Source organism: Legionella drozanskii LLAP-1, from assembly GCF_001467585.1.
Taxonomy (GTDB): Bacteria; Pseudomonadota; Gammaproteobacteria; order Legionellales; family Legionellaceae; genus Tatlockia; species Tatlockia drozanskii.
Window position 1 is genome coordinate 1 of the sequence record NZ_LNXY01000004.1, and the last position, 57,671, is coordinate 57,671.

A 57,671-nucleotide genomic window follows, 5' to 3' on the forward strand; every position below is an offset into this window, starting at 1 on the left:
GAGACAGCGCTACGCGCACCCGAGCATCCTGAGGCTCTCGAAGGACTCAGCCCGAACGGATCGAGCTACTGATTAGAGCAACAGCTATTTTTATTCAAAAAAAGTGACGATACCTCAGGGCCTTGGCCCAACACTTCCTAACCTTTAATCTCGGCGTTTTCTAATACTTTTTCAGCTTGTGCAGCACGATGTTTAGCTACAGCGTCTCGGTATTCTGGGTATTTATTGCCAAGAATTTGAGCCGCCATAATGGCAGCGTTGATAGCACCTGCTTTGCCGACAGCGAGCGTGCCTACTGGTATGCCAGCGGGCATTTGAACAATTGATAAAAGCGCATCAAGGCCGTTGGTAAAGGTAGAAGAAGGCATCGGAACGCCTAAAACTGGCACTAAGGTTTTGGCTGCAACTACCCCGGGTAAATGCGCGGCACCACCTGCTGCGGCAATAAAAATTTCTACACCGCGTTGTTCTGCCGATTTGAGATATTCAAATAAAGCATCTGGAGTACGATGAGCAGAAAGAGCTCGCACTTCGTGGGGAATATTTAAGCTATCCAGTGTACGACTGGCTTCTTCCATAATTGTCCAATCTGATTTTGAACCCATTAATATCGATACTAATGCATTTACCATAATAGCCTCGTTGATTGATGTCTATGTAATTTTAATGTCGCTTCCTTTGCCATAACCCTCAGATGAAACTTTTTTTATAGCCTCGACTAAGGTTTTTCCTTCCAGTTGTTGTACACGATCCCGCAAAATTTCAGGCGTATCATCGACTAAAACTGTACATTTCTTTTGTAAAATAATAGGGCCTGCGTCGACTTGTTCAGTCACAAAATGCACGGTGCATCCGGTTTCAGTTTCCCCTGCATCTAATACGGCTTTGTGAACCTCTAAATTCATTAATCCCGCATGCGCAGGCAAGAGAGAGGGGTGAATATTAATTATTTTGTTTTGCCATTGCGTAACAAATTCTGCGGACAAAATTCGCATGTAGCCTATCAAAACAATCAGCTCAATCTTATGTTGTTTGAGGAGTTGAGATAATTGACGATCGAAGTCTTCGCGGCTTAGACCCTGAGGATTGGCAAACGTCGATTTAATCCCAAAACCATGAGCTCGCTCCAAAATCAGTGCATCAGGTTTATTGCTAACAACGAGTTCTATTGATGCTGCAAGCTCATGTTTGTTCATGGCTTCGATTAGTGCATTTAGATTAGTTCCCCGTGTAGAACCCAATACTGCTAAACGAATCATGAGGTTCGTAGCCTCAACATATCGTCAATACGACGTTGAATTAATTCTTTGGTGCCAATATCTGCACGATGAAACAACGGGCCTTCAACTAAAGAAATTTCTTTTTCAGCGAGAACTTCGGCTTCAAAAATGGTGTCGGCAATTCCAACATAAGCGGCTGTGCGCGAACCTGCGGCCAAGAGTTGGTCATTCGTTTCATGGACTGAAGCAAGATATAAATGAGCCTGATCTTCTACTTTTGAAATGTCGATAGGGAAATCTTTTCTCGGTGAATCGGGGTAGCCCTCAGGAACAGCATACTTACAAACTGTGGCTTGATTAGAAAAGAGAATTTCATGTTTAACTAAATTTCCCTTGACCATTGCTTGGCAAAGAGCCAGAAAATCAGATTCCAAAATGGATAAAACATTCAAGGCTTCCGGATCACCAAAGCGGGCATTAAATTCAATCACATAAAGGCCATTTTTAGTCGCAATAAAGCTACCGTATAAAATACCAATGTATTTTTCTTTGCACTCCGTCGTTAATGCGTTGAAAACCTCATTATTAATGGCTAAGGCCTCTTCCACTTCAAGCACTTGGAGAAAAGGTAAGCGATGATTAGCATCTGAATAACTACCCATGCCACCGGTGTTCGGGCCTAAATCACCACTATAAGCTCGCTTATGATCTTGAACTAAAGGCATAGGAATCAATTTTTGCCCGTCGGCAAAACACATGAAAGAAAATTCCTGGCCAATTAATTTTTCTTCAACAATAAAGGTTTGGTTTTTTGCAAGAATTTCCTCGCAAAAAGCGATCGCGTCGACGAAAGAATGAATATGTTCGCCAGCGACTTTTACGCCTTTTCCTCCCATCAAACCATTGGCTTTAATGACATAATTACCGTCACCCAATTCGTAAAGAAAAGATTCGAGCTTGCTGAGGCTGGAAAATTTTTGATACCGGGGTAGGCCGGCAATTTTATATTTCTGCATTAAATCACGGGCAAATTCTTTTGAGGTTTCGATTTGTGCCAACGATTTTTTAGGGCCAATAGTTGGTATGCCAGCTTGCCACAACTCATCTGCCAGACCTTTTTCAAGCGGAGCTTCGGGACCAATAATAGCTAGTTCAATTCCCCATGATTGAGCCTCGGCTAATACAGCTGCACAATCGGTAATATCGCCTACTTGATATTGTTGAGTGCATTGTTTGATCCCCGGATTAATCGTTGTGCCATAGCAATACAAAGAAGGCTTTTGGGGAGAGCGATCTAAGGCTTTAATGATCGCGTGTTCACGTGCACCTGAACCTATTACAAGAATTTTCATTCAGGGAAATCCTCTACCTTTTCAGGGTTAGTAAGTCGACTTGCTTCTCGCTGTTTTTCTAATTGTTGCATTCTTTCCGAAGTTATTTTATTGCAAAAATAATCTCCGTCCATACAAGCCATGCACGGTTTTTTGATTTGTTCACCACGTCGGGTAACCGCTTCAATTAAATTGTCTTTTGATTGGTACATTAACGCATCGACACCAAGATATTTGGCAATTTCCTCTTCGGTTTGATTAGCTGCAATCAGTTCTTTACGCGAAGGGATATCAATGCCGCTAAAGCAGGGATTTTTCAAAGGCGGAGAAGTGGAGGCAAAATAGATTTTCTTCGCGCCATATTCTCTTACCATTTTAACAATTTCCTGGGAAGTTGTGCCACGAACGATACTATCATCAACTATCATGACGATTTTATTTTCAATTTCAGTACGCTGAGGCGTTAATTTGTAACGGATGCTACGACTACGCGTCTTTTGGTTAGGCATAATAAAGGTTCGACCTATGAAGGGATTTTTATATAAGCCTTCAGAATATCTAACCCCTAGTTCATGAGCAAAAGAGAGGGCCGCGGTATTCGCCGTCGAAGGAGCGGGAATTACCACATCAGGAATGAGATCCGGATATTTATTCTTCCACTGCTGTGCTAAATTTTGCCCCATTCGTAAGCGGGCACGATAAACACTGACATTATTAAGTGTTGCATCAGGACGAGCAAAATAGACATATTCAAAAACGCAAGGTCTGAACTCGGCCGTTTTAATGATGCGGCGATAAAGTTTACCGGATAAATCCACATAAGCGACTTCACCGGGTTGAATATCCCCTTGAGGCGTAAATCCTAGGGTGTAAAAAGGAGTTGTTTCTGATGCAAAAATAGTATCGACAGTTCCATCAGAGTTTTCTCGTGTTCCCCACACGAGTGGGCGTATGCCATGGGGATCACGAAAAGCTACCAATCCTTTGCCAATAATGACGGATACGATAGAGTAAGCTCCTTCCATGCGTTTAAATATATGGCCAACTCCTTTGCATAGCAATTCAAAGAATTTATCATCGTCTTCATCCCCATGGGAAACACTTGATAATTGATCGGCGAGCATTAATAGGACGGCTTCTGAGTCCAGCGTAGAATTAAGGTGGCGATGCTGCTTTAAGCGAATTTCGTCCGCTAACTCGGGATAGTTGGCGATGTTGCCGTTATGAGCAAGCGCAATACCCCGTGGACTACCAATCCACAAAGGTTGCACATCGGATTCAGTGTACCCTCCAGCTGTGGGATAGCGCACATGGCCAATACCGATATTTCCTTTTAGTGCCAAGACCTTTTCGGGGGTGAAAATTTCACGCACTAAGCCAAGACCATGTTTGGTGTAGAATCGCTGGTCGCAGGTCAATATTCCTGCAGCATCTTGACCTCGATGTTGCAGGTGAATGAGACTCTCGTAGAGTTCAGAAGCGACTGGCTCTTGACTGTAAATGCCAACTATCCCACACATTTTTGATTACCTTAAAAAATTTGCAATATTTCTCATAATCCGTTGCTCAAAAGGTTCCTGATGCTCAGCGAAACTGAACTGCTTAGCTGTTATTTTTTCATAGAGCTGGATATAACGAGAAGATAATTCTTCAACTAATTCCTGCGGTGCTTCAGGTAGGTTTTTATCGTTGTAAGGATCAGAGTTTTTAGTAAACCATAATCGCAGAAATTCCTTATCGATATTTTCAGGTTCTAAACCTTCAGCAATACGAGCTTCATAACTATCCGCTAACCAATAACGGCTCGAATCGGGAGTATGAATTTCATCCACAACAATAATTTTTCCATTGGCATCTCGGCCAAATTCATATTTTGTATCTACCAAAATGAAACCGTGTTGCTCAGCCAACTCAACACCACGTTGATATAATTTAAGAGCAAGGGCACTAGCCTCTAACCAATCGTCTTCATTCATCCAGCCTTCGGAGATAATTTCCGCAGGAGAAATAGGACGGTCATGAATTTTTTCTTTGGTCGTTGGAGTTAAAAGGGGTTGCTCCAGTTTTTGATTCTTCTTCAATCCTTCAGGGAAAGGAATACCACAATATTCTCGGACTCCCTTTTGATATTGTGTCCATAAAGACGTACTTGTAGTGCCGCTGATATAACCTCTGACTACGAATTCAATCGGAAAAACGCTACATTTTTTAGCGATAACGACATTGGGATCGGGAACAGCAATAATATGATTCGGGATTAAATTCGCTGTTTGTTCAAACCACCAGGCACTGGTTAAATTCAGCACAGCTCCTTTGAAAGGAATAAGCGCTAAAGGTCGATCGAAAGCGGTGAGGCGGTCTGTTGTAATCAGCAGGATGTGCTCGCCCAAATCATAGGAATCTCTCACCTTGCCGCGATATTGATTACCAATAGGCAAATTGGTTTGGTCGAGACAAAAAGGAATTGCGTTTTTAATTTTTTGTCGATAATCAGACTTTGTAGAGGTAGTATTCGTGAGCATATGGATTCCCAATAATATTAGTTAATAAAATACTGTCCATTAACCCAGTGAGGTCAGTCTCTTCAGATTTAAATTGCCATACGACACCATGCTTAATTAGTTTGACCTGTTGCTGGATTGAGTAATCTGTCTTTAGTGTTTGTAGTGTTTGCTGTCCTTTGAGATCTTCTTTAGCGCGGACTAAATAAGCTAGAGTTTCATCAGAACAAACTTCCTCGGAACCGACTTCGCGCTCTTTTCGATCGGAATATAAAAGACCTGATTTTTTGAGGAGATCCAGACTTTCTTGCGTGTCACAGTCAATTTCCCAATGGTCAAAGCGAGTGACTGTCACTGGAAAACCTAGTCGTCTTAAGGTTTTTTGCACGGTTAGCGCTTGATTATCAGTAATAATTAATTTAACTAAGCACTGATGGCTACTAGGAATTTTAGAAAAAATCTTGGGACTAAGCTGATTTTTAGGCGCTTCAGCCACTTGCTTGGATTCTTTATGTTGCTCGATGAGGTAATCGCGCATGGATTGAAAAATAGGATCGCCATTCACAGTACGTTCAGGATGCGGCATCATCGCCATGACATTACCAGCTTGATTGGAAAGAGCGGCAATATTGCCTGCAGAACCATTCGGATTAATCGGAAAATTATCAATAATCTCGCCTTCGGCATCACAATATTGAAAAAGGTTTAAACCTTGTTCTTCAAGCTTTTTCAATAAAGAATCCGACATGAGAAAACGTCCTTCTGCGTGGGCAATGGGAAGCTCAATGATGTCTTGAGGAGAAAGATATTTTGTAAAGGCATTATGCTGGTGGTTAGAGGCTAAACGCATGTGTGCCCAGGCATTGTAAAAGCCTGTGCCGACTATTTTGCCGTCGACAATGCGTTTATTTTCAGTGAGCGCCATACTTTCATGATTATGCTCAAGCCCTGGTACTAAACCGGATTCAAGCAGTATTTGCGCTCCATTACAAATCCCCAGGATAGGTTTAGCTTGTCTACTTTGGATTTTTATTTCTTGGATAACTGGGTCAAGGGCGGCAATAATTCCGGCACGAGAACGATCTTCATAGGAAAAACCACCCACGATAATATAGCCATCTAGACTTCGCAGTTTGTCTAAGGGTTCATTCCATAAAAATTCAATAGGCTCCATGCCGGCACGTTTAACGGCTAATGCGGTTTCGCGTTCGCAATTTGAACCTGGAAATTGAATTAATCCGATACGTATCATAGTAATTTTACCTTTTGCTCACCTTTGACGACTCGACCAATTTCGTAAAGCGGAAAAGCAGGGAATTGAGCTAAAACTTCACGAATAGGCGCTAGTGTTTCGGGGGCTAAGAAGAGAACTAAGCCTGCGCCCATGTTAAAAGTACGATACATTTGATTATCATCTAAACTACCCAGCTTCCGTAAAAGATTAAAAATAGGCAGTTCTGGGATTTGATTTTTATGAATTTCTACAGCGCAATTTTGAGGTAAGATGCGAGGTATATTTTCTAATAAGCCACCGCCTGTAATGTGCGCCATCCCTTTAATAGGAATATTTTTTTCTAAAATACTTAAAACCGGATTGGTATAGTTAAGATGGGGCGTTAAAAGTTCTTCGCCAATACTATGAGTGAAATCTTGAAATTGCGACTCGACTCGATATCCTGCAACTTCAAACAGTAACTTTCTAGCCAGGGAATACCCATTGGTATGCAATCCACTGGATGGGAAAGTGGCAACGATATCCCCTTCGGCAATCGTTTTCCCTTCAATGGCTTTTGCTTTCTCCACCACCCCGGTAACAACGCCGACTAAATCAAATTCACCAGGAAGATAAGTACCTGGCATTTCAGCCGTTTCGCCGCCGACAAGAGAAATATTATTTTCTCTACAGGCTAGGGCCATACCGTTGATAATTTCTTCTACAATTTCCGGTTTTAGTTTGTCATTAGCAATATAATCAAGCAGAGTGAGGGGTTTTGCTCCGAGAACAATAATGTCATTGGTTGTTGCGCTGACCAAATCCATGCCAATGGTATCGAATTTCTGCATCATTTTCGCAACCATCATTTTCGTCCCGACCCCATCGATACTTTGTACCAGAACAGGGTGTTCATAATCGTTGACGAGGCTTTTGATATCGTACATCGCGCCAAAACTACCAATTCCGGTAAGCACTTGCGGTGAGAAGGTTGTTTCTACCGATTTTTTTATTCGACGAACTGCTTCGTTACCCGCTTCAACGTCTACGCCTGCCGCTTTATAATCAATAGTTGCCATTATATGAGCCTCTCAATTAAACCTTTTTCCCAGGCAGTGCTTGCTGCACTAATTGGTAAATTTATGACGGAATTTAATACTAAAACAGGTTCTACAGTTGTTTCGCCGATAGTTTCAAAGGAAACAGAATAACCCTTGAATAATTGTTCGACTGCGCCTACCTGTTGTGGCGAAACCTCGAGAACAAATCCTCCGCTTTCAGAAAATAGCTTTTTATCAGTGGGAAGCTCGCCAGGAATGGTAACCTTGGCCCCAATTTTATTTTTAAAACTCATCTCAGCCAGAGTGACTGCAATGCCACCCTCAGAAATATCATGAGCCGATAAAATCAAACCGTTTTGAATAGCTAAATGCACTGCGGCTATTTCATTGGCAAAGCTAGTAAGATTAGGCTTAGGTAACTGACTGCCTAGTTGGTTATGAAGCTGATAATAAACACTACCGCCGCATTCATCTTTACGCTCGCCTATCATCAGCAACACGGAATTAGGCTGCTTTAAATCGTAGCGAATTGTTTTTGCATAATCATTCATTGCTCCAACACAACTAATAATCGGGCTTGGAGGAATGGCGCCTTGCAGCGATTCGTTATAAAGAGACACATTTCCTGAGATAATCGGTAAATTAACCTCAGTATTATCCAGCATTTTGACTGCTTTACAGGCATCCACAATACCTCGTACCGCATCAACAAATTCACCCATTTGCTCTGGGTTTTCAGGATTGCCAAAACAGAGGCAGTCCGTTAGAGCAAGAGGCCAAGCGCCGACTGCTACAATATTACGCACGGATTCAATCACTGCGTTAACAGCACCCCAGTAGGCGTCAATCTTATTGTAACGAGGATTATGATCAACCGATAAAGCGACACCCGTTTTGCGAATTTCTTCAGGGTATTTATCTTCATTAAAGGGAGCGATGACGCCGGCATCGGCCCAACCCGGTTCGATGACTGAGCGACCCTGAACTTGTTTATCATAAGTTTCGTAAATGGGGGCGCGTGAAGCAATATTTTCATGGGCTAAAAGCTTAAGTAATAAGGCATTGTAATCATCGACAGTGAAGGCGGAAGGTTCGCTATGTGATTGTTTTTTAGCACAATAAGGGCGGTCATAAAGAATGCCTTGAGTAATATCTTCTGCTTTGGCTGACACGATTTCTTTGCCGTTTGACCTAACAACATATAAGCCGTCATTTCTAAGTTTACCGATGACCGTTGCTTGTGCGCCATCACAAATGTCTGGCAAGGCAAAACGTTTATTGTAATGTGTTAAAAAAGTATCCACCAAATCTTGAGGAACGACCCACATAAAACGCTCTTGGGTTTCTGAGCATAAGATAACGGCAGGTAATAAATTTTTCATGCTCGTAGGAACAAGGTCAAGGTTGATTTCTGCGCCATAACCAGCGGCTTCTGCTAATTCGACACTCGCACAAGCAACGCCGCCTGCGCCTAAATCTTTAAAACCTACCCGATCGATTAAATTGTTCTCACGCAGCCACTCAAACATTGCATAATTGGCTTTAAGAACATGTCGTTGTAAAAAAGCATTGGGTTCTTGTACGGCACCTTTATTTTCTTCTTGCTCTTCTTCGCTAAGGGTTGCAGAAGCAAAAGCAGCACCACCGAAACCGCTATTATCGGTTGGTTTACCCACTAAAATAAATTGATAATCTTTGGCGTTTGCGGGAGCGTAAGAATGGATAATTTGGTCTTCTCTCACCACACCGAGAGTCACGACAGTGACTAAACAATTTTCGTTATAAGCTTCGTCATAATAAACATCGCCTGCTAAGTTAGGGATCCCTAAAGGGTTGGCATAACCCGCGATACCGCGGACAACACCTTGCTGGATCCATTTTGTTTTAGGTCGATTGATATCACCAAACCGTAAACTATCGGCCACGGCAATGACTTCAGCGCCCATACAGCAGACATCACGAACATTCCCACCCACCCCGGTGGCGGCGCCTTCGTAAGGAACGAGTTGCGATGGATGATTGTGAGATTCATGACTGACCACAATGCCATAGCGTCGATTTTGTTTATCCGTAGCAACGGCAACAATACCTGCATCTTCTTTAGGTCCTAAGATGACGTGAGGGGCGTTTGTAATGAACTGATTGAGGTGTTTGCGGCTACTTTTATAGGAACAATGCTCTGAACCCTGAATGGACCATAATACGCATTCCGCGTAAGTGGGGGGGCGCTTTAATAAAGAGGTTTGGATCGTAAGCGCTTCATCCACGGTGAGCCGTAAGTTGAATGTTTTGAGCAGGTTGGCAATCTCAGTTGAGGATAGCTGAGAAAAATCAAAAAAATCCGGCGTTTCTTGCATGTCCAGGTACTAGCTAAGCAAAACGTGAAATATTTTAACCTTATTTCATAAAAAAATCAAATGCTCTTGTTTTTAAACACAATTTTTGGTAGTTGAACAGTTGAGGTTATATCTCATAGGTTTAACGTAGCAAACTGTCTTGAGAATTTCTCTTTATACGCAAGCGAATCCCGACCGGGATTTACCGGATTGTAGCGTAACCATAATATTCTTTCACAGAGAAGGATAATCCGTATAACCTTTCGCATCACCACCGTAAAACGTGGCTACATCCGCTTGATTCAAAGGTGCATTTTGTTTGAAACGCTCCACCAAATCCGGGTTTGCAATATAAGGTTTGCCGAAAGCAACCAGGTCAGCATAGCCACTCTCAATGGCTTCGATAGCCATTTCGTAGGTGTAGCCATTATTGACCATCCATGCCCCTTTGAACTCACGCCGGAAGGCATGAAAATCGAACCCATTAAATTCCCGTCCTCCTCCTGTTGCGCCTTCAATCACATGAATATAAGCGAGGTTTAATCGGCTCATTTCCCTGACCAGTGGAAAAAATACTGCCTTAGGCGAGCTATCTACAGCATCGTTGACAGGAGTCACTGGTGAAAGGCGTATTCCGGTACGCGGTGCACCAATTTCGCCTATAACCGCTTCGACAACCTCAATTGCAAAACGCAGGCGATTGGGGATCGATCCGCCATAGCGGTCGGTGCGATGATTGCTGTGATCACTGAGAAATTGCTGGATAAGGTAGCCATTCGCAGCATGAAGTTCTACTCCATCAAACCCTGCATCCATCGCATTTTTTGTTGCTTTGCGATAATCATCTATTATGGTCGAAATCTCACTTAATTCGAGTGCTCGCGGCATGCCTATTTCAACAAAGTTGCCTGTTTCGATAAAAGTGCGCTGCTTATTGGGGGAAATTGCTGAAGGAGCTACGGGTTGACCACCCTGCGGTTGCAAAGTTGGGTGTGAAATTCTGCCCACATGCCAGAGCTGTGCAAAAATAGCTCCTCCTTTTGCATGAACGGCATCGGTGATGCGTTTCCAACCAGCGACCTGCTCCTGAGAATAGATTCCTGGGGTCCAAGCATATCCTTTCCCCGTTGGCGAAATTTGGGTCGCTTCAGAAATAATAAGCCCTGCGCTTGCTCGTTGCCTATAGTATTCGACATTCAGTTGCTGTGGTACATCGCTTTCATGAATTGCGCGATTACGTGTGAGGGGCGCCATAACAATTCTATTTCTTAAATGAAGACCAGCTAAATTAAATGGGCTAAATAAAACTTGAGAATCCTGATTCATAAATAGTCCTTTTTATGTGCTGTTTAAAAACAGTCGTCCAAAGTCGGATTTAATTATAGACAATTAATCAACTGATTCTTCGACAGGCCTTATATTTTGGGGAGCAGTCTGTATTTTATGCGACTGCATTAATTTTAAAAAGGCAATGATTGCATCCAATTCCTCTGCCGATAATAGCTTTTCTGTAAAAGGAAACATTTTATCGTTTTTCATAAAACGTACCGACTGAGGATTACGAATAAACTTCCTGAGCTGCGCTTCGGAAAAGTACTCCAAGACATTGCTAGGAAAATTGAGATCAGGCCCCAGTTCTAGGTTGCCAACAAGATTAATGGAATGGCAAACACCACACTTAGCAGAAAACTGTTCGAGTCCTTGCGCTTCTTGGCCTGAGCTATTTGCCGGAAGGAGGCTGGAAAATGGGTTTTGATCAGTCGTGCTGATGGATTCAGTACCAAAAACCCAATCAGTCTGCGGGACTTTTTCTCCTTGCCAAATTAAATAAAAAGGGCCGACGGAGCGATGTATCTTAGCAAAAATAGGCCAAGGCTTATTCGGTTCTTCAATCGCAAGATATGCGGTTGAAGCCCTTGTTTTGTCGCAAGGATAGATGCGGTGTAAGTTGAAATAAGAAATATATTTATCAAAAGCCTGAACTTTCAGAATAGGTCCTACTTTTTTATTATTTATATTAAGCAAAGTGCATAAAGGAATTGCTTTTAAATCGAAAGATTGGTTGGGGTAAGTGGGCAAATGAGCTTGTTTAATAGTCACTAGGTTAGGATTGGTTAATAAGGCTTCTGAAGTATAGGATGTTTCTTGACCATTGATATTAATGGTTAATGGTTTTTGTGCGAAACAAATCGAGCTCCAGGCGAGCATTAAACTAAGAAGGAGGACAGTCTGCTTCATGCACTTCTCTGATTTTCATAACATATTGAGAAATCTAACATAGCTGATATTAAACAGCTACCTTCTTTTAATAGCTTGAGAAACTTGTGTTTAGTTAAGGGGGGAGAGCCTATCATTCCCTTTCTATGTTTGCTCCTTTATACCATTGGTTGCCTATACAAGAGGCTGGGTATCGATGCTTCGATTTTTATCGATGAGTAAAATATGATTAGGAGGTACATCTCTCCAGTCCGCTTTAAGGTCTGTTAGTATTTCTGAGCTGATAACAATCGCTTCATGGTTGTCTTCATGGCGATGTTCAAAAATGCATTGGCCAGAGAAAAAATGCAAGGTTTCGGGTAACGAGTTTACATCAGTGCAGTAACGAGTAGCAATGATTCGCTCGCCATCCGTAAGACAAAGGTTATAGTATGAGGCATTTTCTTTGCTGTAATAAGCAACCAAATCATTAATCTGAAAAATAGTTTCTTTTAAAGTATCAGCAACAACCGAGAGTTGGCTCAAATCTCTTCCTTTGGACAACTGTAAAAATAAGGCGAATAAATGCTCGGAATCAGTTTCACCTTGAATCCAATCATAAATATCATCATCTAACAAATGACGAAGATGACGTTTTACCATGAGAAAATCACTAATATCACCGTTATGCATCAACATCCATTTACCGTTAATAAAAGGATGGCAATTATAGTTGGTTACCCCACCAGTTCCAGCAGCACGTACATGGGCAAAGAAGCAAGGCGATTTAATTTTAGCCGTTAGATTCAGTAAATTTCTATCATTCCAGGCAGGAAACACCGAAGTAAATAAAGCGGGTTCAGGGCTTACCTCCGGCGCATACCAACCCAGGCCAAAACCATCTCCATTGGTAGGAACGCTGCTTTCTCGTGCATGTAAACTCTGCATGATAATAGAATTAGTGGGTTTTACTAAAATATGATTCAGTAAAACGCCGGTACCAAAGTAAGCGACGAATCGGCACATGGTGATATTATCCTTGCAGTGGGCTAGTTACTTAAATTATAGTTGGTTTGCATTATCCTGGTTGGTTCTGAAATATTTTTTGTTAAGCTACGAGGACGCTGAGCTTTGGCCAACCTCTATCGGATTTGTTGGGCTGAGCCCGGCCTACGATATCGGATTGAATTTCCATTTCTTATAGAGCCATTTCAAAGTGCCATCAGCGCGAATAGTAACCAAGCCTGCATTTAAACGGCGTAAAATCTCTGCGTTTTGCCCTTTTTTAAAAGCAAGAGCTAAAGGAAATTCTGCGAACATTTTTTTGGGTATCGTCACTTTGTCTGCATAAGATTGATTAATCATGGCCTTTCCGACTTGAAAATTAAGTGCTGCAGCATCTGCTTTCCCACTCACAATGTAATCAAAACATTTCTCATAGTTTTCGGTAATAACTAAATTAATTGCTGGAGCAGTTTCTTCAATATAAGTTGCATAAGGTCCGGTTTTAGGTGTAACGACTATCTTGCCTGATAAGGCAGCAAGATTCGGGGGAGTGGATTCTGATTTTCTCACAAAAAAAGCACCGCCAGTCTTAACCAAAGGCAGACTAAAATCATAGGATTTTTGTCGTTCTGTTGTAATCGCTAGCGGTACGATGGCTTCTGCGCGTCCATCGTTCAAGGCTTTTTGTACTTGAGCAAAAGGAACAGGAATAAATTGAATATTGATTTTTTGCTTTGCCGCTGCTGTTTTTAGAATATCGACTATAAGGCCTACTGAGCGGCCATTCTTCACGTAAACAAACGGAGGATAATTACTTTGATGCGCAATATGCACAGTCTCGGTCGCAGCATGAAGTTGTAAGCTAGTTAGAAAAGTGAGTGCGATTAAAATTAAACGTTTGAGCATAGGGAACTCCCTGTTTTTGTAAACCATAATGAGCACAGTCAAAGTGGGCTAAATTATCTTACGATGTTTCTTAATACGCAACAGGGGAGCAATGGAGCATTAGCTTGGATTAGGCTAAAGATTTAGTAAATTTAGCTTTATGATTCTTTTATTGCTTCCAGAAATATTATCTATAATTAATTCATTAGATCGCTCCAGAGGAAATCATGTTTTTAATTAAATTAATTTTGATGAGCATGATTGTATTTTTGCCGTTCAATAGTATGGCGGCCATTATGGCTAACAATCCTGAATTAAACGCAGCTGTTTTAAATGCAGTCGTGCAAGTAATGAAAGAATGCTATGAAGTCAGACATCTCTCAGGGACTCATTTGGCAAAATGCACGCTCGATATAATGCATCAGAGTGAATTTTATAATCCGGGGAACTATAGAGTTTTTCTCACAGGAGATGTTCCCGGCAATTCTACATTGGTTATTAGTAACGAATCAGGTTATGTTCTCACTTGTGCGGTATCTGCTAACCAAAAATTGCGAGTTAGTAATTGCATCAGCAATCAAAAATATCCATTAACAAAGGGGCAAGAGTTGTCTATCACACCTCCCTAAGTCATAAGAAGGCACAATATGTTGAGTAAGTCGGGACTTGTGCCGACTTTCGCTAATTACAATACCACTTCGTTTCACTCCCAATAGAATAAACTTCATTATCACCAATGATTAAATGATCAAGTAAACGAACATCAACTAATTCCAAAGCCTGATGAAGTCCTTGTGTCATCGCGATATCTTGTTCACTGGCTTCGGCTAAACCTGAAGGGTGATTGTGTGCAAGAATAAGAGCGGCAGCATTTAGTTTAAGAACTTGCGCAATGATTGGCCGCAGATAAACACTCGCTGCATTAATAGTGCCGGTAAATAATTCTTCATAAGCCAGTACACGATGCTGGCTATCAAGAAATAGAGCGACCACGGTTTCATTTTTTTTGTCCCGTAATCGTCGCTTCAAATAGACATGGGTTTGTTGGGAGTTAGTTAATTGGATATCTTTTTGTAAACTAATAAAATCACTGCGGCGACAAATTTCACGTACGGCTTGTAATTGTAAATACCGTACTAGGCCTAATCCTGCTACTTTGTTAAACGCATGCAGATCGGCATTCAGGATAGATCGCAAATCACCCAACTGTTTAATTAAATCAACGGCTAGTTGTAAGCAAGATTTTTTAGCACTACCAGAGCTAATAAAAACAGCCAGTAGTTCCGCATCGGAGAGACTTTGTACGCCTTGGATGAGGAGTTTTTCACGGATGCGCAAAGGTTGTGTTGGTTGCAAACAGGTCATTTGTTATTCCTTTATGACGAGGTTTGTGGTTTGATCGCAGGTATTCTTATTAAAAATAGAAAACCATGCAAGATTTTATTAATAAAAAAATTCTACTTGGGATTTGTGGAGGGATAGCGGCATATAAATCAGCTTATTTGGTGCGTGAACTGTCCCGATTAGGCGCGCGAGTACGGGTGGTGATGACTGAGTCGGCGCAGCAATTTATTTCCCCATTAACGCTGCAGGCCTTAGGTGCTGAAGATATACGTTCTAGTTTGTTCGATCAGCAAGCAGAACGGGCAATGGGGCATATTGAGTTAGCGCGCTGGGCTGATTATCTAGTAATTGCGCCTGCTACAGCGAATTGTTTGGCAAAAATGGCCAATGGTTTAGCCGACGATCTCTTAACGACTCTCTATTTAGTTGCTGACACGCCGGTGATTGCTTGTCCTGCGATGAACCGATCGATGTGGGCACATCCAGCGACACAAGCCAATTGTCAGCTCTTAACTCAACGAGGCGTCATCTTGTTTGGGCCTGGAGAGGGCTCGCAAGCTTGTGGCGAGGAAGGTTTTGGGCGTATGGCTGAGGTTCATTCTATTGTGAATGCGCTAAGATTATATGAGGTGAATCAGCTTTTGCTTGGACAGAAACTAATCATTACTGCGGGACCTACCCGTGAATCCATCGATCCGGTACGTTTTATTAGTAATAACAGTTCGGGAAAAATGGGATACGCCCTTGCTGAGGCTGCACATTTAGCAGGTGCGAAAGTGATTTTAATTAGTGGACCTACTAGTCTTCCTCCGCCAATTGGCGTTGAGTTTTATCAGGTTGATACAGCGAAAGCCATGCAGGAAGCTGTTCTACAGCATTTACAAAAAGGAAGCATCTTTATTGGCACTGCTGCAGTGGCCGATTACGCTGTGCAAGAACCCGCGAAAGTTAAAATAAAAAAACAAACCAATTCCGAGTTAACGCTAAAACTAAACCGCAACCCAGATATTTTGAGTGAAGTGGTAACCAGTGGTAAAGCGGCTTATGTGGTTGGTTTCGCAGCAGAAACGTCGCAAGTACTCCAACATGCCAAAGAGAAGTTATTAACTAAAAAATTAGACATGATTATTGCGAACCAAGTAGGCAACGGAATTGGTTTTGACGTTGATACCAATCAAGTGACTATCTTGACTAAAAATGAGCAAACCGAACTTCCGTTGACCCATAAAACACGGCTTGCAAGTCAAATTATTGCAATCCTTGCAGCAAGTATTCAAAATACTGACCATCGAAAATCTGGGGAATAGTATGGAACAAGCGATTCAATTGAAAATTTTAGATCCACGCGTAGGAGACACCATCGCATTACCGAGTTATGCAACCTCAGGTTCAGCAGGTCTTGATTTGCGCGTTTGTATAGACAGTCCACTGCAAATTGCCCCTCAGGAAACTGTTTTATTACCCACAGGTCTGGCAATTTATATTGCGGATCCTAATTTGGCCGCTGTGATTTTACCTCGTTCAGGTTTAGGTCATAAGCATGGAATTGTTTTGGGAAATTTGGTTGGTTTAATAGATTCGGATTATCAAGGCGAATTAAAAATCTCCTGTTGGAATCGTAATCAAGAACATTTTACGGTAAATCCAGGTGAGCGTATCGCGCAATTAGTTTTCTTACCTGTCGTGAGAGCGGCTTTTCAGGTCGTTGACACTTTTATAGAAACTAGTCGTGGTCATGGTGGCTTTGGTAGTTCAGGGAGAGAATGATGATTTATCAAGAGAAGCAAGTAGAGCGCTCAGTATTTAGAGCCTATGATATTCGTGGTGTGATAGGTAAGCAGTTGAATGAAGATGATTTTTATTCAATAGGCAGAGCGATTAGTTGCCGTCTTCACGAGTTAAAGCGCGATAAAATATTTATCGCTCGGGATGGTCGGCTAACCAGTGATAGTTTAGCCGCTGCTTTAAAGCAAGGTTTGCTGAATAGTGGTATCACAGTGATCGATTTAGGGGCGGTCGCAACGCCAGTCATGTATTACGCGACAAATACCCAAGGCGTCGATTCCGGATTAATGGTAACTGGTAGTCATAATCCTGCCGATTACAATGGTATTAAGATGGTATTGGCTGGCAAAACCTTGGTGCAAACAGACATTGATCAACTTTACGAGTTAACGATAGCTGGCCGTTTTCAAAATGGTCAAGGAAAATCACTCTCGCTTGACATTATTCCAGACTACATCAACCGTATTGTGGGTGATATTAAATTGCATCGCCGCCTTAAAGTCGCAGTTGATTGTGGTAATGGTATTGTTGGACCCATCACGCCTCAAGTTCTGACTGCCTTGGGTTGTGAAGTGATCCCCTTATATTGTGAAGTGGATGGCCGTTTTCCCAATCATCACCCTGATCCTACCATTGAAGCAAATCTGGCTGATTTAAAGAAAGCAGTTGCTCAACATCAAGCCGATATTGGTCTTGCGTTTGATGGGGATGCCGATCGTTTAGGTGTCATCACTAATCAAGGCGAAGTGATTTGGCCAGATCGATTGCTTATGTACTATGCACGCGATGTTTTGAAGCGTAATAAAGGTGCGACTATCGTTTATGATGTGAAATGCTCAAGTCATCTAGCACGTGTTATTGAAGAAGCCGGAGGGGTTGCTAGAATGTGTCCCACCGGGCACTCCATTGTGAAAGGCGTGATGAAAGAAGAGCATGCTGCTTTAGCGGGGGAAATGAGTGGTCATCTTTTCTTCAAAGACCGTTGGTATGGTTTTGATGATGCCCTTTATAGTGCCTGTCGCTTACTAGAAATTATTAGCTTGAGCCCTAAGCCAGTAAACGAACAGTTCGCGACAATCCCAAACAGTGTTAATACGCCGGAAATAAAGATTCCTATCGCTGAAGAAGATAAATTTTCTTTCATGCAGCGCTTTAGTGAGCAGGCTAAATTTCCAAATGCGAACATTATTACTATTGATGGCTTAAGAGTTGAGTTTCCGCACGGTTGGGGGTTATTGCGCGCGTCAAATACAACGCCTTGCTTAGTGGCTCGCTTTGAGGCAAAAGATCAAGAAAGCTTGAAACAAATCCAGATTTTATTTAAATCAGAGCTTCAAGGTATTGATAAGGATTTAGTCGTTTCTTTCTAAAAATAGTTCAGAACCCGCGGTCAAGCCGCGGGAATTCACCAGTGAGCATCCTAGGATCTTGGCTCAACATTGAACCTACTTTAATCACCCAATAACCCTTTGATTTTAAACACAGTATATACAAAGTAAAATAAAAATCGTTATACTGATTCATTCGTTATGAAGTAGTGCTATGTTTAAATAGAATACACGTTACCTATTTTACTTACCTATGTCGTTTTTGCTTCAAACAATTTGTATAAATTAAGAAAAACATTTTCTTTAGCTAAAACAGCTGAGCGGGAGAAAAAATGATGCAAACAACCGAAACAATATGGCATAACGGAAAATTCGTACCGTGGGCCGATGCAAAAATCCATGTCTTATCCCACACTCTGCATTATGGTGGCGGCGCTTTTGAGGGAATTCGCTTTTATAATACCGAAAAAGGGCCGGCGATATTTCGTTTGCAGGACCATGTCGATCGTCTTTTTTATTCTGCGGCTACTTTGAAAATGGAATTAGCTTACTCCAAAGAAGAGGTCATTTCTGTCATTAAAGAGGTCGTTAGAAATAACAATATTGACGAAGGTTACATTCGCCCCCTTGCTTTTTATGGTTACAGTAAAATGGGTGTTAATCCTATTGGTAATCCAGTCGAGTTTGTCATTGCCTGTTGGCCCTGGGGAGCGTATCTTCCGCATGATAGTATTGATATTAAAGTAAGTAGTTATATACGAATCCACCCTGATTCCACAGTTGTTGATGCCAAATTATGTGGTCATTATGTTAATGGGATTTTAGCGTCCCTTGAGTTGCAAGGAACTCATTATCATGAGGCTTTGTTTTTAGACAGCAAGGGTTATATTACTGAGGGGGTAGGGGAGAATTTTTTCCTCGTAAAAAATGGGGTTATCTATACTCCTAAATTAGGAGGGATACTTTCTGGAATTACTCGCGATACGATTATAAAGCTTTCGAGAAATTTGGGCTTCAATGTCATCGAGCAAGATCTGACGCTTGAAGACGCTTATCAAGCGGATGAGGCGTTTTTTACAGGTACTGCTGCGGAAGTCACCGCAATCCGCTCTATTAATGACCAAATATTAGCTCAAGCCGATGAGAGGAAAATCACCTCAACAATTAAGAAGGCTTATATGGACCTTGTGAAAGGGAAAAATGATGATTCTTTACATTATTTGACTTATATCGAGCGTCTGTAGTTTAGTTGGCGTTACTGTCAAATGTCGTGAGTTGTTCGGCGGGGTCGTAGGTTGCTAAGCTCCAACCTAGGATGCAAGAATCTGCAACAACGCTTAAGTTCCTGAAGGCAATCAGCACCCAGTGCTTGATAGTATATACTTAAAATAAAGTTTTAACCATTTAGCATAGCTCGAATAGGGTGAATTTTTAAAACTAGAAATGGATATTGCAATGCTTGAACGGGAACTGAAAACGAAAATTGCCAATACATTAAGCCGATACAAGCTAAAATGTGATCAGCTTGAAGATGAAATTAATGTGCTTAAAAGTGCTATTTATCAATTAAGCCTTTTGCCTAATAGTATTCATGTCGGGCTTAATAAGCAGATGCAAAATTTGCAAGCCAATCTCAAAGAAAATAAAGACAGTAAAAAAATTAAGAAAAGCGTGGAGTCACTCGTTAGTGCGATGTCGAATATAAAAGAAAAGGAAAAACCATCACCCCACCAAACAACAACTGCCCCCTTGCTTAATAACCAAATCAATAGTCGATTTAATCAATTATTAGAACATTTGCTTATTCCAGAAGATCTGTCTAATAAATTTCAAGCGGTTAAAGAAAATTTAAATCAGCAATTAACGGCGGAATTACTCACTAAAGTAGTGGATTCTATAACCGATTTAGTCATCGAATCCTTTAATCTCGAGCATAACCAATTCAAAGGATTTTTAAATAAATTTGTTGATTATCTTCATGATTTTAGTAGATATTTGGAGCTGACAGACCTAAATAATGTGGAAAGCCATCAGGAGTCAGGGAAATTTGAAACTGAGTTAGAAAACAGTATTCAACAAATCCATCAACATATCGGTGAAGCAAAAACAATCGAAGAACTAGCTGATAAGGTAGAAGATAGTTTAGAAGAAATTGGCGAGCATATCCGATTACATCGCGAAAAGGAACAACAACGAATCAAAGAATATGATGAAAAGATAATGAGCCTGCAAAGTAAATTAGAAGAAGCTGAATGTGGTGCTGAAAAAATAAGGAATCAATTGACATTCCATAAAGTCAGAATTAACCAAGATTCCTTAACAGGATTACCCAATAGAACTGCCTACGATGAATACATATTAGCTGCATTTCACCGTTGGCAAAGAGGATTTGGTGAGTTATCGCTTGGAATAGCTGATATCGATAATTTTAAAGCGATCAATGATAAATACGGCCATTTAGCAGGGGATAGAGTACTCAAAAAAGTAGCATCAATTTTTAAATCATCGATTCGCGCGGTTGATTTTATTGCCCGTTATGGCGGCGAAGAATTTATATTTCTTTTTGAAAGAACCTCAGCCCCTGATGGTGGAAAAGTACTGGAAAATTTGCGCATTGCAGTTGAAGAATGTGAATTTTATTATCGTGATACAAGGGTGCTAATCACTGCATCCTTTGGTCTTACTGCTTTTCAGCATGAAGATACCTTGGATAGCTTTTTTGCGAGAGCGGATGAGGCGATGTATCAAGCTAAGAAAATGGGACGTAATCAAGTCATAGTCCTCTAATGAAAACTGACTTTGGTGATCGGTTGGACCGCGAAAAGCATGACGGAAAGTGCTTGTTGATCTTGGGTCCGCGCAATGACTTTCTCTTGACAATGAAGTTGTAAACCCCGGCTCTTACATAGCGCTTTAATATAATCGGGATGATGACTAAAGCGGGCAGTCGCTTGTAATTGCCAAGGTTCTTTCTCGCTAATTTCTGTCGTAAAAATGAAATAGCCTTTTTCACTTAATCGTTCTGCTACCGCTGTAAATAAAGGGTCTAAATCGCCGATATAAGGCAATACATCGGCAGCAACTATGAGTTCATAGTGCTGTTTATCCTTTTGTAAAAAAGACACGAGATCGGCTTCGACTAAATGGTCGTAAATGTCCTTATTCTTGGCCTGGGTAAGCATTTTTGCAGCAATATCAACGCCTGTTAAATGCTGGCAAATTTCCCGCAGTACTACCCCGGACAAACCCGTCCCACAGCCCAAATCGATGGCCTGTCCCACCTGGAAAAGATTGAGATGATGAATTAATTGAGCAATTTGCTGCGGCAAACTGTAGTGCAAAAGGCTTTGCATGTGCTGATCATAATAAAGTGCGTAATTATTGAACAAATTCATGGCATAATCAGGACTTGTTTTGGTTTTGACTTGGGTACCACTAAGCGCATCGAGCATATGGCGACTGGCAGCATCTTTGGGGTTAGCGACAACAGCACGAGTAAGGAGATTTCGTGCTTTTTCTTTATCTTCAAGGCGGATATAGATCGCTGCTAAATTATTGAGCGCCGCAAAATGATGTTCATCTTGATTTAGCAGGCGCTCAAAATGAAGCATCGCCTCGCTTAAATGACCTAGAGCCATTTGAGCAACGCCCGAGTTGTAGAGATACTCAATATTGTCAGGTTCTTTTTGCAGTAAAACATCATAATGCATGAGCGCATTTTCAAAGCGATCATGATGCATGAAGGTCGCTGCAAGATTATTCCTTGCTTCGATGTGTTCATTATTTATAGCCAATGCTTTAGTAAAATAATCGATTGCGAGTTGAGGTTCCTCTTGTTTGAGGGCAATAACACCTAGATTAGTTAGCGCTTCAACTTGATTATTATCTTGTGCTACCACATTTTGAAAATGCGTTTTCGCTTCTTCTAATTGGCTCGCTTCTAAATCAAGTAAGCCTAAATAAAATTCGGCATCCAAATTTCCAGGATTAAGCGTTAACACATTGTTAAATTGCACTTTCGCCGCAGCTAATTGATTATTTTTCAATAGGAAAAGTCCTAAATTAAAATGAGCCGCAACAAAATCGGGCTCAGCATGCACGGCTTCACGATAATGATGCAGTGCAGGTTTGTAGTGATTCTGAGTAGCGTACAATCCTGCTAAATTATGATGTGCTTGAGCATAATTGGGTATAAGTTGAATGGCGGATTGATAGTGTTGGATGGCTTTATCAATGTTCTGAAAATTTTTATAAGCGTTTGCCAAATTATTATGCAGGCTGGCATCCTTGGAATCTAAGGTGAGTGCTTGTTCCATTAATTCAATCGCGCGCGCCATCTTTCCTTGCTGGGCATGAGCGAGGCCGAGAAAATGCAGTGCTTTACTATGATTAGGATGGGTACTTATTAGTTGTTCATAAAGATGAATTGCTTCGGATAATTGGCCTTTACGGTGCAATTCAAAAGCCTGCTTAAATAAGTCCTCTTCTGCCATCATTAAATTTCTAATTGTTGGCGCAACTGATTTAAAGCTTGTGCGCGGTGACTAATCGTATTTTTAATCTTAGCAGGCAATTGCGCGACTGTGCAGTGGTGGCTAGCAAGATAAAAAATGGGGTCGTAGCCAAATCCTTGTTCACCCATTCGCATTTTACTAATGGTCCCGGAAAATTTTCCTGTGGCAATTAAGGGGGTGGGGTCTTTAGCATGTTCGACTAGAGCAATGGCACAGTAGAAAAAAGCTTGGCGTTGTGAGTCTGGAGTGTGGGCAAGCTTATCTAAAAGTAGGTTGATGTTATCTTCGTCATTCGCATTTGCTCCTGCAAACCGTGCAGAATAAATGCCCGGTGCGCCGTTAAGTGCATGCACAACCAAACCCGAATCATCGGCCAAGGCAGGTTTATTAGCCAGCAGACTGGCATGACGTGCTTTTATAATAGCATTTTCAATAAAACTCAAGCCGATTTCTTCTGCATCAGAGATCCCCAAACTGCGTTGCGCAATGCAGTGCCAGGAGGATAAAATGGCTTCTAACTCAGCGATCTTACCTTTATTAGAGGTTGCTAAAATAATTTCTTTCATGGTCAAGCCGTCAATCAATTCCGATACCTAGGCTTATATCAAATTAGAAGAATTCTTGCTATCGGAAGAATCATAATCCTGACCTGTCATCATGATTGTTGCCCAGGATTATTTTTGCGATTCTAGCTGCAATAGATAGGCTTTGGTTTCTAGCCCACCCGCAAAACCTGTTAATTTGCCATTAGAACCAATGACGCGATGACAGGGTACGATGATGGAGATGGGATTTTTGCCATTCCCTGCACCCACAGCACGTACTGCTGTAGGATGTCCAATTTGTTGAGCTATTTGCCCATAACTTCGTGTTTCGCCAAAAGGAATAGTTATCAGAGCATGCCAAACCTTTTTTTGAAATTCGGTGCCGACAAAATCAAGTTTCAGAGAAAATTGTTTTAGCATCCCGGCAAAATAAGCTTTTAATTGATTTTCTGTTTCAACAAGAATGGGGTGATTTTTAGATTCTTCTGGGGAATTAAGCCGAACTCGTTTTGGATTATCTCCTTCCCAAAGAATTGCTGCCAACCCTTTTTCGCTTGCTACTAATTTAAGTTCACCAACCGGTGATTTCATCATTTTATATACATAACTCATTGGCTTTCTCCCGGAACTTTGATCCAACTATAGTCTGATTGAAGAATAATTCTCGCTATTTTCGGACATCAAAACAAAAAAATAGTAATGTCCGAAAATGGCGAGAAAATCGGGATTAACTTAACTATAATTCAAACAAATGCCTCAACAAGGTCTCTCTCATGATTGATGGGAATGTGGCATACAATGCCCTTAGGTCACACGATCCCCGCTTTGATGGCGTATTTTTTGTCGGCGTCACTTCGACGGGTATTTATTGTCGACCAATCTGTCCGGCTAAAACCCCAAAACTGGAAAATTGTCGTTTTTTTGAAAGCCGTGAAGCAGCAGAAAAGTCGTCTTTTCGACCCTGTTTGCGCTGTCGTCCAGAGTTAGCACCTGGTAATGCGCCTGCAGATAGTACACGACGCATCGCCTATTTAATAGCACGGCAACTGGAAGAAAAGTTGATTAGGGATGGCGCAAATCTTGAGGATATTGCCCAGCAATTCTCAATTGGTTCTCGACAATTGCGCCGCATTCTGCAAAAAGAATTTGGCGTATCACCCATTGAACTCATCCAAACGCGTCGCTTATTGCTAGCCAAGCAGTTGCTCACTGAAACAAGGTTGCCCATTATTAAAGTTGCTTTTGCCAGTGGTTTTTCTAGCCTGCGGCGGTTCAACGACGCCTTTATTAGGCACTACAAAATGCCCCCCACGCGTCTGCGTAAAGAAGTAGCTAAGCATGAAAAAGACATCGATCGTATGGATGCGATAACGCTCCAACTCAGCTATCGCCCCCCTTACGATTGGCCGAGTTTGCTCGAGTTCCTAAGTGCGAGGATGATCAAGGGGGTCGAGCACGTTACTAACGAGAGCTATTTGCGTACCATCCGTTTGGGTAAACATAGTGGTTGGATCAAAGTAATGAATGCTCCACAAAAAAATGCACTGATGGTGGAACTATCTTACTCTTTGACGCCGGTATTACCTACTTTACTAGGGCGCTTGCGGAATATGTTTGATTTGAACACTAGAGCCGATCTTATCATTGCTCAATTGATGAAGGATGAGCGTTTAAAAAACAGCCTAAGCAAAAATCCTGGTTTGCGTCTTCCGGGTGCATTTGATGGGTTTGAGATGGCAATTCGAGCTATTTTAGGCCAGCAGATCACCGTAAAAGCAGCGACAACGATTGCCTGCCGTTTTGCTGTGGCATTCGGTGAGGAGCTTACAACTCCATTTCCAGAGCTAAGTCTGCTCTCGCCTCAACCCGAGCGTGTAGCTAGCGCGACTGTCGATGATATTGCGGGATTAGGAATAGTGAGCGCCCGTGCGAAATCTATAATTGCATTAGCACAAGCTTTTGTATCAGAAACCATTAGTCTTGATGTCGGAATGAGTCCTGAAATAACTATAAAAAAATTGACCGAACTTCCAGGTATTGGTCAATGGACGGCTCATTATATCGCTATGCGTGCACTACATTGGCCAGATGCTTTTCCCAAAGAAGATATCGCCCTTCGCAATAACCTAGGTGGTGTTTCACCCAAACAGGCGGAGGAAATGTCGCAGCTTTGGCGTCCTTGGCGTAGTTATGCCGTGTTACATATATGGAAAAATTTGAAGGAAGAACGAACTCTAGACTTTTCATCTGCATCAGAGTAGGTACAATATTGGGCCTTGGCTCAACATCCGAATACGAACCACTTAATTAGCCTATGAACGATCAACGATTAATTGAAGTAGTTCCCTATGATCCCGCTTGGCCAACTCAATTTTCACTGGAAGCAAGTCTGGTAAAAAATGCTTTAGGTGATAATTGCATTGAAATTCATCATATGGGTTCAACGGCAGTTCCAGGATTAGCGGCCAAACCGGTCATTGATATGATTCCCGTGGTTAAAGATATTAGTAAAGTGGATGCAGCTAATCTGCTCATGGGAAAGCTGGGTTACGAGGCGAGGGGTGAATATGGGATTCTTTTTCGACGATATTTTCAAAAAGGAGGAAATCATCGCACCCATCATGCTCATGTATTTGAAGTAGGCAATCCTGAGATTGAAAGACATTTAAAATTTCGTAATTGGATGAGAGCAAATCCCGAGGATAGAAAGGCTTATGGAAAATTGAAACAGAGCTTGGCTGTTCAATATCCTCATGATATGGACGCTTATTGTTTAGGTAAAGATTCCTTTATTGCAGAGATTGATAAAAAAACAGGTTTTAAAGGACTCAGGATTGTTCATGCACTCACCCCACGAGAATGGGCAGCGGCGAAGCATTTACGGCATTTTTATTTTTTTGATAGGACCGGGATCCCCGATCCCTATACGTGGACCTTTGATGATCCAAAACATATTCATTTTCTACTGTATCAAGGCTCTGACATTGTGGGGTATGCTCACATCCAACAATGGCCAAATCATCGAGCAGCCATGCGTATTATTGTGATTGATGAACCCTATCGTAATCAGGGTATCGGTGGCCAATTTTTGGAACTTTGCGAGCGATGGCTCCGACAGGTTGGATTCATTACAGTACACATTGAGGCCTCAAAAGTCGCAAAAAATTTTTACCTGAAACTGAACTATATAGAGCTGCCATTTAACCATCTCCATGGTTACGAAAGTCACCCTGAGGACATCGCGATGGCTAAGAAATTATGAGTCGTTAGCGAATCGGATAATCCAGATTTTTTCCCGACAATCTCATAAATACCACACCAATCATGGTGATTTGATTTTGGACTCATCGCCAAGAAGATTAAGTTGCGCAGAAAAGGCATAAAGTACGGGTTTTATTGTCTCAGTAACTGTGGGCGACTTTCCATCATTCTATGGTAAATAATTCTCTGTATAAATCAAGCAGCCGAGGGCTGCTTGCTGCTTGATTTGGAAATCAAGGAGCCTAGATATTTAACTCTGCGCCGTGGCTTGAACTTGAGGGTTTTGGATCATCTTTGAGGCTCTCATCTTGCTTTCTAGATGATGTTTGTTTAAACATACCTACCTGACTCGCTGTTCCTGAGTTAGATTGAGAGGATGAACTGAAGGTTACGATCGGGGCGCTATCCGCAAGATGTTGGCCACTAATTGTAGGAACAGTAAACATATCTTCCTGAGCATGTGTGCGCATGCGACGTGTTCTTCCTCGTTTAGGTGCTTCTTCAGCATCTCTTAAATGGTGCCGCTCCTCAGTAGAAAGTGCTAAGTAGTCTTTAAGCTCTCTGCTTTTTCCTGTTTCTATAAAATAGCTATCTTTAATAAACTCCTCACCGTAGAGATCAAGTAGTGTGAAATAAGCATATTTATCTTTCTTTCTGGAACCGGCTTTTTCAATTCGATCTTCTAAACTCATGAAGGCTTCTTTTGCAGGTAAAACCGGAATTCCTTCTTTTTCAACAGCGGTGACATGACTTAAACCAAAGTCTTCCTTATTGATGAGTTGGATTTTTAGATTGGGATGCTTTCCGCTCGTATCAACAATATCAAAATCATAAACTAGTCTTGGACCCCTTGAATTAAAGGTTTGTATTTGATAGGGCGACTCTTGTGTTTTTAGTTGCTCAGCTAGGGCGAGCATTATCTGCTGCGCCAGCGCTGGCTGAGAAACAACTATATCCACATCGTCAGGATTTTCACCCTCTGGAAAATCGACCCCATGTAGCAAAAGCCCCATACTTCCTTGAACAATAGGCTTGACTTTAAACATGGCCGTTTTGTCATAAAACAAGAAAACAGAAGTTATTAATTTCGATATTAGTTTTAGATATTCAGTTGAATGAGTAGATTTTTGACTTGGGGCTTGCTCAAATTTTGTTTGCATGGGGCTGATCTCACAATTTGTTAGCTGTGATCAGAATAAAGACAAAACATTATGAAAATATTAAAAGCAAGCAATAATTTCTTTTTTTGAGTGATCTTAACTATTTTGTTACATAGGAGTTAAGAATCCTGCTTCAACGAAGTTCTCTCTCTACTTAAAGAGCAGAACATTTTAGCTCAGCATAATATTTTCTTAATATAAATGCCCTAAAATTAAGCAAAGGCAAATTTTTTCTATATTGAGGAAGACTTAAATGTCTATTGAAGATAAAGTTCTAGACAAAAATACAAAAGATGCTGGTGCTAAAATAGTTAAGGTTGCTAAATGGGTTTTAACCGTAGACGATTTTTATATTAAGGGATATTTGGAGCCAGCAGTAGCCATGTTATCTAGCGTATTATCAGGGGTTGAGGAAAGGAACTATTTAGCAACTCTTGAGGATGAGCATGTCTTAGTTCTTCGTAATCAATTAGAGACATCACTTTTAAGAATTTCTGATAAAGTAGATAAAATGAAGGATAAATTGGCATTATTGAAGGATATTAATTCACATTTAGATAGCCAAATAAGCGCTGTAAAAGAAGTAAAACAAAAAAATGAAAAAACCATTAATGATAAACAAGCTGAACTTGAAAATACTTCTAGAAATCAGCAAGCAACGTTTTGGTCTTCTTATTTGGCTGATAATAATCCCGGATTTTTTAAGAGTATTTTTCTATTTTTTATACCGCAATCGTCAATTGATGAAGCTAAAAAGGTCTGTAATTATCTTGAGAAATCGCGTGGATTACCGAAAGAAATTCAAGCACTACGTGAAACAAACAAAAAACTGGATGATAGGCTGGATACTTATGAGTGCCAATATGAGGATATAAGAAAGCAGAGAAGAGTCCTGAATGCCTTACAGAGTCAGCAAGAATCCCTGGAAGAAAAGGTCTATGATCTAGTGACCGCTACTGATATTTTATTACCTAAGCTTAGAGAGGAAAACGAAAAAAGTAATGGAGTTATCCCTGAGATTCGTGAAGATGATGAAGATATCTTCCGTTTTGAGTATTAGCCCCGCTATATTCTTTTTATTAAGTTTAAGATGAAGTTTCCTGCAATATCGCTCAGCAAGGTCTAGTATTACCATTCAAACCCAGCCATAGTTAATGTACCGCCAGAATGAATGATTAATACCTTGCCTTTCAGTTGTTCGGTTTCAATGTGTTTTCTTGCCGAATGGAATAATTTGGCTGAGTATATTGGGTCAGCTAATATCCCTTCTTCTCGCGCTAAGCGTTTTATTTCGTTTTTAATCGTTTGATTGACGGCACCAAATGATCTTGCGGTAGCTGGGTAAAAGCAACGAACTTGTAATGGGATAGACCCTATCCAATTCTTAAGTTTGTGGCGAAAAGTGTTTTCCTCATCGGCTAATAAAAGAACATGAATGAATGCTGGGTGATTTAATTCCTTCAATCCTTTTATCAATGCCGCAGCAGAAAAACCGGTACCGGCATCGACAAAAATATGCTGAAAATTCACGCCTGATGATTTTTCATTATTTAAGATATCAATCGCAATACTACTTGCTCCACCCATTGCTTCTGTCACACTAGCGCCTTCACTAAGGACAAATCCAGGTTCTTCAAGTTCCTGCAGATACTGATGAGCGAGTTCTTCGACTTTGGGCCAATCATGACGATCGACCCAAATGATTTCTTGTTCACTTAAAAAGAGACTGCTCAATTTAAAATTGCCTTGGATCTCTAAATTTCGCGGTTTTAACAAAAATGCAGTGGGTTGTAACTTAAATTCTCTAGCCATTTGCAGGGCGGCTAGTAAATTATTGGATTGAGGACCGGCAATAATGATGAGATGCCTAATTCCCTTGTTCATTAAATAAGGCATTAAACTGGCATACTTACGCAATTTGGAACCACTAACCCCGCAACCTAACTCATCATCTCGTTTAACATAGCAAACAACCTCGTTATTAGGAAAATAATTGAGTTTATGAATGCGGCTGGAAAGATTCCATAGTGGTTTTGTCATTAAAAGTAGTTCTACAGTGGAATTTTGGCATTGACTATAGCTCAAGTACTTTACTCATTCTACCTGAGAGCCTATTTTAGCAGCTAGGCAATAGAGGAAATTATAAACTATGACGCAACTAGATGATCTATTTTTAATGTTAAAAAAACAGCTTCGTTCCCAAGGGTTTACTTATAAATTGCTTGCAGAAAAGCTGAAGTTATCGGAAGCCAGTGTCAAGCGCATGTTTACGCAAGAAGATATCAGCTTAAGTCGTTTAGAGGGGATTTGTTCTTGTCTTAGTATGTCCCTATCCGAATTATTTGCGCTTTTAGAGAAAGGAAAAACGCATATTTTGCATTTATCAGAAAATCAGGAAAAGGAGCTAGTTAGCGAGTTGGAATTGTTACTTGTCGCCATCAGCATTCTTAATCATTGGACGTTCAATGATATTTTGCAATATTACACCATTTCCGAACATGCTTTGATTCAATATGTTGCTCGCCTGGATCGAATGAAATTTATCGAGTTACAGCCTGGTAATCGTTTTAAACGCTTGATTGATCCTGATTTTCATTGGATTCCCGACGGTCCAATTCAGCGCTTTTTTCAGGAAAAAATTCAGAATGATTTTTTTACCTGCAATTTTGAAAATCCCAGCGAATTATATTTGGTTAGAAGTGGTATGCTGAGCGAGCAAGATAACCTGTTATTTCAACAATTTCTTAATAAAGCGGCGAATGAATTCGTCAAACTTTGTCGAGATACAGTGGACATTCCGATAGAAAAACGCCATGGGACTGCATTGGTTATTGCAATGCGTCCCTGGGTTCCACATATTTTTGATCGTTTAAAAAGAACTTATTGAGTTAGCAATTGCTTAGCGAGTTGATAATCTCGCTTACCATTGCCAAGCTTTGGTAACACAGCGAGTTGTTTAATTTGCCCCGGTAGGCGAAGTTTAGGAAGATTGGTTGCAATCAAACGCTGCCATAACTCCTTTTCAGCTATGTTTGCAGAGTAAAGGAGAACTAGTTTTTCTCCCTTTTTTTCATCCGGTATTGAAAGCGCCATGAGGTCGATATTTTCCTCCTGAGCATGGTGCTGCCATTCTTGTTCAATCTGGCTTAGACTAACCATTTCGCCTGCAACCTTGGCAAAACGTGAATACCTGTCAACAATCGTAAGAAAGCCGTCCTCATCCAGATGGCCTTTATCGCCGGTTTTGTACCAGATAAAGTTATCGTTATGAATCAGCACTTCCTGCGTTTTTTCAGGTAAATTCAAATAACCCTCCATCACTTGCGTGCCACCTATCAACACAAGCCCATCTTCCCCGAGAGCTAGGTCTTGTAGGGTATCTGGATCGACCACTCTGAAAGCACAGCCCGGTAAGGGGAGTCCGACTGAACCTGTTTTTCCCGCTTTGTGAATATGCCAATCATCCGTAGAAAGCGCATCTGGCAAATTGCAGCTTGCTACTGGCGCTACCTCAGTTGCACCGTAGCCCTCATAAATTTCTAGACTAAATTTTTCTTTAAATTCTTTATAAACAGCCGGGGATAATTTTTCTGCGCCAGCAACTACCATGCGCAATGATTGCAACATTTGCGGGTGAATCGCGGCATTTTGAGTGTACAACCTCAGTAAGCTAGAGGTTGAACAGAAAAGAGTTAGCTTATATTTATAAATCAATTTAGCAATAACTAAGGATTTGGTGGGATCGGGGTAGCAAAGTATCGGGATCCCTTTCAATAGAGGCATTAATGTAGTGACAGTCAGGCCAAAAGCATGAAATAGGGGCAAGGAACTTAGCATAAGATCCTGGTTTTCTATACCAAACACCGTTGCTACCTGATTGATGTTGCCTAATAAATTCGCATGAGTTAGCTTCACCCCTTTAGGTTCGCCCTCAGAACCGCTACTAAATAAAATAGCTGCCGTTGAGTGAATATCGCTTTTTTTGAAGAAAAGAAGTTTGATTAAACTGGCTGGCATCCATTGAGTCAGCAGACCATAACTAAAGATAGTAGTTTTGTTTTTCTGGAATTCTAGGTCCTCCAGATAGATGACGCGGACTGATGCTAATATTTCATTGAGTAGGATACCTCGTTTTTCCAATTGTGTTAAAAATTGACGTGAAGAAATTATTGTACGAATGGAGGCTTGTTTCATCGCGGATTCAAACGATAAGGCACCTGAAGTATAGTTTAAATTAACTATTGTTTTACCCGAAATGAGAATCGCTAAATTAGTTATTACCCCTGCTGTACTGGTCGGTAAAACTAGGCCAACATTCTGTTGTTGATGCAGATATGTTTTTATTTTTCGACTCAAGAAAAGTACGAGACTTAGTAATCGTTGCATGGAGATTTCTTTGCCATTTTCTTCAATAATTGCTGGTAATTGCTTCCTTTTTTTTACTTGATAAAGCCATTCGGACTGGATGTTTTTAAGTTCACTAATGGAATATTTCCACGCTTGGATAGAAAGCTCGGCTACCTTTTGTTTGACCTCCCGAGCATTGCTTGAGATATCCATTTTAGATCCATAAACCACACACACTCGGCGAGGATTGCCCGATTTAATTTTTCTATCATATTCCTTCCTGTATGAGGTTTTAGAACCCCACAGACCGTGAATGTAGAAGGGAATGATGATTGCATTTGCATCGATAGCAGCGCGTTCAAAACCACTGCGGAAAGTCCCCATTTGGCCATTTCGAGTGAGCCGTCCTTCGGGAAACAGAGCAACTACTTCACCCTTATTTAAAGCATTATTAATTTCTACCAGCGCTTTTTGACTAGCACCTGGGGCAATAGGAATAACTTTAAATATCTTGAATAACCAGTTTAAGTACCAAATTTCATAAATTGAGCGTTCCATTACAAAACGTATCGGGCGAGGACAAGCCATTTGCAACACAGCCCAGTCGATAAAGCTAACGTGATTTCCAAGTAATAAAACGCCACCGGAAGAAGGTAGGTTATCTAATTGATGAACACTAAGACGATAAAATCGTGAAGCGATAAAATACAACCCATAGCGGATCAGGGATTGTGGCAAAGTAGCGAGGGTATAAATCGAACCAATTAAGGCAATAACAAATAAACCATAAAGCAAGTATTGGCTGTCCACACCCATTACACTGAGAACTACAGTCACTCCTAAAAAACTTAACATAAAGCAATTTTGTAGAAAGTTGTTTGCCGATTGGACCTTACCCGATTCTTGTCGCGGTGCATTAAACTGGATTAAGGCATTAAGTGGAACAATGAACATGCCGCCAAAAAAACCATAGACTAAAAACAGCATGACAATAGCTGTAGTATTAGAGAGAAAAGAGAGGATAAAAAGTCCAAAAGCAATGCCAATGGCCGCTACCGGAATCAAACCCGTTTCTACAAATCCTTTAGATACTCTACCCGCATACAAAGCTCCCGATAAAATGCCAATTCCCGCCATGGCAAGCGACCCTTGAGCAAAGAAAACACTAACCGGCCCGACATGATCTTTTAAATAAGCCCCATAACTTGCCAAGAGAACTTGGTTGATAGCCCAAAACACAGATAAGCCAATCATGCATGAAAAAATGATGGGAGACTGACGAGTTTTGTTGAAATAGGACTTTAAATATCTGCCTTTAAAATAGTGAGATAATTCATAATGCGATTGGGGATCGACCGCTTTATTTTTTACTAAATTAAAGGTCATCAATGTTTCAAAAATTGAAAAAGCAATCAGCAAAAATCCTGCTGGTGCAAAGGATTGAAGTAATAAAATTTTGTCATTACTACTTTGTAAACCAGTAATTTTTATGCAGTAGCTAAAAATAGAAGTAAAAACAATCGTGCCAGCAAGAATAGCAATAATTGTTAAGGTTTGAATGATGGCATTGACTTGAGAGAGATGCTCTTTACCAAATAATTCCTTAATGTAACCATATTTTGCTGGTGAATTCAGTGCGCTTTGAATCGCTAATAAAAAAGTCAATGAAAACGCTCCCCAAAAATATCCCCGAAAATAACAGCAAGTGACCAGAATAGTTAAAGGAATCGCAGCGGCCGCAGTCACTTGCAACACTTTTGCTTTGGGAAATTTATCAGCAATAAATCCAGAGGGGGTAAATAATAAAATATAAGGTAAGAGAATTAGTGCATTAATTATCGATGAAAAAATGGTGTAGGCTGGCCCAGTTAGCGTTTGATAGAGTGTATCTTGTATTAATATTTTATGACCTAAATCAATAAAAGTATTAAAGAAAACAAGCATCATATAAGGAAAGAAGCCTTTAATTTTTGTTAATGTCATTTTGTACTCCTAGAAACTCTCATAATTGCTTTCAATAGAAGAAAAAACTCGTAGAAAAAAATATTATTTCTTTAAACATTTACCCTTCTAAAGTCATTGCAATTTAATCGAATCAAATGATTTGTTCTATGGTTATGTGCATTTACTATTTTGCTTAGACTATAGGTATAAGAAATTAATACTATTAGCCTTGTATAGATGTGAGCTGCAGGAAGAAATTCGCATGAAATAGTTTGAGTTTTGTTAAGAAATAAAACCAATTAACAGCGAAACTGTTAATTGGTTAAGTAGAATTTAAATGTACATTGAATATCGGACTTCTTCGAACCGAGCTTCATCTCTGGCTTTCTCTTCTTCATCCGCTTTTGCTTTTCTTTCTTCTTTCTCTTTTCGAGCGTTCTGTTCCTCGAGTTTAAGCTTATTTTTAGTTTTTAATTCGCTTAAAATTTCAGTTAATAAAGAATTAGTCTCTTGCGCGCGTATTTCTCGAGCCTGGGTTGGTTGATGTGTTTTTTTGGGCTTGTGATTAAAGAAATGTGGCTTGTTTGCACGAGTGTGATTTATTTCTTTATCCTCATTGACTGCTTGAGTTGTTGCGTTTTTTTTACCCATCATGATCTCCTTATACTTGTGAGCACTTCCAGATTAATCTAAATCTTGTATAAAATGCAAATGATTTTGTCAGTGTTTGCAAATTTTGTATTGATTGAAACCAGATAATAAGATTTTGTTATCCAGCTCTATTTTTTATGTTTTATGGTTATTTACGAATATTAAGCTTCTAAAGCCCAGTAAGTTGTAAATGTTGAGTATCTAACTGATCTAAAAGAAGTTTAGGATCAGAACTGACTTGCGGAATTTTTGCTTGCTCTTGGCTTATGAATTCATTAGTTGTGCAGGTTTCAATGAATTCGAGCAGATGCTTAAAATAGTCTTGAATATTTAAAAATCCTAGAGGTTTACTGAGGAGTCCTATTTTAATAGCATTCCAAGTTTCCAAAGCTTCCTCAAGCGTACCTAAACCCCCTGGCATGACTACGAATGCATCGGCATGTTGTTGCATCCATAATTTTCTTTCCTGCATGGTTTCTACGATATGGAGAGCATCTAAGGTCTCAAGAGGTATTTCCTTCTTGAGCAGCTGAGAAGTTGTTACACCAATCACCTTGCCCCCATTTTCTTTTATTGTAGTAGCCAGAAGACCCATTAACCCCATACTCGAACCGCCATAGATAAGAGTTAAATCTTTTTTAACAATTTCATTGGCCAGGGTAATTACTGCTTGGGTAAATAGGGGATGGTTACCAAAATTTGCCCCTAAATAAACGCAAAGTGATTTCATTTTAAGTCATTAAAAAAGTGGTTACGATACCTTATTAATAGAAATAACAAAAGGGGTTTAAAATGACGGAGCTAAACTATTGCTAACCTCTTTTGTAATTTATAGACTTCCTCGATTCAATTAGGCCTGATGTCAATAAGAATGAGTTATGACTAAGGGATGTTCACCCAGTAATAGGAGTTTAAAAATGAATCAGTATCAAGGGGAATGTCTATGTGGTGCCTGTCGGTATGTCATCACAGCAGAACAAAAACCCCTAGCAATGTATTTGTGCCACTGTAGTCGATGTAGAAAAGAAACTGGCACGATTCATGGTGCCAATGTGTTCTTTGAAGAGGCTCAATTATTATGGAAGAAAGGCAAAGATAATATTAGCTTCTTCAAGTTAGAAAATACAAGAAAACAACGAGCATTTTGCAAGATTTGTGGTAGCCCACTTCCTAGACAGGAAAACAGCCAGGTTATTTTGCCCGCAGGCTCATTAGATAATAATATTTCTCTTGAACCAACGGCGCATATTTTCTATGAAAGTCGCTCAACTTGGGAAGATAGGCTAATAGATTTAAAACGATTTGATGAGCTACCAAAAGTTGAGTGAAGCAGATTTATATACTATTTCTTATCATGGATTAAGGACTGCCGTCATTGGCCAATGTCTTTGCTAGGATCTGCCATTAAGGAAATTTTGATATGCATAAGTTGCAGCGCGAATTTTATAATAGAGAGACCAGTCTAGTGGCGAAAGAGTTGCTTGGGCATTGCTTAGTTCATGAGGTTCAAGGAATAAAAAAAATAGGAAGAATAGTAGAGGTTGAAGCCTATTTGGGAGAGCAGGATTTAGCATCCCATACTGCTCGAGGTTTAACAAAGCGCACGGCAATTATGTTTGGACCGCCTGGATATGCGTATGTCTATATGATTTATGGCAGGTACTTTTGCTTAAATGTGGTAACAGAATCTGTCGGAGTAGGCGCTGCGGTATTAATCCGCGCCATTGAACCCATCGCAAACATCCACGAACGAACTCAAGGGCCTGGCTTATTATGCCAATCTATGTCTATTGACCGTCAATTAAACGGTCAGGATTTATTAAGCGATAAGCTATTTATTAACGATATGGAATATAAAAAACCAGAATATATTGTAGAAACACCTAGAATTGGTGTTTCCTATGCCAAAGAGTGGGCTGACAAATTATTACGATTTTATATTCAAGACAATGCCTTTGTTTCGCGCCTTAAGCAGAAGTAGCTTGATGCAGCGAAGCGGAACCAAGGTTTCAACCGTTCCCTTATCTGATTAATCGTCGGTCATGAGATGACATAAAAACCAATGGTCGATCAATATTTGCCTAAGCTGTTCTAATAATCTACAATTGTTTTAGGTTACCTAATTAAGGTTTAACTATGAGCAAAAAAAAAAAACTATCCTATGTTGTTGACGCTAGTGAATTAAAGGTTAGATTTGCTGAGTTAAAGAAATCAATTGAAGCAATTAATGATCCTGGCTCATTCATCCCGGGCCGTGTGCATAATCATTTGCTCCGAAAGGGCGTCTATGAAGATACGATAGAAAGTTTAAGAAGACCCAATAAACAGAATTATTTTAAAAATGAAAAAATGAATAATTTTGCTAAATTTACTTTGGGCACAGAGAACCTAACTTCAGAAGCTTTTGCTGAATACAATCAAGGTATAAGGGAATATTTTCTTGAGTTGCCTGAAAAAATTCAAGAACTTAAAAAAGTGAAACGAGAATTAAAAACATTGATCCAAGCAGCTGATAAACGGGTTCCAGCCCTTTTTAAAACGGGGAATGTGAAAGAGTCTATTCGTGATGTGGTAGATTTGGAAAAGGTTACTGAGTTATTGGCCTTTGCCGAAGAAACACGCGATCTTATGGAAGCCAATCGTGAGCTTTTTGTATCGAATGATAGTGATAATTATACTTTATATTGATAACTAGTCGCGTACTGTCTCGAAGTTTGCAAATCTTCGTGAAAGATTTCGAGACGGCTTTGCAATCAGTAGACTATATAAATCTGAATGCACTTTCCTTTATCAAGCCTAGCAACTACGCTTTTAAAATTTATACCGTTATTATTTCATTTTTGTGAAGCCTAAAATATTTAGGCCATTTTCAATATGGTTTATTACGTTGGGCTGTGATAATAGATATTGTCCTATATGCCTTGTTAGTTGATTTTGAGCGACATTAAACGCCTCAGCGAATTCGCTTTTTTTAAAATCTCCTTGACCTATATACATTAAAGCAACCAAAGTTGCTTGTTGGTCAGGAGGTAAGTTATTTATTGTGGCAAGTAGGTTTTGATACTCAGGATCAGATAAAATATGCGATGTATCTTCCTGAGTGGTCAATTTGGGATATTCATCTATCTTTCCCTGAAAATGCTTTATTTTAGCAAGAATATTTCTAACTTTTTGAGGTTCGATATTCATCATTTAGATTTCTTTTCCCGTTATATCTTAATTATAGTCTAAAGACTTTGATGCAGTTTTACTGCCAGTAATTAGATAACATAAACGCAAAAAAACTTGTTTAGTTTTGTTGCCGCGTCTCAACGGTTGAGCTATCTGTACCAATTAAAACGTAGCTTTTTAGTCGAAGAGAAAATTGATGCAACACATCCAACCCTGATTCTTCCGCTTTTTTGCACCATTGGCTTAAAGAATCAATTAACTCCTTTTGAGAGGATACTTTTTTTAGCCAAATTTGTTGCAATGATTGACGATAATTATAAACCAGCTGTAATTGTTCAAAACGATTTAGTAAGGCTTGCAAATGCGAATTTGTATTTGTAGTTTCTTGGCGCAATAGACGGTTAGCCGACTTAAACAAATACCATTCATTTTTATTTTTAATATGCTTGCGTTTTTCATTTTTCAATACGGGAACAATCACCCCTTTGTAATAATCGGACATAATTTGAAAACGATTACCAATGACGGCTCTTATGGTATGTAAATCAACAGCTAGTTTGGTATGGTCTCTTGCTAATTTTGGAGGTAATTTTTTTACCTTAGCAAGCCCCAAAAAGCCTAGGCAACGTATATAAAACCAACCTAAGTCGAATTCCCACCATTTCACAGAAAATTTAGCAGAAGAAGCATAGGTGTGATGATTATTATGAAGTTCTTCCCCACCTATTAAGAAGGCTAAAGGAAATACATTGGTTGACTGATCCTGGCATTCAAAATTGCGATATCCCCAATAATGACCTACGCCATTCACTACCCCTGCAGACAGCGGAATCCACATCATTTGTATCGCCCAAACAGTAATTCCAGGAATACCAAATAGGAGTAAATCGATTAGAAACATAAGAAATAGTCCACGGCTTGAGTGACTAGAATATAAATTTCGCTCAATCCAGTCATTTGGAGTCCCATGAGAATATTTTTCAATCATCTCTTTGTCTCTTGCTGCTTCGCGATACAATTCCGGAACCTGCCAAAAGACTTTTTTTATACTAGAAACTTGGGGACTATGTGGATCCCCTTCAACATCTGTCATTGCATGGTGTTTACGATGGATAGCAACCCACACTTTTGTCACCATACCGGTGGTCAACCAAAGCCAGAATCGAAAAAAATGACTCACAATTGGATGGAAGCTTAAAGCTCGATGAGTTTGGCAACGATGCAAATATAGAGTAACTGAAGCAATGGTGATTTGCGTTAGTAAAAAAACTGCTAAAACATATCCCCAAACTGGTAGGTTTAAGATGCCAAATATCATAAAGAGTCTCACTTATCTATTTTAACTCAATTCCATTGCCACTATTGACTTAAGAATTCCATTTAGAGTTAATTGTTTCAATTTATCTTCAGCACAAAAACAGCCTACCTAGTAGAACACATCTGAAATAGATAACCCAGTTTAATTATAGTACATAACGGTTTGCATTCTCCTCACCACTTGGTTAAACCATAGAGCGGAACTGATTCTCTCTTTTGCCGAAAAGAAAAAAGAAATCAATGATTACTTGGGTAGAATACAAGCAGTTTTGGCTGCATAAAAGCAAAGAAATGCAGGATATTGAGAGTACTATAGCTATTGAGATAAAACCATCCTTTTCACCCCATAAATATTCGTTCAGTACTATACTTAAAATGCAACTCTTTTATCAAGGAAGTCATCATGCTTAGTACTATCATATTAATTTTATTGATTCTTTTTCTCATAGGTGGATTACCAACTTGGGGATACAGTAGAGGATGGGGATATCGACCTGCTAGTATTATTGGACTTATCTTGGTGATATATCTCATTTTGGTTTTATTGGGTAAAGTCCCACTCGGATAATGAACAAATAAATTGTTTTAAAGAAAAAGCCAGAGACGAAAGTCCCTGGCTTTTTCTTAAGGGCTTTACTGTTAGCGCATATCCTCATCAACGCGGGTTTCTGAGGTGACCTTAGCTATTTCCTTTCGTTTACAACTCATGCCACAGCAAGCGCCTATACAACTGGACAGCGCTCCCACAAAAAAAAGTAAAAATATCAGCCAGGAGCTACCCTCTAAAGTATCGGGTGATACTCTAACAAGAGATTGGCTAGCGACGGCTTCTTTATTCTGAGTAGCAGGCCCCAAGTTTTTGTTCTCTGTAGCGAGATCAACCTTTTGCGGCAGTGTATCCGAAACGACCACTGTAGGCGCTAGAACCTTATTATACCCTGAAATATAGTGGGTTAAAGGCATTACAAATAAGGCAGCTAATAACAAGGAAATACTCCATGTTATAAAGCCATAGAGCACGCCTCCATGACAATGACCATAATGATATCGTCCTAAATATCCAGCTACAAAACCTGCGGTACCCATTGATGCAATGACACCAATTAAAAGTCCAAGAAATCCTCCAATTGCAATGGTAGTTGCTCCAGTGGAAGAAGAATTATAGGCACTCAAACTGATTGCAATACCAAACAGTTGGAGTAAAAAACCTAGTCCCACTCCCACAAAGGCTCCAGAAATGATTGCAGACCAAGACATACGAGGTTGATAGGGTAAGCAATCAGAAGCTGTAGGATCGGTTGATATGTTATGATTATGCATAATTAAGTCCTTTTAAAGTACGTGGGAAACCACCCAAATTAATAGTAAGATACTGATAGGAACACCTAATAACCACCCCAAAATATAACCCATGATAATCTCCTTATATATATTCCTATTAAGTATAGTAGACGATACAACTAAGTAGTTTGAAATTTAAGTATAGGCATTAAATGCTGCTCTTCAAAGGTGATCATTCACGGGAGACTGCGAGCTCAGATAAGCCCAATTTACTCAAGCATTGGTATTAAGGAAAGCTACGATAGAAGATATATATAGTCGTCTTCCATTTAGAAATTAAATCAATTTAGCGGTGTCGTCTTGACTAGGTTGTTGCTGCTCAGCAAATGGATAATCGCCAAGCACGCGATGATTAACAATATCTAGATAAAATTCTTTTGTGCCTTGAGTTTGTCCTTTACCTGGATGTTCAATCGCTTCTTGAGCGAATTTTACGATTTTATCATAAGCAGTTTTAGCATCAACTTCTCCATCATCAAATGCCTTAATTTCTTTAAGAATCTTATCAATACGATGGGGAACTCGCTGGTCATCATTATCCACTCCGCCTTTAAAGAGAATAAAAAAAATACCAACTTTCCATGGGGTATTTCTAATATGATCTTTGATATTTTTTAAATGTGTCTCAATAGGGGGATTGTCCGAGAATTCTGGCATTTCTACATCTTTTACCAGTGCCTCAAAAAAACTTTCTCCCTCTTCTTGGGGTGGTGTTTCTAGAGTTATCGCCTTTTCCCCTCTCTTTATTTCTTCAGCACTCAGCTGGGGCAAAAGTTGTGTACATTGGAAAACAGGCGCAGAAATTAAACCTTTGGAGGAAAAACCTGGACATTGCTTTCCAGCTTGTTGCATTAAAAGCCACATTTTTTTTACATTGTCATTTAGAACTGTTACATAATCTTTTAAATCAGGTATAGATGACTCCTCATATCGTTCGCGAATGAGATTATTAGCCTGGGCTTTCTCAAAACTAAATTCCTCACCTTCCATGGGTATCCATTCTTGATTTGCAACATAAGTCCGCATTAATATGCCAACAAAACGATTCCCACTACGAATGGGATTCTGGGTTTCTACCTCAAACTCTAATTTCATTATCGACTGTATGATTTTTAAAATCATCTCATTGTCGCCATTAGCCTTTTTTATAATTTGTTCAGCCAAATAAGTTTTTATCGACTCCGGAATTGTAGTCGTCTTTTTATATTCTTCCTGAGTCAAGCCAATATTAGCTAAATATAGATCCGGTCGTTCGGATGTAATTAATGCTTTTAACGTAGGGTCTAGCTTAGAAAAATTATCTTGTTCATAAAGTGGCAAATTTTTTATTATATCGCTAAGAGCTTTCGTTAAGGACATATTGTTTTCCTTAAAAAATAATTACTCTCCCAGTATAGATGGAAAAAATTAAGACAAAATTAAGTTTCAATGACTAATGCAGAGCGCAGAATTGCCTCAACTTAACTGTTACCGAAGGGGACGGGGAAAGATAGGGGCGAGCATGGATTTATATTTAAAACATCAACCTAGACGTTATCAACGAATCTCCAGGTTGGTAAAGAAGCGTATTCAGGACTAGTTGGTGAAACGCATGGTTATCATCGAAAATCAGCAACGCGACTATTAACAGCCAGTCATAGCATTTCTTGTAAGACAGATTAGATATTATTTTGAGCTTAAATCATACAAAAAGCTCCTGTTGAATATTATTTGTTCATGCAATAGAATGCTGTAGCATTTTCAATCCTAGTCATTATGATTCACAACTATCCTCTTACATCCAGATATTTTAGCTTTCAGAAGCAAAAGGGCAGGCTATTATTTAATAAACAGGACAATTATCAATGGAAAACGCTGTCTAGAGAGGAAGCTTCTCAAGCTCAAGAAATTGCACCCCTATTAAATCAATATATAGATTCACTGACAAACAATGAAATGGGTCATCGCTTTTTTAAAAACCTAGTCAACGAGATCGAAGAGAAAATTTCAGGTCAAAGAAATAGATCAAAATCACTTAAAATTTCCCTCCAACAATTACAAAAAGATTGTTTAGCGGTAGATTCAATAAGTAGGATTTCTATATTTATACATGTTGTTCATGCTCTTGCCAACAAGGGTTACAGTATTGCCTTTAATTTTAGTGAAGTTTTTTTATTGACCGAGGACCAACCTCTCCCTGCGCATTACAGCAAACCTGATGATCATTGGGACAGGGATCTGCACAAATATCAGCAACTCATTTCTTCTTTTGCTTATCAGTTTGCCAAAGGTTTATTCAATAGGTTTAGACCTATAATAGACTCCCATAGTTCAGAGACAGAGATTCTTATCGCCTCTCACTATACAAGTATCAAACCACAGGATGTGAACGAAATCCCCGATCTAAACATTCCCTTAGTAAGGCTCCCTTGCTTTAGATCATCCTATGAGGCTCACACCTACTATGATATTTGCAATTGGGAGCCTTTCTGTAAGACCTTAAGCGATAAAACAACTCACACGAAAAATTGGTTGGTGCTAGCTTTCACTACGCAAGATCCTATTAAGGAACTATTGGACTCCTTGAGTTGTTATACTCGTTCTACCCGCGCATCTCATTCAGAAATTGTCATCATTCTTCAGGGACAAGCTTATGAAGCAATTGAAGAAAGAGAGCAAATTTATAGTGTTATCGCTGAAAATATCGACCGTTTGCAGTGCAAACAGTTTTTTCACATTATTTTTCTAACTAAAGATTTAAAATCTTTTCATCCAGAAGAAACCCTTCTTTCTCTCGCACCAAGGTATCCCCACAAAGCGCATTTCAGTCCCTTGGCAGATAACGCAGGGTACTATTTAAGTGGTTCTGCTTTCTTTGCAGAAAGTGACGACTTTACTGCAGAATGGCTGGAACAGGCTGAAATTTCTCCGAAAATAACCGAAATTAAACCGGAAGAAGAGGTCAGTGGTTATATCTATGGAGATGAGCCTAGAGAAAAAGTCCGTCAGTCCAAATTCTCGAGCAAACGGGATTTAAAATCTCAGGTTGGTCTGACTTTTAAATACAACTTAGCGCTTCGGCAGGAAATGCAACAGGAGGTCCAGCAATCCCAGTCACTAAAGCATGAGATAGCCAAAGAACAAAGCATTACTCAGCAAAGACAACATCAACTCAGTGAGCAAATCGATTCCCCTTTTTATACACCCCCCATTCCAATTTCAGTTTTCGCTCTAAATTTATACGAATTGGCTGAGCAATATTTACAAAAGTTGACACTTGAAGAACAGCTACAACAAGAAATGTATTACACCTCTTGGTATCAATCCAATTATTCTCACCAAGCTATTTTAACAAAACTATTGGCTAGTCCTGGAGAGTTTCTTGCTGATCATATTGCAAAAGTCCTTGGACTGGGCTACACCGTTTCCTTCCCAGAAATAGCAAGTATCGTTGCTGTGGATGAATCCTCTCTATCTGTTGGCGAGTTCACCAAACTTGCCGGTAAAATAGTCAAGGTAGCAGCAACTACCCCTATGCGCTTCGTAGGACAGTACAAAATGGTCCCTCTACCTGGCTATTCTTGTGAAAGTATTGAAGCCTATCTTGTTGGGGATATTTTCTTTCGTATAGGTGATTTTTCTGATGGTATAAATCCAGCTGATCGCCATAAGGGTTATTCTCGCTTTTTACGAAACAGCTTGATGCAAGGCTGGGATAAGGTATCAACCACTCTAGCACCAGTAGATAATGCCCTCTCGACACTGCCAGCTCAGATTTCTAAACTATCCCTGTTTGCTAATCGTCAAGGTTGCGGATATCAAAGTCATTTCAATGCTAACTTGCTGAGCACAGATGAATCTGAACTCGATAGCGATTTAGAAGGCTACCATTTTAACTCGCTATTAAGAATTTTTACGCTTAATCGTTACGAACTATATTGTCTTGCTAAACTGCCTGTTAACACCCAAGACTATAAAAACAGCTATATTTTTTTAGAAAAGGCGAGGGCACTTTATTACATTGAAGATAAAGGAAAAGTACTCGATTCTGAGCTGACTAGTTATCACTCTCTCATAGAGGGCCTGCAGCAAACAAAACCCTTAGCTCCTGGCAAATACTTGCTTAGCAAGGCAAAGATAGCAGAATGGATCACCGCCAAGAAAGGCATAGCAGCGCCAGATAGATTTGCAGATCCGGCTTATATCGCTGAAATGGAAGCACATTTTTTTGCTCTAATTAAATTTGCGTTCCCAGAGCATGTTGCCATTGTTAGCCAATTGTTTGAAAATTTTGATGAGCACAATCTGGATAATGTTCGTATACTTTTTCAGCTTTTACTTTCGGTAGGACACGAAAGATTTGTTTTATTTTTAAACTATCTTGTTTCTCTTGAACAAAAATGCCTGTTAAACCATTTTTCTAAAATCTATTTTAGCTACGCACCAACCCTATATTCTCTTGTTAATGTTTTCAAAAAAGCAGAAGTTAAGGTAATCAATACGAGCCATAATCATCGGGGTCAATACCTGACGAATACTCGGGCCACTATAAAGGAAAATGATAAAATCTGCTTTTTAACTTTGGCAGAACGTACACCTGTGGCCAGCTCAGAACAAGAATGGCCTCTGTTTGAAAGATTTGCCCACGCAGCCTTGGTGTTTGCAGCGAAACATCACCTATCTATTAATTCTGCTGGCTTAGCGGAGATGGAAGAGTTCTGGCACAGAGTGGCTGCGAAGTTTCTAATTTACTGTGAGGGTAATTCAAATCAACAAAAGCAATTACTTAATCAATTTTTAGCTAGTTTGATTACAAAAGATGGTCTTAAGCTGGCGCAGCTAAGAAAACTAGATACTCTATTGGTCTGCCTGGAAAATCTTTTGGATCATGCCATAGAAAAACGTATTCTTTGGGAGCAAGTTGCGGAATTAGAGGCTATTTCTCTTGCCTGGACTGACGTGCCTTATGCCACCGCCTACAACGGTTTTCATCTGGTTTGCAAAGAGATGAATATTAAAGCAGGCTCAATTGGTGCAGGCAAAAATAGTTATACTGTTTCTTTAAGTGAATTAACACGATCTATTCGTGAGTTCAACCCTACTTCTCCTTCCTTAATAACAGAGGTATTCCGCTACTTAGGTAAAGAATCATTTCGAGAAGATCTTGATTTTTATCGGAGTCTATATCCATCTGAATACTCAAATCCCAATGATCAGAAAATCTATGAATTGATTTGGGCTTACTATGTATCTACGTTTACTGGGATCAATTACGACCCTCATCCTGAAGAAATCGATTTTATTAATCGATGCCTTCATTATTTGCAGCAACATTCTTACGCCAAGACTGTGAATGTCGATCAAATTTTACTTATCAGTCATTTTTTGCAAAGGCTTTACCAACTTAAAACCAACGCGCAAAAAGGGACTATGACCTTGTGGGCACTCTGGCAAGAAAATAACTTGTCATTCCAGCTGCCGCCTTCTCTCCCTATCCCCGAAATCCTTGCTAATAAATTTGATCTAAAGGAGCTTAAGAAATTTCTTCTAGCACATCAGACAGAGCTGCAGCTCAGCTTACCAATGCTTCTAAGCAGTGCGAGACTAAAAACCTCACCAAAACCACTTCACCCAGCCCAAGCTGAAAGAGCTCTTGCTGAGTCACTGCTTGCTAGTTTTTACGATAGGGATGATGAGAAGTATGAGAAAGCTCTGCAATTACTTAAAATTTTAGTGCCCGATTTTGGTATCACGCTTTTTCTGAAAAATCTGTTGGATGTACTCGTCTTAGTGGAGAGTCTTCGCCAGCTGAAACAGGTGGACGCTAGATTTTTTGCAGAACTTCAGAGCATACTCAAGGAATATCCTGATATAAAAGTTGCCATTAGTTTACTTAAGTTAGCTAAAGAAAAACTCGATAATCAACCTGAGCGCTTAAAATCCTTCACTCTTTTTTTGCAGGGTCTAGCAGCACATCCCGAATTATTACCTCGCACCAGTTTGAACAAAGAGCTTGAGCTTATTTTAGATTATTGTCTTAATGCTTCGATTGATGAAGTTTCTCTACCGATGCTCTTTGGTCTATATCAAACCTTAGAGGGCGATAGCGAAACCCTAAAAGGACTCTTAGAACTCATGCGCGATGAAAGAGTCTATGCCTTTTTTCATCAACATGTTCAGGAAAAATTATCGGCAACCTTATTACAAAAAGTGACCAAGCTCATAAAAAAAACTAATGATGCGCTGAGCGTCCTGACTATTATTGAATATTCTTTTGGGGAAAAGGAGCAGGACGATGATGGTTTGTTCATTGATACGCTTTCAAACCTCGAAGATAAGAGGTGTGTTTCTATCCTGTTTCTTTGCAATGCGATGTGCAGACAACAAAATGAATCGCTCTCTAATCTCTTGGAGCTTTTACTTCCCGTTCCAGACAATTATTTGCAGACTTTGATCTGTCTTTACAAGCATCATCAAATTCCCATATCAACTCTTAAGGAAATTCTGGAATCACCCTCTATAACCGCAGCTATCGACAAGCTTGAAGAAGAAGTTTATCGAGCGGATCTGCCTAGCTATCGCTACGATGTTAAAGAGCTTAAGCAAAAAATAAATGAAATTGAGTATAATTCCTGGGATGATCAACCCCCCAAACCCCTTACGAATTCTGCAAGAAAACTTTTAAAACATGATTACAAAAAGGTGATGGTCTATATTGAACATCAACCTGTCTATATTGAGCTCAAGGATGGTGTGGCTCGTTCCTATACCATTCATCAACTCAAAAGTCGCCATTTTCCAGTCGTTTTCAATGCCCTTAAGGAAAGAATTAGCCGCGGCGAAAACATCAAAGAAAATCAACTAGCTCTGATCGCTCTTTTTTGTGTTGCACTTAAACGAACGAGTAAAAAATTTCCCCGTCCAACCCAACTCCTACCGCTTATTCATAGTCTGAGTGAAAAAGGTCCGTTGGTTCAAGGACTCAGTACAGGGGCTGGTAAAAGTATTATTGCTGCAGGGCATGCTGTTTTGCGCATTGCAGCAGGTAGAACGGCCCTCATTCCCACTGAAAATGAGAAATTAGGGCGCGATGGTATTGTGAATTTTGGCGATTGTTACAACTATTTAGGGATCCCCTATGGCACAGGGATTATTGAAGCGCATAGCTCCTACTCTGACTATGTTGCCCATGGAGTCAATTATTCTACACCTCATGGACTTTCACTGTTTTTTATCTGCATGGCGATTCAAAAGATACGTCTGCCAAAAAACATGGATCTCATTTGGGATGAAATCGATGCAAGTCTTCTCTCGACGGTGCCTTTTCGTTTAGCGGCTACCTTAGAACCAATTTTGCGCGATACCCAAAGCTGGTCAAAAGTATATGTCTATTTGCTGGAATTTGTACAAGAAAAACAACTTTTTTTAGACAATCATTGTAGTAATAGAACGGATATCCACAATTTTCGTGTGTACTGTCAGGCAAAAAATCCAGACAAATCACTGGCTGATTTTATCAAACAAATTCCTGATCCCTTACTTGAAACCCTTTTCGACTCAGCCAGACTCTCAGTGCAGTTAGAAGAAAAAGTCGATTATATGGTGGTTGAGAGAGAAGAGCAGGGCAAGAAACACTTCTATGCGGCGCCATATCTACCCACTAGTCGGGCTGAGCCACGAGCAAGTTTTGGTGCAGGTGCACAACCTCTTTTGCATACTGAAAAAAATAAAGCACTTGCTGTTGATGATTCCACTCGTTTTAGCATTTTATCAGAAACAGAAACGGTTTTTAGCATGACCTCTAAAAATCTGCTTGATAGAATACGGGCGAAAGGATCTATTATTGGCGCTACGGCAACCCCTGGTATGCCCAATCAACTTAAAGAATTTCGTAATCAGCATGGCATCATAGCTGTTCATTACCCCAGTTTCTATCCCGATCGTTGTGAAGACTTAGGCATTTTCCCGGCTGAAGGGTGGGATGAGCAAAAAAAAGTCGCGCTTGCTCTGATTAAACTATCCCGAAGGCTTCGACAAAACCAACCTGTCTTACTCATCTGTGAATCGGCTCAGGCTGCAAGCGATCTTTATAATGACTTGAACTCTCCTGAGTATTCATGGAGCACACAGAGTTATTATGGCTATAGTCAAAATCCGCAGGAGGAAGAGCAGTTTATTATCGAAGCCGGCAAAGAAAATAAGGTCAGTATTACGACTAAATGTGAATCACGCGGCGCTGATTTTGACTCCGATCATGAACAGGGCCTCATGGTCATTAACTTATGTACTCATTTGACTGAAGAAGAATTAGTTCAGATTAAGGGACGTGGGGGACGAAATGGTAAGCAGGGTCAATTTTGCTCAATTATTGACGTGCAACAGCTAGGTTTAACCACTAAAGCGCCTGCTGAAGAGCTTAGTGCAACGTTCAAGTCTTTTCAACAAGCAATTGGCCTTCAAGCCCAGCAAGAACGCGCTAAAACCCGTTTTCTGGAGCAAAGCCGCAGCCTTGCTATCTGGTATCTACTTGATCTTAGGGAAAAAGCCGATCGGATCTTAAGCCGCCAACACGGACGGGATTATTCTCTTGTTGAAACCCTCGAATTTATGAAAGCCCTTAGAGATTTCAACAGAAATGCAGAAAACTATTATTTCACATTACTCAAAAACCATGGACAACCTGATGCTGAAATGAAACAGCGTTTCCTCGAGTATTTGACTAATGAATACAATCAAATCGTGGAGCACTGGCTTCCTGATGAGAAATTTGGACATTATCAGCCCGTAGAACCTTTGGTTCCCTTGCAAAGTCTTGAGATTTTCGAAGGGATAGATAAGGTAGAAGTTAAACATCTGCTCGCAGTCAGTGAACTGCTTGCTATGGGATGGGAAGCCATTGGCCATCAGCCAATGAATAGGACTCTCGTCAAGGTTGAGCAAATTACGAGAACGCTGGATAAATATAGCGAGGGTCAATGCGGGTTCAAAACGATGGTTGCCCAGTTAGCGACGGAATTTGACCTGGTTAACATCCCAACCCTTATCTCGATGCTTGAAGCGGTTGAAACAAATTGTGTTGAAACTCTTGAAGAACTCCCGCCTGCTGCAGAAGGTCTTTTTTCAAAGCAAAAAGCCTTAGATTTCGTCACAGAATATGTTGCAAAAACTAAAACGCTGATTCTTGAAAAGCGCTGGGAAGAATTAACGCTTCCAATCATTCCTGATGATATTTTTTCCTGGGATGACAACAGCTCATCTTCCTCTCTGAAAGGCATGGTTAAAAAGGGTTTATTCACTGTAGGTGGTAAAATAGGTATCTACGCCTTAATCAAATTATATGTACTGCCCACGATAATGAAGATGCTTAGCGATCAAATTAAGGAATGGGTACCTGATGATGAAGCAAAGCAGCTACAACTGATGAAAATCTTGCAAGAGCTTGAGCCCGTGCTGCAGGATTTCTTGACAGCCATTCCTAAGCATATTCATTCTAAGGAAGCGTTTTGGACTTTGGTATTGAATAAACTGCTACCTATTCTGGAACATCAAAGTATCAAAGAAGCAGTGCAGCTTTTGAATAATGATGCAGGTACGGTACTGGAAGGGATAGTTACCCTCATCAAATCTTTTGAACCTCATAAAGTACCCTCTTTAAAAGAATTAGTTGATCCCAAAACTCTGATTTTCCTTTTTAAACTGGCCAATCGATTTGGTTTGATTCAACTGTTGGTTAAAACCCCCGTATTCAAAGAGATTTTGAACCGATTTGCGTTATTGGATACTGAGTTTTTTACTGCATTTGCCCAGACTGATTTTAAATCTCTTTTCCACATTATCCATCTTCTTGCCCATCCCGTCTTTTTCAAGTTTTTAAAAGAGCTACCTCCTGATACCCAGTTTAAACAACTAAAGGCCTGGCTAAATCCTGAGGCAAACAATCTTCCTGACTACGTCAGCCAAGCTGTCGAAACGCTGAATGAGTATCAGCTTAATCGTGAGAATATAGAGGCAAGGCAAGCCCAGAAAATTCAGGGACTCAAAGCGAAATTTACCTTGTCACCAGCAAAGCTACAACTGGATTTACAAGCTCTCGAGCCAGTATTTCCAAAAGAAGTACCCCCGCCGCCGATACCAACACCAGTTTTATCTCGCATTCTTGCCTGGATTTCAACGCATTGGCTATCAAGCCTGCTTCTGTTAACCGCGGCTATACTCCTATCTTGGATCATTATCCCCGTAGTTCTTGTTGCCGGCGTCATCTATGCGGGAGTTTTCCTTTGGCATAAAATTACAGTCCTTATGGAAGCTAGCAAAGGGGCTGGAAAAACCAATGAAGAAAGCTATATCGATCCTATCATTATAGATTTGTCTCTTGCTGCTCAAAATAACCAGCCTATCCCTGGAATATATCCACCTGCGGAAACGAGTAATGTCAATGAGGGCAAAGGCAAAGAAAAATTAGATGAAAGTAGATTGATAAAAACATGTTATCCAGCTGATTCCACAAGGAAACTAGGTTTATTTATCAATGGTAACACCAAAAAGGATATGCGTTCTTCTCTCTTGCTACCGGAATCCTCTAGCAACTTACTGACAGCTAAAGCTAAGCAGACCGACTTGTCTGTTCACGCAAGTGAGCAATTGGCATCCTCATTCCTCTCCTATTAGCGCTCTTTCGCGGACGAGGAAGCTTTAAGTGGCAACCCTATTTACCCGCGCTAAACTCCCTTGCAATTAACCACAGAGCTGCCTCTTCATAGGGGATATTTAGCTTTAGCATGATCATCAGTAACTTGAAGATGCGCGATTGAGTGGCTAATAGTGTTGAGATATTATAGCCGTAAAAATACTTTCCCAGGCCATAAAAGCAGAATCAGGATTATTTAATGAATGCAGGAAAAAAATTATCAGTCCCCCAAAAAAAAAGAGCCGATGCAGAAAAATGGTTTGAAAGTGGTAAAATTCATTTTAATGAAGGTCGTTTTGAAAAAGCCATCTTAGACTTCAATAAGGCAATAGATTTAAATTGTACCAATAAAGAATATTTTTTTTGTCGCGGGAATGCGCATAGAAAATTGGGTAATTTTCTAGCCGCTCGCAGGAATTATAAAAAAGCGACGGCAATAGATCCTAGCGATTTCCGAGCCTATACCAATTGGGCCTTAACCTATTTCAGAGCAGCTGAGGGTTTCAAAGTAGGTAGTCTAATGCATAATCATTTTATAATGGCCAATAAGTATTATAAAAAGGCAATTGAAAGTTTTCCGAATTTTGCAACACCTTACTTTAATTTAGGAAATATTTATTACGCAAATGGTTGCGATGATGTAGCAATGGAATACTTTGATGAAGCAATCAAACGCGATCTAAATTATGCATCAGCCTACAATAATCGTGGAAATGTTTACCTTTCGTTAGGAAAAAAAGATCTTGCTCTTTTAGATTATAATAAAGCCATTGAGGTCGATTCTTTTTGTATGGCTGCCTACACAAACCGCAGCAAAATCAATCTGGAAAAGGGGCTTTACAAACTTGCATTGCAAGATATGCCTTTTATTACTGATGAGAAACTACTTTCCACAATCGCAACAGAAGCAAAAAAGTATGACAATTTTCTAGATATTGAAGCCCTTATTAAGAAAACAAGGAAAATAAATTTTTTTATAACAACCTATCGGTTACAGCTTAATGAGGCACAAGCTCTGCTGGCAGCGAACGAGAGCACTCGCACGTGGCTTTTGCAAGCATGGCAACAGCTCGCTACAGCTAAGGATATTGATGACAATGAAATTAGTATAAACGAAGCGATTAATTTACCTGCGGAATTATGGGAATTAATTTCAATGTTTCTTGTCGGACTTGATAAAAAGGGTACCTATAAAATCCAAGATATTGTTAATCGACAGTTACAGTATGGTTTTGCTGAAAGACTATTCAGCTCTGCAAATAATGCGGGCTTTTTCAAAACCACCCCGCAAACGAAAGGAGAGATTGAGAAAGCTGAGTCACGCTATCAAAGAAGAAAGTGTTTTTAGGAGGGGTTGACAATAACTTCCGAATCTAAGAAAACAGACTTTTAATAATCCGTCCCAATTCCTTTATGGCGCAGTACAATGGATGTTGTTTAGAATAGTAACTGAGATGCTTGAACCGTTGTGATGCCGTTGTGGCTTTAAGTTTATCGTAACCATCAAACGCAAAATATCATCCCAATGGGTTTTAATTAAATCAGTGTCAATATAGCGATGCGGGATTTTATATCCTCTGGTTTCATAGGTGCTAAAACTGTATAGGGTGGCTTTCTTCAGACTTTTAATTCTGGGCGAAAAATAAATCCCTAGCAGTTCAATATCCCGAAAATTGCTTCAGAATACTCCTGAATAACCAGGTAAATCAATTTTAATTCTGGTTCCCCAAGTTAATCTTAATGCATTAATGATCGCAACAATATCAATTATCTCCTGAAGAATTGCTCCACTCACTGGGTTAATAAATCCTGCTGCGGCAAACCCCATACCGATAAGACTAAACATCATACCGCCAAGAGCACTTTGTAACACAATTCTACGTGTATTTAAGCTAAGATGGATTAATTCATCAACTTTATTGAGCGTGTTTTCCATGATAACAGCACCGGCTGCTTCGGCGGTTATATTACTGAATTGTCCGAAAGCAATGCCTACGGTTGCTGCAGTCAATGCTGGAGCATCATTGATTCCATCGCCCATAAAGACAGTTGGCCCCTTCTTTGTTTCATGACGAACAATTGCTAATTTTTGCTCAGGACTTTGTGAAGCATGGATTTCTGTCAAGTTTAATAGAGTACCCATATATTTAACTTCGGATTCTCTATCCCCTGAAACCAACATAATTTTATTAAATTGATGGTATGGCGTCAGATGACTAATAAATGATTTACTTTCTGCTCGCGGAGCGTCATGAAAATGGAACGAAGCGGCGTATTCGTTATCCAACAAAATGATACATTCCAATCCCGGTGATACAGGTGGAAGTAAAGATGCATATTGAGGCATCGTTTCTAATAATTTTTTCCGACTGGTAATGTAAATTGTGTGTTTATTTATGATGCCATGCAAGCCCTGACCGGGCTTTTCAGATACATTAGAGGATTTAAGAAATTTTATATTACGTTCTTCTGCAGCTTTTAAAACAGCGTTTGAAAGAGGATGTTTTGAATAGCGTTCGATACTGGCAACATATTGTAAAACTTGCTTAATCTTATAATTGGGGGTTGTAATAATTTCTGTTAAAGCGGGTTTACCGTAGGTAAGAGTTCCAGTTTTATCAAAAATGGCGGTTTTACAGGTAGGCAATTTCTCCAAAACCGTTGGATCCTTGATAATAATAGCTTGTTTTGCTGCTCTGGAAATAGCGCTGATTAAAGCAATCGGAATCGCTATTAATAAAGGACAGGGTGTCGCAATAACTAACACAGAAAGAAATCGGATGGCATCTCCGGTGAAATACCAAGTGGCGAATGCAAATACGAGAGCAATTGGTGCAAAAACCGCTCCAATTTGGTCGCCTAAACGTCTTATTGATGGACGTTTTTGTTCTGCTTCTTCTAATACTTTTACTATTGCAGAATAACGAGAATCAGAGGCCAGTTTATCTGCTTTTACAATTAATACTGATTCTGAATTAATAGCACCAGATAAGACAGAAGTCCCTGGTGTTTTAGATATTTGATAAGGTTCACCTGTTAGATAGGACTCATCCATAGAGCCATGTCCTTCAATTACAGTACCATCTACAGGACATGCCTCATGTGGATAAATAACTATTTCATCATTAACATGAATGTTTTGTATTTCAATATCTTCAATAAGTCCATTGACTTTTCGATGCACTATTGAAGGCATACGTGCAGCAAGGGCTAGCAAAACGGATGATGCTTTACGTTTCGCATAAGACTCTAATGTTTGACCACCTGCGAGCATTAGAACGATTAATGTAGCAGCTAAGTATTGATGCAATAGAATACCGGTTAGTAATGCAATTGCTGCTAATAAGTCTGCTCCTAAATTGCCTTTAAAAAACTTAAATATTATGAGCAAAAACAAGGGTATCCCACCGATTATTAGAGGGAATAATAATGGAATAACTGGAAATGATATATTAAATAGACGCATGAGAAGGTGTATGCTAATCGCAATTAATGATAATATTGCGATATATAATTGCCATCTGGTATTTTGTGAAATAAGAGTTAGTCTCATAAAATATAATTCCATCGATATCCATCTTTAGATCTTCTTCATCTTCCTATTTTGTCTCACAGTTCCTGATTCTTCATGCTTAGCTCCAGGAGCATGTATTGCTGCCTCTAATAATTTATTAATGAGATTTAACAATCTTTTTGAGATAATCACGAACTACATGGCGATTGTAGATTTTTATTGGTTTTTTCTTTTAAAAAATACTTTTTCATAACATATTATTTAATAATATCAAACAGTACTTCATGCCTCGGGACCACGGACAAGAAGAACTGGAATCGGTGCAATTCGAATGGTATTTTCAGCTACACTACCTAAAAAGAGACGATTAAAACCACGTCTGCCATGAGTCCCTATAACCAATAAATCAGCTGACCACTCCTTTGCGGCTTCAATGATTATTTCAGCAACTCTTCCCTGTAGTGGTTTTAATTCAATCAGAGAGGTTTCCACTTTTAAGGATGTTTGGCTTGATATTTTTTTTTCTGCATCATCTAAAATCTGTTTTCCTTCTTCTTTCAATGCGTTAATTAATAAAAAAGTATCAAAGCTTGGCCCGATATAGGCAACATTTTCATCAACTACGTGGATTATTCGTAAATGAACATTTTGGTCTTTAGTTAGTTTAATTATTTCTTCTACTGCAGCATTTGATACATTACTACCATCAATTGCCAACATAATTTTTTTATACATTCTAATGACTCTCTGCTTAAACAGTTTGTTATAACCTAACGCGTTAAGTATAGACCATAGAATATACTAGTTATTCCAAATGGGATTAACGAGAGGGTGCTGTCTTGTAAATCCATTAAAAATCAATGACTTATAATAATTGGATCTCACTTTAGAGTAATGCAGATTTCAGTGGAAAAATACGAAAAAGAATGTTTGAAAGAGATCTGTCACTTCGATATAACAACCTATGTAGCAACTTAAATAACCTGTGTTTTACAATCCCTTGCTGAAGTCTCTGTCATCTTTATCATCTATCTGTACGTCCACTATTAAACTTTGGAAACGTTCTGCAAAACTTTTAGTTTGAAATTCAAAGACTCCTTTTTGCTCATTAAAAATTGTCGTCGCTTGCTCATATTTTTCGCTTGTTAATTCAGATGTTTCATTGACTATTTCCCAAGCACGGTTTTTAATTTCGTAAGTTATTGTTTTCCATGTCACGGTAGGGCCAAAACCATCAAACATCATCTTATCTTCACGTAGAAAACCAAATTGAGAATCGTCCTTAAGCACGGTTAACAAAGCCTCTAAATCAGCAAGAGTTTCTCTTGTATTTACATAGTCAGCAATCAATCGACTTACTTGTGCCCGACGTACTCTAAGTTCGGAATCAGAATACTGTTCAATATCCTGGAGTAGGGAATCAAGATTATATTCTTTGGGAGGGATGTTGGGAAAATCAAGCATCACACAAAAATCAATAAGGTCAATATCATTTCTAGCTTTAAAAGGTAAGTTCATTCTGTCGCACATGTGTTGATTTTGTTTTGCCTTCGCGAGGCGTTGTATATCATCTAAGCCAGCCAACACCAGTAAACGTAATTGTTGTTCACGGCCTTTTTCAATATTTTCGCCTTCATCGTAAGGCGCTCGTTGGTAGCGTTTAAAATCAGGATGAGTCATGAGGGTTGTAAAACCTGAATCTAATCTTTTGATGGTAAAAGTATAGAGCTGTCTTAGTAAATCAAAACTAAACCGTTCATTTTCAGCTCTGCAATCAGAAAGTATTGAATCAAATTGGGCATAATCGTAATGGGTTGCGACAAAAACAAGAATATAAAGATATTGTAATTTATTATCTGCTAAGCTCTGATACTCTGGACTTGATAAAAGATCCAGTAAGCTGTCGCATTCACGAAGCCAATCATAGGGAATATCATCTTGAATACTGCTAAAAAGGAGGTCTTTCCCCTCATCAAATATTTGTTGTTCTCGTGGATAAGCGTTATTTTTATGGTATTCGCTAAACTGTTGCGTCGTTTGGTAGTGTAGAGCATCATTTTCTACTTTTAAAAATTCAAAGGGAAATTTAAGTTCAGGTTTATCAGCAGTCTTTTGTATAATAAAGCTGTTTATTTGGTTATTTTCGTTCCGTCCTATAACCAAATAGCCCTGCTCCTGCAAGAAAGGGATTAGGCTTTCTAAGTAATCCTCACATCCAGGAACCTTAAAACTATCGATGCATAGGGTTCCATTAACAGCGAGTGTTTGGTAAGCCTCAGTAATTGCACCAAGTGGATCAACGAAGTGTTTATAAGTTTGTCTTGAAACAATAAGGTTGAACTGGTTTTTTCGTAGATTTCAGCTAAACATTCTGCATTTTTAAATTGATGATATTCATCTGCCTGACGCAAGCTTGCTTTACGATACATGTCATTTGCTGCAAGACCATAAATTACTACACGATCACCAAACCTCTTTTTATTCTGCCGTTCAAACATAAAATTACCCGCACCTACATCTAATACTTTGACAGGAGATTGTTCCTTAATCTTTTTTTTAATAATATGAGAAGCACTTATTACAAGCCCCTCTGATTGAAAGCTATAGTTAGGGGCGCCAGTCTGCCAATAGAGATCTTCTGTGGCTGAGGCGATTGTTTGAAATTCTTTATCAATTAACGGATTAGCTTCTTTTGGTCTTACATAATATGGAGCTATTTCTGCGGGAACTGTATCGCGCTTAATCTTATCAGATTCATTTTCTTTATTACCAAATAATGAAAATCGGTCCGTAGGTTTTTTCATTCAATTTATCCACAAATATACTAGATATATTATAGTAAACGATAACATTTCTGCTTAATACGCTTGAGGTTTGGCCGGGATCCTGGTGTATCGACTCGTTTTTATTAAAAGCAGGGAAAGAAAAAAGTATGGACTTTCATCACGGTTAAGTGAACTCATTGGGTCCGACCAAAGACTCATAGAAATCATTCGGAATGCCAGTGCCACATTGATTCAGCATTCGGTGAAAAA

Annotated in this window: 45 protein-coding genes and 1 pseudogene; 16 read left to right on the forward strand and 30 right to left on the reverse strand. The window is 39.7% G+C overall.

Translation table 11 applies throughout. From position 1 onward, the window contains the following. Window positions 1-137: 137 nt before the first annotated feature. From purE to Ldro_RS02830, 12 genes are all read right to left on the reverse strand, one after another. Complete coding sequence (purE, locus tag Ldro_RS02775; protein WP_058494911.1) at window positions 138-632, reverse strand: 5-(carboxyamino)imidazole ribonucleotide mutase; 495 nt, start codon at window positions 630-632, stop codon at window positions 138-140. 21 nt (window positions 633-653) lie between these two features. Continuing rightward, complete coding sequence (purN, locus tag Ldro_RS02780) at window positions 654-1,259, reverse strand: phosphoribosylglycinamide formyltransferase (RefSeq protein ID WP_058494912.1); 606 nt, start codon at window positions 1,257-1,259, stop codon at window positions 654-656. Next, window positions 1,256-2,572: a phosphoribosylamine--glycine ligase gene (purD, locus tag Ldro_RS02785; protein ID WP_058494913.1), complete on the reverse strand. Its 1,317-nt coding sequence runs from the start codon at window positions 2,570-2,572 to the stop codon at window positions 1,256-1,258. Before purD ends, purN begins: the two co-directional genes overlap by 4 nt. Beyond that, window positions 2,569-4,071, reverse strand: a complete 1,503-nt coding sequence (gene purF / locus Ldro_RS02790; protein WP_058494914.1) for an amidophosphoribosyltransferase — start codon at window positions 4,069-4,071, stop codon at window positions 2,569-2,571. Before purF ends, purD begins: the two co-directional genes overlap by 4 nt. Before the next feature lie 6 nt (window positions 4,072-4,077). Further along, window positions 4,078-5,073, reverse strand: a complete 996-nt coding sequence (locus Ldro_RS02795) for a phosphoribosylaminoimidazolesuccinocarboxamide synthase (RefSeq protein ID WP_058494915.1) — start codon at window positions 5,071-5,073, stop codon at window positions 4,078-4,080. Beyond that, complete coding sequence (purQ, locus tag Ldro_RS02800; protein WP_058494916.1) at window positions 5,042-6,304, reverse strand: phosphoribosylformylglycinamidine synthase I; 1,263 nt, start codon at window positions 6,302-6,304, stop codon at window positions 5,042-5,044. Before purQ ends, Ldro_RS02795 begins: the two co-directional genes overlap by 32 nt. Continuing rightward, a complete protein-coding gene (gene purM, locus Ldro_RS02805; RefSeq protein WP_058494917.1) occupies window positions 6,301-7,344 on the reverse strand; it encodes a phosphoribosylformylglycinamidine cyclo-ligase in 1,044 nt (347 codons plus the stop codon). The genes purQ and purM overlap by 4 nt, the downstream gene beginning before the upstream one ends. Next, window positions 7,344-9,683, reverse strand: coding sequence for a phosphoribosylformylglycinamidine synthase subunit PurL (gene purL / locus Ldro_RS02810; protein ID WP_058494918.1), 2,340 nt, complete (start codon window positions 9,681-9,683; stop codon window positions 7,344-7,346). Before purL ends, purM begins: the two co-directional genes overlap by 1 nt. Window positions 9,684-9,896: 213 nt before the next feature. After that, window positions 9,897-10,988: an alkene reductase gene (locus tag Ldro_RS02815; protein ID WP_058494919.1), complete on the reverse strand. Its 1,092-nt coding sequence runs from the start codon at window positions 10,986-10,988 to the stop codon at window positions 9,897-9,899. Window positions 10,989-11,051: 63 nt separating this feature from the next. Further along, complete coding sequence (locus Ldro_RS02820; protein ID WP_058494920.1) at window positions 11,052-11,900, reverse strand: c-type cytochrome; 849 nt, start codon at window positions 11,898-11,900, stop codon at window positions 11,052-11,054. A gap of 153 nt (window positions 11,901-12,053) precedes the next feature. Then, the gene (locus Ldro_RS02825) at window positions 12,054-12,884 is read right to left on the reverse strand and encodes a class II glutamine amidotransferase (protein ID WP_058494921.1); all 831 of its coding nucleotides are present in this window, start codon (window positions 12,882-12,884) and stop codon (window positions 12,054-12,056) included. Window positions 12,885-13,028: 144 nt separating this feature from the next. Continuing rightward, a complete protein-coding gene (locus tag Ldro_RS02830) occupies window positions 13,029-13,769 on the reverse strand; it encodes a substrate-binding periplasmic protein (RefSeq protein ID WP_058494922.1) in 741 nt (246 codons plus the stop codon). A 206-nt stretch (window positions 13,770-13,975) separates the two neighbouring features. Here Ldro_RS02830 and Ldro_RS02835 point away from each other — a divergent pair, with 206 nt between their 5' ends. Beyond that, window positions 13,976-14,377, forward strand: coding sequence for a hypothetical protein (locus Ldro_RS02835; RefSeq protein ID WP_058494923.1), 402 nt, complete (start codon window positions 13,976-13,978; stop codon window positions 14,375-14,377). Window positions 14,378-14,429: 52 nt separating this feature from the next. Here Ldro_RS02835 and radC read toward each other — a convergent pair whose 3' ends face one another. Further along, a complete protein-coding gene (radC, locus tag Ldro_RS02840; RefSeq protein ID WP_058494924.1) occupies window positions 14,430-15,113 on the reverse strand; it encodes a RadC family protein in 684 nt (227 codons plus the stop codon). A gap of 65 nt (window positions 15,114-15,178) precedes the next feature. On the opposite strand from radC, the gene coaBC reads away from it, so the two are divergent. The 5 genes from coaBC to Ldro_RS02865 all read left to right on the forward strand — a co-directional run bounded on the left by coaBC (window position 15,179) and on the right by Ldro_RS02865 (window position 20,992). Further along, window positions 15,179-16,399 (forward strand): bifunctional phosphopantothenoylcysteine decarboxylase/phosphopantothenate--cysteine ligase CoaBC, encoded by a 1,221-nt coding sequence (gene coaBC, locus Ldro_RS02845; RefSeq protein WP_058494925.1) that lies wholly within the window; start codon window positions 15,179-15,181, stop codon window positions 16,397-16,399. A 1-nt stretch (window position 16,400) separates the two neighbouring features. Beyond that, window positions 16,401-16,859, forward strand: coding sequence for a dUTP diphosphatase (gene dut, locus Ldro_RS02850; protein ID WP_058494926.1), 459 nt, complete (start codon window positions 16,401-16,403; stop codon window positions 16,857-16,859). Continuing rightward, on the forward strand, window positions 16,859-18,247 hold the full coding sequence (locus Ldro_RS02855) for a phosphomannomutase/phosphoglucomutase (protein ID WP_058494927.1): 1,389 nt from the start codon (window positions 16,859-16,861) through the stop codon (window positions 18,245-18,247). Before dut ends, Ldro_RS02855 begins: the two co-directional genes overlap by 1 nt. A gap of 290 nt (window positions 18,248-18,537) precedes the next feature. Then, complete coding sequence (locus Ldro_RS02860) at window positions 18,538-19,449, forward strand: branched-chain amino acid transaminase (RefSeq protein WP_058494928.1); 912 nt, start codon at window positions 18,538-18,540, stop codon at window positions 19,447-19,449. A 211-nt stretch (window positions 19,450-19,660) separates the two neighbouring features. Further along, complete coding sequence (locus Ldro_RS02865; protein ID WP_058494929.1) at window positions 19,661-20,992, forward strand: GGDEF domain-containing protein; 1,332 nt, start codon at window positions 19,661-19,663, stop codon at window positions 20,990-20,992. Here Ldro_RS02865 and Ldro_RS02870 read toward each other — a convergent pair. The 3 genes from Ldro_RS02870 to Ldro_RS02880 all read right to left on the reverse strand — a co-directional run bounded on the left by Ldro_RS02870 (window position 20,989) and on the right by Ldro_RS02880 (window position 23,876). Further along, window positions 20,989-22,698, reverse strand: a complete 1,710-nt coding sequence (locus Ldro_RS02870) for a tetratricopeptide repeat protein (protein WP_058494963.1) — start codon at window positions 22,696-22,698, stop codon at window positions 20,989-20,991. The genes Ldro_RS02865 and Ldro_RS02870 overlap by 4 nt on opposite strands. 2 nt (window positions 22,699-22,700) lie before the next feature. Next, complete coding sequence (gene rdgB / locus Ldro_RS02875; protein ID WP_058494930.1) at window positions 22,701-23,285, reverse strand: RdgB/HAM1 family non-canonical purine NTP pyrophosphatase; 585 nt, start codon at window positions 23,283-23,285, stop codon at window positions 22,701-22,703. A 108-nt stretch (window positions 23,286-23,393) separates the two neighbouring features. Continuing rightward, entirely contained in the window at window positions 23,394-23,876 is a 483-nt protein-coding gene (locus Ldro_RS02880) for a methylated-DNA--[protein]-cysteine S-methyltransferase (RefSeq protein ID WP_058494931.1), read from the reverse strand. A 161-nt stretch (window positions 23,877-24,037) separates the two neighbouring features. Between Ldro_RS02880 and Ldro_RS02885 the strand changes: the two genes are divergently transcribed. Beyond that, window positions 24,038-25,525, forward strand: a complete 1,488-nt coding sequence (locus tag Ldro_RS02885) for an AlkA N-terminal domain-containing protein (protein WP_058494932.1) — start codon at window positions 24,038-24,040, stop codon at window positions 25,523-25,525. Between the two features lie 53 nt (window positions 25,526-25,578). Then, entirely contained in the window at window positions 25,579-26,526 is a 948-nt protein-coding gene (locus Ldro_RS02890) for a bifunctional GrpB family protein/GNAT family N-acetyltransferase (RefSeq protein WP_058494933.1), read from the forward strand. A gap of 241 nt (window positions 26,527-26,767) precedes the next feature. On the opposite strand, the gene Ldro_RS02895 is transcribed toward Ldro_RS02890, so the two are convergent. Beyond that, window positions 26,768-27,685 (reverse strand): hypothetical protein, encoded by a 918-nt coding sequence (locus Ldro_RS02895; RefSeq protein WP_058494934.1) that lies wholly within the window; start codon window positions 27,683-27,685, stop codon window positions 26,768-26,770. Between the two features lie 253 nt (window positions 27,686-27,938). Between Ldro_RS02895 and Ldro_RS02900 the strand changes: the two genes are divergently transcribed. Further along, entirely contained in the window at window positions 27,939-28,745 is an 807-nt protein-coding gene (locus Ldro_RS02900; RefSeq protein ID WP_058494935.1) for a hypothetical protein, read from the forward strand. A gap of 68 nt (window positions 28,746-28,813) precedes the next feature. Here Ldro_RS02900 and Ldro_RS02905 read toward each other — a convergent pair whose 3' ends face one another. Further along, window positions 28,814-29,725, reverse strand: coding sequence for a pyridoxal-phosphate dependent enzyme (locus Ldro_RS02905; protein ID WP_058494964.1), 912 nt, complete (start codon window positions 29,723-29,725; stop codon window positions 28,814-28,816). 109 nt (window positions 29,726-29,834) lie between these two features. Here Ldro_RS02905 and Ldro_RS02910 point away from each other — a divergent pair, with 109 nt between their 5' ends. Beyond that, window positions 29,835-30,572 carry a helix-turn-helix domain-containing protein gene (locus tag Ldro_RS02910; RefSeq protein ID WP_058494936.1) on the forward strand — a complete coding sequence of 246 codons (738 nt, stop codon included), beginning with the start codon at window positions 29,835-29,837 and terminating at the stop codon, window positions 30,570-30,572. Here the strand turns inward: Ldro_RS02910 and Ldro_RS02915 are convergent. From Ldro_RS02915 to Ldro_RS02925, 3 genes are all read right to left on the reverse strand, one after another. Further along, entirely contained in the window at window positions 30,566-34,015 is a 3,450-nt protein-coding gene (locus Ldro_RS02915) for an acyl-[ACP]--phospholipid O-acyltransferase (protein WP_058494937.1), read from the reverse strand. The genes Ldro_RS02910 and Ldro_RS02915 overlap by 7 nt on opposite strands. Before the next feature lie 294 nt (window positions 34,016-34,309). Then, complete coding sequence (locus Ldro_RS02920) at window positions 34,310-34,630, reverse strand: hypothetical protein (RefSeq protein WP_131764386.1); 321 nt, start codon at window positions 34,628-34,630, stop codon at window positions 34,310-34,312. Between the two features lie 166 nt (window positions 34,631-34,796). After that, window positions 34,797-35,357, reverse strand: a complete 561-nt coding sequence (locus tag Ldro_RS02925) for an LOG family protein (protein WP_065235893.1) — start codon at window positions 35,355-35,357, stop codon at window positions 34,797-34,799. A 187-nt stretch (window positions 35,358-35,544) separates the two neighbouring features. Between Ldro_RS02925 and Ldro_RS02930 the strand changes: the two genes are divergently transcribed. The 3 genes from Ldro_RS02930 to Ldro_RS02940 all read left to right on the forward strand — a co-directional run bounded on the left by Ldro_RS02930 (window position 35,545) and on the right by Ldro_RS02940 (window position 37,315). Beyond that, complete coding sequence (locus tag Ldro_RS02930; protein ID WP_058494939.1) at window positions 35,545-35,955, forward strand: GFA family protein; 411 nt, start codon at window positions 35,545-35,547, stop codon at window positions 35,953-35,955. A gap of 92 nt (window positions 35,956-36,047) precedes the next feature. Continuing rightward, a complete protein-coding gene (locus Ldro_RS02935; protein WP_058494940.1) occupies window positions 36,048-36,608 on the forward strand; it encodes a DNA-3-methyladenine glycosylase in 561 nt (186 codons plus the stop codon). Between the two features lie 155 nt (window positions 36,609-36,763). After that, a complete protein-coding gene (locus Ldro_RS02940) occupies window positions 36,764-37,315 on the forward strand; it encodes a hypothetical protein (RefSeq protein WP_058494941.1) in 552 nt (183 codons plus the stop codon). 141 nt (window positions 37,316-37,456) lie between these two features. On the opposite strand, the gene Ldro_RS02945 is transcribed toward Ldro_RS02940, so the two are convergent. Together Ldro_RS02945 and Ldro_RS02950 are read right to left on the reverse strand one after the other, a co-directional pair. Continuing rightward, window positions 37,457-37,819, reverse strand: a complete 363-nt coding sequence (locus Ldro_RS02945) for a DUF3775 domain-containing protein (protein WP_058494942.1) — start codon at window positions 37,817-37,819, stop codon at window positions 37,457-37,459. A 97-nt stretch (window positions 37,820-37,916) separates the two neighbouring features. Beyond that, a complete protein-coding gene (locus Ldro_RS02950) occupies window positions 37,917-39,116 on the reverse strand; it encodes a DesA family fatty acid desaturase (protein ID WP_058494943.1) in 1,200 nt (399 codons plus the stop codon). A 402-nt stretch (window positions 39,117-39,518) separates the two neighbouring features. Here Ldro_RS02950 and Ldro_RS15890 point away from each other — a divergent pair, with 402 nt between their 5' ends. After that, window positions 39,519-39,683 carry a DUF3309 family protein gene (locus Ldro_RS15890; RefSeq protein ID WP_065235894.1) on the forward strand — a complete coding sequence of 55 codons (165 nt, stop codon included), beginning with the start codon at window positions 39,519-39,521 and terminating at the stop codon, window positions 39,681-39,683. Between the two features lie 71 nt (window positions 39,684-39,754). On the opposite strand, the gene Ldro_RS02955 is transcribed toward Ldro_RS15890, so the two are convergent. Both Ldro_RS02955 and Ldro_RS02960 read right to left on the reverse strand, forming a co-directional pair. Beyond that, on the reverse strand, window positions 39,755-40,435 hold the full coding sequence (locus Ldro_RS02955; RefSeq protein ID WP_238583946.1) for a hypothetical protein: 681 nt from the start codon (window positions 40,433-40,435) through the stop codon (window positions 39,755-39,757). Window positions 40,436-40,732: 297 nt separating this feature from the next. Next, a complete protein-coding gene (locus Ldro_RS02960) occupies window positions 40,733-41,815 on the reverse strand; it encodes a hypothetical protein (RefSeq protein WP_058494944.1) in 1,083 nt (360 codons plus the stop codon). 396 nt (window positions 41,816-42,211) lie between these two features. Here Ldro_RS02960 and Ldro_RS02965 point away from each other — a divergent pair, with 396 nt between their 5' ends. Both Ldro_RS02965 and Ldro_RS02970 read left to right on the forward strand, forming a co-directional pair. Continuing rightward, window positions 42,212-51,103: a helicase C-terminal domain-containing protein gene (locus Ldro_RS02965; RefSeq protein WP_058494945.1), complete on the forward strand. Its 8,892-nt coding sequence runs from the start codon at window positions 42,212-42,214 to the stop codon at window positions 51,101-51,103. A gap of 218 nt (window positions 51,104-51,321) precedes the next feature. Then, entirely contained in the window at window positions 51,322-52,470 is a 1,149-nt protein-coding gene (locus Ldro_RS02970) for a tetratricopeptide repeat protein (protein WP_058494946.1), read from the forward strand. Between the two features lie 25 nt (window positions 52,471-52,495). Here Ldro_RS02970 and Ldro_RS16965 read toward each other — a convergent pair. The 5 genes and pseudogenes from Ldro_RS16965 to Ldro_RS02990 all read right to left on the reverse strand — a co-directional run bounded on the left by Ldro_RS16965 (window position 52,496) and on the right by Ldro_RS02990 (window position 57,440). After that, a pseudogene (locus tag Ldro_RS16965) lies at window positions 52,496-52,785 on the reverse strand (Tn3 family transposase). A gap of 15 nt (window positions 52,786-52,800) precedes the next feature. Then, a complete protein-coding gene (locus Ldro_RS02975; RefSeq protein WP_058494966.1) occupies window positions 52,801-54,675 on the reverse strand; it encodes a heavy metal translocating P-type ATPase in 1,875 nt (624 codons plus the stop codon). Between the two features lie 243 nt (window positions 54,676-54,918). Further along, window positions 54,919-55,371: a universal stress protein gene (locus Ldro_RS02980; protein WP_058494947.1), complete on the reverse strand. Its 453-nt coding sequence runs from the start codon at window positions 55,369-55,371 to the stop codon at window positions 54,919-54,921. A gap of 255 nt (window positions 55,372-55,626) precedes the next feature. Then, a complete protein-coding gene (locus Ldro_RS02985) occupies window positions 55,627-56,799 on the reverse strand; it encodes a hypothetical protein (protein ID WP_131764383.1) in 1,173 nt (390 codons plus the stop codon). A gap of 35 nt (window positions 56,800-56,834) precedes the next feature. Then, window positions 56,835-57,440, reverse strand: coding sequence for a hypothetical protein (locus Ldro_RS02990; RefSeq protein WP_058494949.1), 606 nt, complete (start codon window positions 57,438-57,440; stop codon window positions 56,835-56,837). Window positions 57,441-57,671: the final 231 nt, after the last annotated feature.

What these genes read in the sequence shown, in the direction of transcription:
- dut (WP_058494926.1), top strand. Translation starts at nt 16,401, where the DNA reads ATGGAACAAGCGATTCAATTGAAAATTTTAGATCCACGCGTAGGAGAC.
- Ldro_RS02935 (WP_058494940.1), top strand. Translation starts at nt 36,048, where the DNA reads ATGCATAAGTTGCAGCGCGAATTTTATAATAGAGAGACCAGTCTAGTG.
- rdgB (WP_058494930.1), bottom strand. Translation starts at nt 23,285, where the DNA reads ATGAAAGAAATTATTTTAGCAACCTCTAATAAAGGTAAGATCGCTGAG.
- Ldro_RS02930 (WP_058494939.1), top strand. Translation starts at nt 35,545, where the DNA reads ATGAATCAGTATCAAGGGGAATGTCTATGTGGTGCCTGTCGGTATGTC.
- Ldro_RS02990 (WP_058494949.1), bottom strand. Translation starts at nt 57,440, where the DNA reads ATGAAAAAACCTACGGACCGATTTTCATTATTTGGTAATAAAGAAAAT.
- Ldro_RS02955 (WP_238583946.1), bottom strand. Translation starts at nt 40,435, where the DNA reads ATGCATAATCATAACATATCAACCGATCCTACAGCTTCTGATTGCTTA.
- Ldro_RS02825 (WP_058494921.1), bottom strand. Translation starts at nt 12,884, where the DNA reads ATGTGCCGATTCGTCGCTTACTTTGGTACCGGCGTTTTACTGAATCAT.
- Ldro_RS02950 (WP_058494943.1), bottom strand. Translation starts at nt 39,116, where the DNA reads ATGATATTTGGCATCTTAAACCTACCAGTTTGGGGATATGTTTTAGCA.
- Ldro_RS02855 (WP_058494927.1), top strand. Translation starts at nt 16,859, where the DNA reads ATGATTTATCAAGAGAAGCAAGTAGAGCGCTCAGTATTTAGAGCCTAT.
- purF (WP_058494914.1), bottom strand. Translation starts at nt 4,071, where the DNA reads ATGTGTGGGATAGTTGGCATTTACAGTCAAGAGCCAGTCGCTTCTGAA.
- Ldro_RS02975 (WP_058494966.1), bottom strand. Translation starts at nt 54,675, where the DNA reads ATGAGACTAACTCTTATTTCACAAAATACCAGATGGCAATTATATATC.
- Ldro_RS02925 (WP_065235893.1), bottom strand. Translation starts at nt 35,357, where the DNA reads ATGAAATCACTTTGCGTTTATTTAGGGGCAAATTTTGGTAACCATCCC.
- Ldro_RS02970 (WP_058494946.1), top strand. Translation starts at nt 51,322, where the DNA reads ATGAATGCAGGAAAAAAATTATCAGTCCCCCAAAAAAAAAGAGCCGAT.
- purE (WP_058494911.1), bottom strand. Translation starts at nt 632, where the DNA reads ATGGTAAATGCATTAGTATCGATATTAATGGGTTCAAAATCAGATTGG.
- purQ (WP_058494916.1), bottom strand. Translation starts at nt 6,304, where the DNA reads ATGATACGTATCGGATTAATTCAATTTCCAGGTTCAAATTGCGAACGC.
- Ldro_RS02980 (WP_058494947.1), bottom strand. Translation starts at nt 55,371, where the DNA reads ATGTATAAAAAAATTATGTTGGCAATTGATGGTAGTAATGTATCAAAT.
- Ldro_RS02965 (WP_058494945.1), top strand. Translation starts at nt 42,212, where the DNA reads ATGATTCACAACTATCCTCTTACATCCAGATATTTTAGCTTTCAGAAG.
- radC (WP_058494924.1), bottom strand. Translation starts at nt 15,113, where the DNA reads ATGACCTGTTTGCAACCAACACAACCTTTGCGCATCCGTGAAAAACTC.
- Ldro_RS02885 (WP_058494932.1), top strand. Translation starts at nt 24,038, where the DNA reads ATGATTGATGGGAATGTGGCATACAATGCCCTTAGGTCACACGATCCC.
- Ldro_RS02880 (WP_058494931.1), bottom strand. Translation starts at nt 23,876, where the DNA reads ATGAGTTATGTATATAAAATGATGAAATCACCGGTTGGTGAACTTAAA.
- Ldro_RS02900 (WP_058494935.1), top strand. Translation starts at nt 27,939, where the DNA reads ATGTCTATTGAAGATAAAGTTCTAGACAAAAATACAAAAGATGCTGGT.
- purL (WP_058494918.1), bottom strand. Translation starts at nt 9,683, where the DNA reads ATGCAAGAAACGCCGGATTTTTTTGATTTTTCTCAGCTATCCTCAACT.
- Ldro_RS02940 (WP_058494941.1), top strand. Translation starts at nt 36,764, where the DNA reads ATGAGCAAAAAAAAAAAACTATCCTATGTTGTTGACGCTAGTGAATTA.
- Ldro_RS02910 (WP_058494936.1), top strand. Translation starts at nt 29,835, where the DNA reads ATGACGCAACTAGATGATCTATTTTTAATGTTAAAAAAACAGCTTCGT.
- Ldro_RS02890 (WP_058494933.1), top strand. Translation starts at nt 25,579, where the DNA reads ATGAACGATCAACGATTAATTGAAGTAGTTCCCTATGATCCCGCTTGG.
- Ldro_RS02905 (WP_058494964.1), bottom strand. Translation starts at nt 29,725, where the DNA reads ATGACAAAACCACTATGGAATCTTTCCAGCCGCATTCATAAACTCAAT.
- Ldro_RS02915 (WP_058494937.1), bottom strand. Translation starts at nt 34,015, where the DNA reads ATGACATTAACAAAAATTAAAGGCTTCTTTCCTTATATGATGCTTGTT.
- Ldro_RS02945 (WP_058494942.1), bottom strand. Translation starts at nt 37,819, where the DNA reads ATGATGAATATCGAACCTCAAAAAGTTAGAAATATTCTTGCTAAAATA.
- Ldro_RS02895 (WP_058494934.1), bottom strand. Translation starts at nt 27,685, where the DNA reads ATGCAAACAAAATTTGAGCAAGCCCCAAGTCAAAAATCTACTCATTCA.
- Ldro_RS02815 (WP_058494919.1), bottom strand. Translation starts at nt 10,988, where the DNA reads ATGAATCAGGATTCTCAAGTTTTATTTAGCCCATTTAATTTAGCTGGT.
- Ldro_RS02865 (WP_058494929.1), top strand. Translation starts at nt 19,661, where the DNA reads ATGCTTGAACGGGAACTGAAAACGAAAATTGCCAATACATTAAGCCGA.
- Ldro_RS02870 (WP_058494963.1), bottom strand. Translation starts at nt 22,698, where the DNA reads ATGGCAGAAGAGGACTTATTTAAGCAGGCTTTTGAATTGCACCGTAAA.
- Ldro_RS02835 (WP_058494923.1), top strand. Translation starts at nt 13,976, where the DNA reads ATGTTTTTAATTAAATTAATTTTGATGAGCATGATTGTATTTTTGCCG.
- Ldro_RS02795 (WP_058494915.1), bottom strand. Translation starts at nt 5,073, where the DNA reads ATGCTCACGAATACTACCTCTACAAAGTCTGATTATCGACAAAAAATT.
- purD (WP_058494913.1), bottom strand. Translation starts at nt 2,572, where the DNA reads ATGAAAATTCTTGTAATAGGTTCAGGTGCACGTGAACACGCGATCATT.
- Ldro_RS02960 (WP_058494944.1), bottom strand. Translation starts at nt 41,815, where the DNA reads ATGTCCTTAACGAAAGCTCTTAGCGATATAATAAAAAATTTGCCACTT.
- Ldro_RS15890 (WP_065235894.1), top strand. Translation starts at nt 39,519, where the DNA reads ATGCTTAGTACTATCATATTAATTTTATTGATTCTTTTTCTCATAGGT.
- Ldro_RS02920 (WP_131764386.1), bottom strand. Translation starts at nt 34,630, where the DNA reads ATGATGGGTAAAAAAAACGCAACAACTCAAGCAGTCAATGAGGATAAA.
- Ldro_RS02820 (WP_058494920.1), bottom strand. Translation starts at nt 11,900, where the DNA reads ATGAAGCAGACTGTCCTCCTTCTTAGTTTAATGCTCGCCTGGAGCTCG.
- Ldro_RS02860 (WP_058494928.1), top strand. Translation starts at nt 18,538, where the DNA reads ATGATGCAAACAACCGAAACAATATGGCATAACGGAAAATTCGTACCG.
- purN (WP_058494912.1), bottom strand. Translation starts at nt 1,259, where the DNA reads ATGATTCGTTTAGCAGTATTGGGTTCTACACGGGGAACTAATCTAAAT.
- purM (WP_058494917.1), bottom strand. Translation starts at nt 7,344, where the DNA reads ATGGCAACTATTGATTATAAAGCGGCAGGCGTAGACGTTGAAGCGGGT.
- Ldro_RS02830 (WP_058494922.1), bottom strand. Translation starts at nt 13,769, where the DNA reads ATGCTCAAACGTTTAATTTTAATCGCACTCACTTTTCTAACTAGCTTA.
- coaBC (WP_058494925.1), top strand. Translation starts at nt 15,179, where the DNA reads ATGCAAGATTTTATTAATAAAAAAATTCTACTTGGGATTTGTGGAGGG.